Source organism: Streptomyces sp. MK37H, assembly GCF_018035285.1.
In the GTDB taxonomy this organism is placed as follows: domain Bacteria; phylum Actinomycetota; class Actinomycetes; order Streptomycetales; family Streptomycetaceae; genus Streptomyces; species Streptomyces endocoffeicus.
This window is the reverse complement of the sequence record NZ_JAAAYH010000006.1, coordinates 1-56,189: the sequence shown is the minus strand read 5'-3', so window position 1 is coordinate 56,189 and position 56,189 is coordinate 1. Positions and strand designations below refer to the sequence as shown.

Sequence of the window (56,189 nt, the reverse complement as noted above, 5' to 3'; positions counted from 1 at the left end):
ACAGGCCGAGATGCGGGGGCGCGAGGGCGACGGTGACACCGGCCCGCGGACGCCACCGGGGCCCGGACCGAGGCCCGAACGGGGAGCTGAACCGAGGCCTGGACCGGGGCCTGAACCATCTGAAGAACGCCCGCGGGGCGCCGAGAGCGCCGAGGGCGCCGAGGGCAGGAAGAGCCCGGGAAGCCCCGAGAGCCCGGCGAGCCCCGAGACTCCCGAGGGCGCGGCGGGGGAGGGCGAGACCGCCCGGCCGGAGCAGCCGGCCAGTGTGCCCGCCCCGCCCGCCTACGCCCCCGCCGTCTCCGCCAGACCCGATCCGGTGGCCGCCGTGCCCTGGGGCGTCCGCGTGGCAGCCGAGGCGGCCTGGCGGCTGCTGGTGCTCGGCGGCACGGTGTGGGTGCTCATGCGCGTCATCAGCTCCGTCCAGCTGGTGGTGCTGTCCTTCACCGTCGCGATCCTCATCACCGCGCTGCTGGAGCCCACCGTGACCCGGCTGCGCCGGCGCGGTGTGCCGCGCGGGCTGGCCACCGCGCTCACCTTCATCGCCGGTTTCGTCGTCATGGGCCTGGTCGTGTGGTTCGTGGTCTGGCAGGTCATGGAGAACGTCGACGAGGTCTCGGGCGAGGTCCAGGCCGGTATCGACGATCTGCGGCGCTGGCTGCTGCACAGCCCGTTCCATGTGACCGAGAAGCAGATCAACCATGTGGCCAAGAGCCTGCGCGAGGCGGTCGGCGCCAACACCGAGCAGATCACCTCGGCGGGGCTGGAGGGCGTCACGGTCGTCGTCGAGGTGCTGACGGGCATCCTGCTGACGATGTTCTCCACACTCTTCCTGCTGTACGACGGCCCGAAGATCTGGAACTGGACCCTCAAGCTGGTCCCCGCCCAGGCCCGCGAGGGCGTGGCGGGCGCGGGCCCGCGCGCCTGGTCGACGCTGACCGCCTATGTGCGCGGCACGGTGATCGTGGCGCTGATCGACGCGATCTTCATCGGTGTGGGTCTGTTCTTCCTCGATGTGCCGATGGCCGTGCCACTGGCCGTCTTCATCTTCCTCTTCGCCTTCATCCCGCTGGTGGGCGCGGTGGTCTCCGGCGCGCTCGCGGTGGTCGTGGCGCTGGTCACCCAGGGTGTGTTCACGGGGGCGATGGTGCTGATCGTGGTGCTCGCCGTCCAGCAGCTCGAGGGCCATGTGCTCCAGCCGTTCATCCTCGGCCGGGCGGTACGGGTCCATCCGCTGGCCGTGGTGCTCTCGGTCGCGGCCGGTTCGCTCATCGGCGGCATCGGCGGCGCGGTGGTGGCCGTTCCGCTGGTGGCGGTCGCCAATACGGTCGTCGTCTATCTGCGCGGCTACAGCCAGGAGAACGCCCTGCGCGCCGTCCCGGGCCCGCACGGCGCCACCGCCTCCAGCGCGGCGCCCACCGCGCCGCCGGGGCTGCCGCCCGGGGAGGGCGGGGCCTGATAGGGCCGATGGACGAACGCAGAAGGGCGCCCCACCGATCGGTGGGGCGCCCTTCCGCGTTTCTACGTGACCGAACGTGACCGAAGGTGACCGAGGTCAGCCGTTCGCGGCCAGGACGCCCTCGGTGTCCAGGGTGGCGCCGACCGCCTGCAGCACCGAGGCGATCTTGAAGGCTTCCTGGATCGTCTCGCGGTCCACGCCCGCCTTGCGGAGCACCTGCTCATGCGAGTCGAGGCACATTCCGCAGCCGTTGATCGCGGACACGGCCAGCGACCACAGCTCGAAGTCGGCCTTCTCCACACCCGGGTTGCCGATGACGTTCATCCGCAGCCCCGCGCGCAGGTTGCCGTACTCCGGGTCGGACAGCAGATGCCGGGTCCGGTAGAAGACGTTGTTCATCGCCATGATGGCGGCCGCCGACTTGGCGGCGGTGTACGCCTCCGGCGAGAGGTTGGCCTTGGCCTCCGGCTCCAGCTCGGTCAGCACGCGCGCCGAACGCGAGGCGATCGCGCAGGCCAGCACGGTGCCCCACAGCTGCTGCTGCGGAAGCTCCGAGTTGCCGATCACCGAACCGAGGTTCAGCTTGAGGTCCTTGGCGTAGTCCGGCAGCGCGGACTTCAGCTCATCGAGTGCCATGGTGAATCAGCTCACTCTCCGGAGAGGAGGGCCACCGGGTCCAGGGTGTCCTCGCCCTTGCTCCAGTTGCAGGGGCAGAGCTCGTCGGTCTGCAGGGCGTCCAGCACCCGCAGGACCTCCTTGGGGTTACGGCCCACGGAACCGGCCGTCACCATGGTGAACTGGATCTCGTTGTTCTGGTCCACGATGAACACGGCGCGCTGCGCGAAGCCGTCCTCGCCCTCGACGCCGCAGTCGCGCATCAGCTCGTGCTTGGAGTCGGCCAGCATCGGGAAGGGCAGGTCACGCAGGTCGGCGTGGTCCTTGCGCCAGGCGTGGTGGACAAACTCGGAGTCGCCGGAGACACCGAGGATCTGCGCGTCACGGTCGGCGAACTCGTCGTTCAGCTTGCCGAAGGCGGCGATCTCGGTCGGGCACACGAAGGTGAAGTCCTTGGGCCAGAAGAACACCACGCGCCACTTGCCCTCGTAGGTCTTGTGGTGGATCTGCTCGAACTCCTTGCCGCTCTCCAGCGACACGCAGGCGGTCAGGTCGTACTCGGGGAACTTGTCACCGACAGTGAGCACGCGCACTCCTTGCAGCTTTTGCATAGGAAAGACCCAGTCATCCGGGTTTTCCTGGGGTTGGACGGTCCCACCTTGGCACAGAGTGCATTGATCAGTGAAATAGCTACACTCGGTGGGGTTGATTGGAGGTGGCTATCAGTGGCCGCATCACCCACACCGCAGGGCAAACCGCGCCAACCGAGCATTTCCCAGCTCAGGGCCTTCGTCGCGGTCGCGGAGCAACTGCACTTCCGCGATGCCGCGGCCGCCATCGGGATGAGCCAGCCCGCGCTCTCGGGCGCCGTCGCCGCGCTCGAGGAGGCACTCGGTGTCCAGTTGCTCGAGCGTACGACGCGCAAGGTGCTGCTCAGTCCGGCGGGGGAGCGGCTGGCGGTCCGTGCACGCACCGTGCTCGAAGCGGTCGGGGAGCTGCTGGAGGAGGCCGAGGCGGCGCGGGCGCCCTTCACCGGTGTGCTGCGGCTCGGGGTGATCCCGACCGTGGCGCCGTATCTGCTGCCGACCGTGCTGCGGCTGGTGCATCAGCGCTACCCCCGGCTCGATCTCCAGGTGCACGAGGAGCAGACCGCCTCGCTGCTGGAGGGGCTGGCCCACGGGCGCCTGGATCTGCTGCTGCTCGCGGTGCCGCTCGGCGCGCCCGGGGTGGTCGAAATGCCGCTGTTCGACGAGGACTTCGTGCTGGTCACACCGCGGGACCACTGGCTGGGCGGACGCGATGACATCCCCCGCGAGGCGCTCAAGGAGCTGGATCTGCTGCTGCTCGACGAGGGCCACTGTCTGCGCGACCAGGCGCTGGACATCTGCCGTGAGGCGGGCCGCACCGAGGGCACCCCGGTGACCACCAGCGCCGCCGGGCTCTCCACTCTGGTGCAGCTGGTCGCGGGCGGGCTCGGGGTGACGCTGCTGCCGCGTACCGCCCTCCGGGTGGAGACCGCGCGCAACGACCATCTGGCCACGGGCGACTTCGCCGATCCGGCGCCCGCCCGCCGGATAGCCCTGGCCATGCGGGCGGGCGCGGCGCGCACCGAGGAGTTCGAGGCGTTCGCGGAGGCCCTGCGGGAGGCGCTGCGACCGCTGCCGGTGCGTATTGCCAAGGGGTGAGTGTCAGGGGCGCCCGGCTGCCAGGACCGCTTCCACGTCCAGGGTGACCTCGGCGCCGATCGACTCCGGGAGGGTGATGTGCTCACCCGGGGCGTAGACGCGATGGTGGTTGTATTCGTTGGCGATCGGATCCGTCAGGACGTGGATGCGCTGCTTCGTGCGGTTGACGATCACGTAGACGGGGATCTTGGCGATCGCGTAGGCGGTGACTTTCGTCTTCAGGTCGTTGCCGAGGTTGCTCGAGGTGACCTCCAGGACCAGACGGAAGATCGTGGGGTCGTAGCAATTGTGCTCGATGTAGTGGTCCCGGTAGTCGGCGTCGACCACGGCAAGGTCCGGTACGGCGTAGTCGAAGGGGCTGTCGGGAAGCCACACGCCCGAACCTTGGACCACTCGCGTCAGCTTGCCGTGGGCGGGCGCGAAGGCAAACGTGAGGTCGGTCAGCGAATCCCCGTGAGGCATGTCGGGCGGTGGCGTCACGGTGATTTCTGCCCCGATGATCTCGACGCGGTAGCCGGGGAGCATGGCGGAGAGCTGCTCGGCTTCTTCGAGCAGATTCCGCTCGGGACCGTCACAGGGGTACTCGACCGCTGCGGCAGACATGGCGCCTCCTCCTGGCTGGTATCGAGGACATCATCGTAGGCCGGAAGCCGAGGAAGAGGTCCTTTGCCGGGATTCACCCAGACGGGTGGCATAACCGCTGGGAACAGGGGCAAGGGGCCGTTCCCGCAGATGGGAACGACCCCCGATGGCAGTCAGCAGAGGGAGCTACTCCGTCCGCAGACCCTCCGGCCGCATCATCCGCCACAGCGGCGGCAGACTGACCAGGGTCACCAGCAGGATGACCCCGCCGCCGATGCCGGTCATGGTGCCGAGCCCGGTCCAGTCCACGGCCAGCGGCTGGCCGACCATCTTCAGCAGCATCACACCGAGCGCCAGCCCGCCCGCGATCGACAGCGCCAGGCCCAGTACCACCGGGACCGCGGTCTGCCACAGCACGGACCAGCTGAGCGTGGTGCGCCGGGTGCCGAAGGCGACCAGGACGGACAGCAGCCGCTTGCGCTCGCGGAGCTGCTCGAGGGTGGTCACGATCATGCTGGCCCCGATGAGCAGCAGGGTCGCGGTGGCGCCGATGAACAGGGCCTTGCGGATGGCCTGGAACTCATCCGACTGCGAGGTGCTGCTGAGCTGCATGACATCCATCGCCGGGGAGAGCGCCACGCTGGCGTTGCGCACATACTCGATCCCGTCCGGGACCTTCGGGTCCAGCCGGATCATGGCCGACGCCTGGGGGTCCGGCAGGTTGGCGATGTCGAAGGCGCCGGGGGTGGCGAAGATGCCGGTGCGTTCGCTTCCGATCGGGTCCTGCCGGGGCTTCACCTTGGTGGCCGAGTCGGGGATCGTCCACAGCTTCTTCTTGCGCAGGTCCGGGTCACCATTGTCGCGGTAGGCGAGGTTGACCTGGGCGCCCGGTTTGGCGAAGCTCTCCCCTTCCCCGTAGTAGCTGGGCGAATCGGCGAGGAAGACATCGCCGTTCTTACAGCTGGTGATGCGGGCCACCTCGCGGAGCGTGGGGCAGTCGGCGACGGTGATGGCCTCTTCCGGGTACGTGGACGGGTCGTCCTTGCTGTGGTGCACATCGGAGACGTAGTCCTCGGTGACACCGAGCAGATCGCGCACGCCCTTGGTCGCGCGGTACCGCGCGAAGGCGTCACGGGCCTGGTCGCCGTTGCTCACCGGAACGTTCGCCATCAGCTGGGCGCGATGCGGGTCCTGGCCGGTGTCCTTGGTGTTCTGGGCCTGCACGCTGGCGAAGAGCATCTGGAGCGCGAGGGCCCCGGCGACGGCGACCGTGATGCCGCTGACCGCGCGCGAGGCGGCGCCGCTGCTGAGCTGGAGCCTGCGGGTGGCGAGTTGCCAGGGCACCGAGCCCCTGCCGCCGAACCGTTCCACCACGGCCTCGACGACCCAGGGCAGCAGCGCGGTGATGCCGATGAGCAGCAGGACGGCACCGGCCGCGGCCTGGTACGCCTTCCGGTCGCCGCCTCCGCCGCTGCCGGCCCCGAAGCCGCCCGCGAGCGGCAGCAGCAGGGCCATGCCCAGCAGCGGCAGCAGCAGCCGCCACCACAGACGCCGGCGCTTGGGCTTGGCGTTCCGGACCACGCCCAGCGGCTCGATGGCGATACCGCGCAGGGCGATCAGCGTGACCATGACGGCCGAGGCGGGCACGGCCGCCGCGATCACCAGGGCGAGCGGGGCGCTCGGCACGATGTCCGACGCGAAGAAGCTGATGCCCCAGACGTCGACGCCGCTGACCAGCTCCCGCACCAGCAGGAACATCCCGGTGCCGACCACGAGCCCGAGGAGCGAGCCGAAGAGCGACTCACCGGCGGCGATCCGCCGGGTCATATGGATGTCCGCGCCGACCAGCCGCAGCGCGGCCAGCCGCCGGTCGCGCCGCTCACCGCCGAAGCGGGCCGCGGTGGCGATGAAGATGAGCACCGGCAGCAGCAGCACCACACAGCCCACGATGATCAGCAGCAGCAGCGCGGGGTCCAGGAGCTCGCCCTTGCCCTTCTTCTCCTTGCCCCAGTGGTCGATGTGATAGCCGGAGTTGACGTGGCCGAACGCCTTCTGGGAGATCCCCGCGTAGTAGGTGAGTTCGGTCGGGCCGGCCAGGCCGCTGTCGCCGATCACCCCGATGGTGCGGTACGGGAACCGGTCCCGGAGCAGCTTCCCCTCGTCGGAGTCGAGCAGCTTCTTCAGCGCCGGGGACACCCACATCTCACCGGCGGCCGGTATCCGGTCGACGCCGGGTGGCAGGGGCGGTGTGCCCTTGCCGTCGGGGGCCATGACCCTGCCGCCGATGTCCCGGTCGCGATAGGTGGTGCCCGTATCGCTGAGCCGGAGCGTATCGGGGCCGGGCTTCACCTCGGAGCCCCCGAAGCTTAGCGTGGAGCGGGCGTCGCCCCGATCATTGCGCTCCTGGTACATGTTGGGGATGGAGGAGGCCAGCAGCAACAGCGCCACCCCCAGGCCGACGCCCACCGCCGTCATGATCGTCCTGGCCCAGCTCTCCCGGCCGCCGGTGACCGCGAACCGGCCGCCCATGGCCAGATCGGCGGCCCAGCGGGCGACGGAGACACGGGAGCGGGGCTCCTCCGCCGGGGCGTCCTGGCCGCTCATCGGGCCCCTGCCATGTCCCGGGCCTTGCCGTCACGGACGACGACCTCGCGGTCGGAGTAGGCGGCGACCCGGGTCTCATGGGTGACCAGCACCACGGCGGTACGGGACTCCCGGGCCGCCTCGGTCAGCAGCTCCATCACCCGCTCCCCGTTGAGCGAGTCCAGCGCACCGGTCGGCTCGTCGGCGAACAGCACCCGTGGCCCGGTGACCAGCGACCGGGCGACGGCGACCCGCTGCCCCTGACCGCCGGAGACCTCACCGGGCCGCTTGTGCGCGACATCCGCGACCTCGAGCCGCTCCATCCAGGTCGCCGCCCGGGCCTCGGCATCCTTGCGCTTGGTGCCGTTCAGCCGCAGCGGCAGCGCGACGTTCTCCACACAGCTCAGCTCGGGGACGAGCTGGCCGAACTGGAAGACGAAGCCGAACTCGCCGCGGCGCAGCCCGCTGCGCTCGGCGTCCGACAGGGCGGTCAGCTCGCGCCCGTTGTAGTGGACGGAGCCGGAGTCCGGCTTCACGATCCCGGCCAGGCAGTGGAGCAGCGTCGACTTGCCCGAGCCGGAGGGGCCCATGACGGCGACGACCTCGCCGGGGTGGATGGAGAAGTCCGCGCCGTCCAGGGCGGGGGTGTGACCGTACGTCTTGTGCAGGGACGTGGCGATCAGCAAGGAGCCTGCCGGGGTCATGAACGCACCGCCTTGGCGAGTTGGCCGAGGCGGGCGGCGGTGAGCTCCAGCCAGCGCAGATCGGCCTCGAGATGGAAGAGGGCGTGGTCGCAGATGAGTTGGTCGCTGAGGTCGCCGCCGCGCTTGCGCTGGGTCAGATCGCGCATCAGCCGCAGATGTTCGGCGCGCTGGACGTCGAGGAGATCGGCCGCGTCCCGCCCGGTGAGCAGGGCGATGACGACCTTGGTGTAGAGGACCGACTGGAGGTACGGCTCGGGCTTCTCGGGCTGGGTGAGCCAGTGCTCCACATCGGTGATGCCCGCGTCGGTGATGGCGTAGCGCTTGCGCTCCGGGCCACCCCCGTGCTCGATGCCGTCGACCTCCACCAGGCCGTTCTTCAGGAGCCGGGACATGGTCGAGTAGACCTGCCCGTAGTGCAGCGGGCGGTCGTGTCCAAATCTTTCGTCGAAGGCTCGCTTGAGGTCATAGCCGTGGCGCGGGCCGCCCTCGAGGAGTCCGAGCAGGGTGTGGCCAATTGACATGCCCAGCACTCTACACCATGCGTATACCTGGAGTGTATAGCTGCGCTGGGACGTGCGTCATCGCAGGTCAGAGAGGTGCGACGAGGATCAGGGCCGACGTGGCTCGCGGCCGGTGCCCTCCGGGCCCTCGGTGGGGCCCTCGCCCTCGGTGCTCTCGGCGGGCCGCCGCGGCGGGCGGCCCCGGCGTGGGATCGGGCGCGCCGCGCCGGGCAGCCGGCCCGCGTCCGCGAGCGCCTTGCGCAGCAGGAACTCGATCTGCGCGTTGGCGCTGCGCAGTTCGTCGTTGGCCCAGCGCGCGAGGGCGTCATGGACGGCCGGGTCGAGCCGCAGCAGCATCTGCTTGCGCTGCCGCGGCTGCCGTGCCTTGCGCCCGCTCTCGTCCGTCACTGGTACAGCGTGCCCGTGTTCAGAACGGGCTGCGGGGAGCGGTCCCCGCAGAGCACCACCATCAGATTGCTGACCATCGCGGCCTTGCGCTCCTCGTCCAGCGCCACGATCTCCTCCTCGGTGATCCGGGCCAGTGCCGCCTCGACCATGCCGACCGCGCCGTCCACGATCTGCCGGCGCGCGGCCACCACCGCGCCCGCCTGCTGGCGCTGGAGCATCGCGGAGGCGATCTCCGGGGCGTAGGCGAGGTGGGTGAAGCGCGATTCGATGATGCGGACCCCGGCCGCCTCGACCCGGGCGTGCAGTTCGATGGCGAGCTTCTCGGTGATCTCCTCGGCGTTGCCGCGCAGCGAGAGGGCGTCCTCCTCGTGGGCGTCGTACGGGTACTCGATGGCGATGTGCCGCACCGCGGCCTCGGTCTGGGTGGCGACGAACTCCAGGAAGTCGTCCACCTCGAACATCGCCTGGGCGGTGTCCTCGACCTTCCAGACGACGACCGCGGCGAGCTCGATCGGGTTGCCGTAGGCGTCGTTGACCTTGAGCACCGCGGTCTCGTGGTTGCGCACCCGGGTGGAGATCTTCTCCCGGCTGGTGAGCGGGTTCACCCAGCGCAGCCCGTCGGTGCGGATGGTGCCGCGGTAGCGGCCGAAGAGCTGGACCACCCGGGCCTCGCCGGGCGCGATGGTGTTGAGGCCGCACAAGGTGAGGAGCGCGGCGAGGATCACCACGATGCCGGAGACGATCAGCAGCGTGGACCCGGCGCCCTTGTGCTCGGAGGCGACGGCGGCCCCCGCGAAGATCAGGCCGACGCCGCCCGCGAGTCCGGCCAGGCCCCCGAGCAGGGCCAGCCCGCCGCTGACGTTGTGCGCGGGCCGCTCCCGGACCTGCGGTTCCGGGAGGGACGGTATGTCGGCCTGGTCGGTGATGGAGTCGGTTGAGGTGGCGTCGGACATGGAGGGCTCCCCGTTCCGTTCGGTGGTGCGTCTAGCAAAGTGATAGCACATTATGAGTCGGTGGCAACCCTTGGCGCCCGTAAGCCGTCAGTTCCCTTGGAGTGGGTGCTTTTTGTCACCTTCGGAAAAAGCTAGATCGATGGGCATTTGAGGGTTGTTGCGGTGTTAGTTTCATGAGCTGGCCTGGGGGGCTTACGGACTGGAGCGGCGGGAGCGATGGGTAGAGCGGAAGAGCGACGCGCGCGGCAGAAGAGCGCTCGCAGAGCCAAGCGGGCGGCGAAGTCGGGGGGCATACGCCGCTTCTTCACCTGGAAGTGGGTGCTGGGGTACGTCCTCGGGCTCGGTGCGCTGCTCGTCGGGGCGTTCTTCGTCCTCTATCTGCTGGTGGAGGTTCCTCCGGCCAACGCCGCGGCCAAGGCGGAGGCCAACATCTACAAGTACAGCGACGGCTCGATCATGGCGAAGACGGGCGACGTCAACCGTGAGTCCGTACCGCTGTCCAAGATCCCCAAGGAGGTGCAGCACACCTTCGTCGCCGCCGAGAACAAGGACTTCTACGGCGACTCCGGCGTCTCGTTCACCGGCACCGCCCGCGGCCTGATCAATACCGCTCTGGGCCGGGGCAAGCAGGGTGGCTCGACCATCACCCAGCAGTACGTCAAGAACTACTACCTGAGCCAGGAACAGACCGTCAGCCGCAAGCTGAAGGAGCTGGTGATCTCGCTCAAGGTCGACCAGCAGAAGTCCAAGGACTACATCCTCGCGGGCTACATCAACACCAGCTACTACGGCCGCGGCGCCTACGGCATCCAGGCCGCGGCCCGCGCGTACTACGACAAGGACGTCGAGGACCTCAGCGTCGGGCAGGGCGCGTATCTCGCGTCGGTGCTCCAGGCGCCCAGCCAGTACGACTGGTCGGCGGCGGGCCCCAACGGCAAGCGGCTGGTCAAGGCCCGATGGAACTACGTCCTCGACAACATGGTCGAGAAGGACTGGCTGGCCAAGAGCGAGCGCGAGGGCATGAAGTTCCCCGTGCCCATCGAGCCCCGCCCCATCCCGGGTCTCGACGGCCAGGCGGGCTATTTCATCGACGCCGCGAAGAAGGAACTGTTCAAGGCCGGGGTGAACGAGAACGAGTTCGAGGCCGGTGGCTGGACGGTCACCCTCAACATCGACAAGAAGAAGCAGAAGGCGCTGGAGAAGGCGGTCCGCACCGAGCTGACCGACAAGCTGGACCCGAAGAAGCGCAAGGTCGACAAGGACGCGCAGGTCGGCGCCGTCTCGGTGGACCCCAAGGACGGCGGCATCGTGGCGATGTACGGCGGCGCGGGCTACACGGAGCACTGGACCAACAACGCCACCCGCTCGGACTACCAGCCCGCCTCCACCTTCAAGCCGCTGATCCTTGCCTCGGCGTTGGAGAACGGCTCGACCACCCAGGACGGCACGCCGATCACATCCAGCACCCTCTACGACGGCACCAGCAGACGGCCGGTCAAGGGCTCGCTCACCGGCTTCGCCCCGCCGAACGAGGACAACAAGTCCTACGGGCCCATCTCCGTCCAGAAGGCCATGAACAACTCCGTCAACTCCGTCTTCGCGCAGATGGCGGTGGACGTGGGCCTGGACAAGGTGAAGAACACCGCCATCGACCTCGGTATGAAGAAGGACGCGGGCGGCTTCGACGTACGCCCCGCGATGTCGCTGGGCGTGATGGGCGCCAGCCCCAAGGACATGGCCGGGGTCTACGCGACCCTCGACAACCACGGCAAGAAAGTCACCCCGGCGATCGTGAAGTCCGCCGAAAAGGGCGATGAGCGGCCCCAGTTGCCCGATCCCACCAACGGCCAGGCGATCAGCCGTGGCGCCGCCGACTCCGTCACCTCCGTCCTCACCGGGGTGGTCGACGACGGCACCGGCCAGGCCGTGCGGCAGCAGGGCCAGGCGGTCGCGGGCAAGACCGGCACCTCCGACGACAACAAGTCGGCCTGGTTCTCCGGCTACACCCCCGACCTGGTCACCTCGGTCGGAATGTTCGGCGAGTTGAAGGGCGTCGGCAAGCAGGTCTCGCTCAAGGGCACCGCGGGCGGCGGCCGCGTCAACGGCGGTGACTTCCCGGCCAGGATCTGGGCCGCGTACACCGAGGCCGCGCTGAGCGGGGAGAAGGCATCGAAGTTCGACCTGGACACCGACATGGGGGCGGCGGTCAAGCCGCCTCCGTCGCCGAGTACGAGCGCCACCTCGGAGTCGCCCTCGTCCAGCCCGTCGGCGAGCGAGTCCGCAAGCGAGTCGCCCTCGTCGTCCCCGTCGTCCAGCCCGTCGTCCAGCGCCTCGTCCAGCGCCTCGTCGTCGGCATCGCCCTCGGGCGACGCCGACTCCCCGAGCCCGCCCGACCCGTCGAGCTCGGCCTCGGGCGACGCCGACGGCGGCGCCATCCTCCGCCGACAACAGCAGTGACGGCCCGGTGCGGGCGTGCCACTCGGCACGCCCGCCCCGTACCGCACCCGTACGGCCGTCAGAAGTTCGCCTCGATCTGGCTCTTCAGCATCGCGAGGGCGAAGAAGCCGTAGAAGCCGATGGCCAGCAGCATCATGCCCAGCCGCGGCCCCCGCAGCCGTATGGCGGCCGGCAGATCGCGGCGGTTGAGCCGGATCAGCAGCGCCGTGTAGACGAGGGTGACGAGGGAGGCGGTGCAGGTGGAGATGGTCAGCAGCACGATCGGCTGGTTCACCCCGGACAGCAGGATCGCCGAGCCGATGGCGACCTCGGCCCACACCACCGCGAAGTACAGCCGGCCCTCGGTCCAGAAGGCCGAATCCCGCAGGTAGTTGCGCTTGGCGAAGTCGCTGACCACCCGTCCGATGATGTCGAGCAGCCCGATCGAGGCGGCCCAGAGCGAGACCGTGGCCACCGCGAAGAACAGGATCTTGAGCCAGTCGCCCACCTGCTGCCCCAGCAGATCGCCCTGGAGCCGCAGGAACTCCGGGCTGTTCTCCACATCGTCGCGCCCGAAGAGGGTTTCGTACGCGAGCATGCTCATCAGCCCGATCGTCACCAGGCAGATCACGAAGAACGACACGATGTGCTCGGTGTTGGCCCGCCGCCACCACACCCGCCAGCGGGCCAGATTGGCCTCGTCCTGCGGAAAGGCGTAGCGGTCGGCGCCCGACGCCTCCGATTGGCCGGTGATCGGGGAGACCAGCTTGGGGACATGGGCGCCCATACCGTAGCCCTTGTCCCGGATCCAGTTGCTGAGCACCAGGTTGTGCACCCCGCCCGCCCCGGCGGCGCCCAGCGCGCTGAGGATCATGGTGAAGGTGATGCCGTCCGGGATCCGGCCGGCGCCGGTGACGGTCTTCTCGCCCGCCGTGGTCCAGGTGTGCCAGCCGATGACGGCGACGGCGACGACGGCGAGGAAGAACAGCGTCAGGATGACCTTGACCAGCTCGACCTTCTCGATCGTGCGGTAGACCACCGGTGAGACGGTCAGCACCACCCCGAAGCCCACCAGCGAGCCCACGGTGATCCAGACGACATCGCCGCCGCCGGCCAGATAGGTGAGCACGGTCGATCCGGAGGTGGCCCAGCCCGGCCAGACGTACTGGAACGCCCCGGCCAGGCAGATCAGGATGCCCCACGCCGTGGACCAGCGGGAGAATCCGGCGACCACGGTCTGCCCGGTGGCCAGGGTGTAGCGCTCGATCTCCAGGTTGATCACCGTCTGGATGGCCAGGGTCACCACCGCGAGCCACAGCAGTCCGAGCCCGCCGACCGAGGTCAGATACGGCCAGAGGATGATCTCGCCCGCCGCCATGCCGATCCCGACGGCGACGACCCCCGGGCCGATCATCGTGCGCAGCGGTGGTGGATCGGGCAGATCGAGACAGTCGGGCGGGGCGGCGGTGGGGGACGGGCGCTGGGCGGACGGTGTCGACGACGCTGACGACATGGCGGCTCCTCGGGGGACGGCGAGGCCGTATCCGGACGGGGGAAGGGGATTCAGCGGGTGCGGGCGTGCTGGGCGGCCAGGCGTACGGGCGCGTTGGCCGCGCCATAGCCCTGGTAGCCGTCGATCCGCTGGACGATCTCGAAGAAGACCCGGCCGACGGTGGCCGTGTACAGGTGCAGGAATGTGCCGCTGTCGTCCCGGTCGTAGAGCAGGCCGAGTTCCCGCAGGGTGCGATGGAGTCCGGGGTCGAGCTCATGGCGCGCTTCGAGGTCGTCGTAGTAGTTGTCGGGGATGGGCAGCAGAGGCGCGCCGCGTTCCCGCAGCCGGCGTGCGGTGGCGACGATGTCCCGGCTGTGCAGCGCGATGTGCTGCCACAGCGAGCCGGACGGCCCCGAATCCGGGCGGATCTGGGCCACGTTGAGCGCGAGCCGCACCGAGCCGTCGGCGCCTGAGACGGCCCGGCTGCGCAGCAGCCCGTACGGATCGGCCAGTTCCAGGGACTCGTGCGGCCGCAGCCCCAGGACGGCGCGGTAGAACAGCGACGCCTCGTCGAAGTGGTGCCGGGGCTGGGTGAGCGCCACATGGTCGATATGGGTGATCCCGGCGGGGGAGGCGGAGGCGGCGCGCGGGGTGAAGTCGCCGGTCCAGCTGGGGTGGTCGGGGTGTTCGGTGCGGCAGAAGTAGAGCTCGGTGGAGTCGGGCGCGGCGACCGCGTCCAGCGGGGCGTCCGCCACCGCCCGGTGGCGCGGCAGGACGGGGGCGAGCAGGGCCCGCGCCCGGCCCGCGGAGGCGGCCGGGTCGGGGGTCTCCAGGCCGATGGCGGCGAGCGCCGGTTCCAGGTGCCCGGTGGCGGCGTCGAGGCCGGAGTTGTCGAGGCCGGAGTTGAGGACGATCCGGGCGTCGCCCTGCTCCCAGAGTTCCACGGGCTTGGAGTGGTGGCGGCCGGTGCGGGCGAAGCCCAGCTCGGTCAGCAGCGCGGGCAGCTCGGGGCCGGTGGAAGCCAGCTCGGCGAAGGCGAAGCCGGTGGGGACGACGGGGGCGGGCAGATCGGTGCGGCCCGCGGCCTCCTCCAGGGCGATCAGCGAGCGCAGCGCGTCCACGGCGGTGCGGGCCGTATCGCCCTGCCGGAAGACGTCGTTGAAGACCTCCAGGGACAGCGGCCCGTCGTAGCCGGTCCGCAGCACGTGCTCCAGCAGCCCGGCCACGTCGAGGCCGCCCTGGCCGGGGAAGCAGCGGTAGTGGCGGCTCCACTGGAGGACGTCCATGGCCATCAGCGGGGCGTCGGCGAGCTGGAGGAAGAAGATCTTCTCGCCGGGGATCTCCTCGATGCCCTTGGGGTCCGAGCCGCGCGAGAGGATGTGGAAGCTGTCCAGGCAGGTGCCGAGCGCCGGGTGGTCGGCCTGCCGGACGATCCGCCAGGCGTGGTCATAGGTGTTCACATGCCGCCCCCAGGCCAGCGCCTCATAGGCGATGCGGATGCCGTGGGCGGCGGCCCGCTCGGCCAGCAGCCGCAGCTGCTCGGCGGCGAGGGCGTCGTCGTCGAGGGCGGCGGGGGAGACGCTGGAGCACACCAGCATCAGATCCGCCCCGAGCCGCTCCATGACCGCGAACTTCTTCTCGGCCCGGCGCAGCGTGCGGGCCAAAAGGTCCTCGGGCACGGCCTCGACGTCGCGGAACGGCTGGAAGAGGTCGATGGTGAGGCCGAGTTCGGCGGCGCGGTCCCGGACCTGTTCCGGTGACAGGGGGCTGGCCAGCAGGTCGTTCTCGAAGATCTCGACCCCGTCGAAACCGGCGGCGGCGATGGCGGTGAGCTTTTCCTCGAGGGTGCCGCTGAGGCACACGGTGGCGATGGACTTGCGCATGATCAGCCTCCGGCGGGGAGCTCGAGCAGGTCGGAGAGGTCGGTGAGCATCCGTGTCGCGTCGGGTTCGCGGCCGGTGAAGAGGCGGAAGGCGTCGGCGGCCTGGAAGACGGCCATGCCGCCCCCGTCCAGGGTGCGGCAGCCGGCCGCGCGGGCGGCTGCCAGCAGCGGGGTCTCCAGCGGGCGGTAGACCACCTCGGCGACCCACAGCCCGGCCCGCAGCAGCTCCGCGGGCAGCGGCAGCCCGGGGTGGGCGGCCATTCCGGTGGGGGTGGCGTGCACCAGCCCGTCGGCGCACTCGAGGGCCGCCGGGAGCCCGCCGGGGGGCACGGTACGGACCCGGGCGGCGCCGAACCGTGTCGCCAGCGTCCCGGCGAGCCCGGCGGCCCGCGCCGGGTCGGTGTCGGCCAGCGTCAGCCGGTCGGCGCCGACGGTCAGCAGGGCGTGGGCGACGGCGGCGCCCGCTCCGCCCGCGCCGAGTAGCACGATCTCGCCGGTGGGTGCGTCGGGCAGACCGCGGGCGAAGGAGCGGGCGAAGCCGGACCAGTCGGTGTTGTGGCCGATGGCCCGGCCGTCCTCGCCGAACACCACCGTGTTGACCGCGCCGAGCAGCGCGGCGTCCTCCGACAGCCCGTCGAGGTGCTCGATCACCGTCTGCTTGCAGGGGTGGGTGATGTTGAGCCCGTCGAAGCCCAGCCGGGCGGCGGCCCGCACCAGCTCGCCCACCCCGTCCGGGCCGAGCCCCAGCGGATCGATGTCGATCAGGCGGTAGAGATACCGCAGCCCGTGGCGGTCGGCCTCGCGCTGGTGGAGGGCGGGGGAGAGCGAGGGGCCCACGCCGGAGCCGATCAGCCCCACCAGACAGGACTCCCGCCCCTTCCGGCCCTCCCGCGACCCGCGTGACTGCCGCTCACTGCCGCGCATACCGGCGACCTCCCGCCTTCCCGGCTAATGTACGAACTGGTTCGTTAGTAGCGTGGACAGTAAAGGCCCAGGACCGCCATCTTGTGAACCCCCTGGACGTAGAGTGGCCCCAGCATGAGCGATCAGCCGCCGAAGAACAGCCGCCTCCGCGACGCCGTCCGCACCCAGGCCGAGATCCTGGACGTCGCCACCCGCGAATTCGCCGAACGCGGCTACGCCGGGGCCCGCGTCGACGAGATAGCCGCCCTCACCCGCACCACCAAGCGGATGATCTATTACTACTTCGGTGGCAAGGAGCAGCTCTACATCAAGGTCCTGGAGCGCGCCTACACCGGCATCCGCGAGGCCGAACAGGCCGTGGACGTCACCGGTCTGGACCCCGCCGAGGCCATCCGGCACCTGGCCGAGCTGACCTTCGAACACCACACCGAACACGCCGACTTCATCCGGCTGGTGTCCATCGAGAACATCCACCGGGCCGAGCACCTGGCCAAGTCCGAGACGCTGGCCAAGGCCGGCACACCGGTGATCGACCTGATCTCCGGGATCCTCGCCCGCGGCCGTGAGCAGGGCTTGTTCCGGGACGACGCCGACGCCGTCGACGTCCACATGATGATCAGCTCATTCGCCGTCTTCCCGGTGGCCAACCAGCACACCTTCGGCATCCTCTTCGGCCGCGACCCCCTGGACCCGGGGCGCCGCGCCCACTACCGCCGGATGGTCGGCGACATGGTCGTGGCGTACCTCCGCGCCGGGTCCTGAACCGTACGGCGCAGGACCCGGCGCGACGGGCGGGGCGGCTCAGGACGGCATCGCGAGCTCGAACCAGACGACCTTGCCCGTGGACAGCCGGGTCGCGCCCCAGCGCCGCGCCATCCGGTTCACCAGATACAGCCCACGCCCGCCCTCGTCGGACGGCCGGGCCTGGCGCAGCCGGGGCAGCTGCGGCACATCGTCGCCGACCTCGCAGCGCAGGACGTCCGTGCGCAGCAGCCGCAGGGTGATGGGCCGCTCCGCGTAGCGCACCGCGTTGGTCACCACCTCGCTGACCAGCAGCTCCACCGCGTCCGTCAGATCGTCGAGGTCCCAGCGGGCCAGCGCCCGGCGGGCCAGCCGGCGCGCCTGCCCGGCGGTCTGCGCCTTGGGGTCCAGGAACCAGTACGCGACATCGCTGGGCGCGATGCCCTCGAACCGGGCCGCGAGCAGCGCCACGTCGTCGTCGCGGTCGCCGGGGCCGAGCATGTCCAGCACCTCGTCGCACAGCGGCTCCAGCGGCGGTGGGTTGGGGCCGGTGAGCCGGGCGGTGGCGGTCAGCCGCTCCCGAAGCTGCTCGATCCCGGTCCACACATCGCGCATCCGCGACTCGACCAGCCCGTCGGTGTAGAGCATCAGGGTGGCCCCGGCGGGCGCGTCCAGCTCGACCGCCTCGAAGTCGACGCCGCCGACCCCGATCGGCGCTCCCGGCGGCACCCGCAGCACCTCGGCGCGGCCGCCCCGGTGCAGCAGGAGCGGCGGCGGATGGCCCGCGTTGGCCACCACGATGCGGTGCGCGACCGGGTCGTAGACCGCGTACAGGCAGGTGGCCATGCGGTCGGTGCCCAGCCGCTGGGCCTGCTCGTCCAGGTGGTGCAGCACCTCCTCGGGCGGCAGGTCGAGCCCGGCGAGGGTCTGCGCGGTGGTGCGCAGCTGGCCCATGATCGCGGCGGAGGTCATCGAATGGCCCATCACATCGCCGACCACCAGCGCCACCCGGTTTCCCGGCAGCGGGATCGCGTCGTACCAGTCGCCGCCGACCCGCGCGGTCTCGGCGGCGGGCAGATAGCGGCTGGCCAGCCGGACGCCGGTGGGCTGCGGCAGCGAGTCGGGCAGCATGGTGCGCTGGAGCTCGTCCGCGATGTACACCTCGCGCCCGTACAGCACGGCCTTGTCGACGCCGAGCGCGGTGTGGGTGGCCAGCTGGGCCGCCACCAGCAGATCGTCGGGTTCGAACGGCGGCCGGTCGGGGCGGCGTACGAACACGGCCGCGCCGATCACCCGGCGGCGGCCGCGCAGCGGCGCCAGCACGGTGCGCTGACCGGTCGCCACCGACGGCCCCTCGCCGAGCAGTTCCGGCAGCGCGGCGCGGGCTGCCTGCGAGTCGCCGAACACCGGCCGCACCCCGCGCAGCACCTCGGCCAGCGGACCGCCCGCCTCCACCTCGCACAGCTCGGCGGCCGGGCCGCCGCCCACGGCGGGCGACAGATCCGGCTGGGAGGGCAGCAGGGACAGCCGGCCGTTGTCGGTGTCCGGGTCCAGCGGGATCCGGTCGGTGCGGCGCAGCCGCAGCACCACCGGGCCGACCGGGCGCTCGTCGCCGACCGGCAGCGGATCGCGCAGATAGACCAGGATCGCGTCGGCGAAGGTGGGCACGGTGGCCCGGCACAGGCCCAGCACGATCTCGTCCAGGTCGATGCCCCGGGCGATCCGGCGCGTAGCGGCCCCCACGAACCGCAGCCGGTCGCCGCCCCGGTCCCGCGCGGTGGCCGCCTCGGCGGCGGCGGTGCCGCTCGCGGGCGGCACGGTGGGCACTCCGGGCACGGTGGGCACTCCGCCCTCCGGCGTGCTGTAGGCGACCTCCCCCGCCGTGGCGCCAGCCGCATGGGCCGCGCCGGACCCGGCCGCCGCATGGGCCTCGCCGGGCCGCTCCGGATGCTCGCCCGCGCCGGCGCCCCGGCGCGCCGCTCCCCGGCCGCGTCCGTCGCCCTGGGCGGCCGGGGGCTGCTCGTCGGGGCCGGTGCCGCCGTTCGCCCCCGGCCGGCGCGACGCGCCTCTTGCGGCATTGCGATCCGCGTCCCACACAGGCTCGCCCTCCGGTGTGCCGTGCTCCGGCTGCGCCGGGTGCTCGCTCTCCGCCGTGTTCCGGCGCTCCCTGCCTCCACCACCGCGCGCCGCGGCGGCGCTCCCCCGCCCGTCCGCGCCGTCCGCGCCGCTTCTGCCGCGGCCACGGCGCGCGGGCCCCGTCGGGTCGGCGCCCTCGCCGCGCTCGGGGGCGGCGCCGCGCCCTCTGGCGCGGGGCGCGGGCTCCCCGGCCGGACCCGGGGGTCCGTCGTGGGCCGCCGGGCCCGCGGGCCCGTCCGTGGGGCAGGCCGGACGCGGGCGGCCGTCGCCCGGCTCCTGGCCGGGGGCAGCCGTCTGCCGCACGGCGGTCCGCGGGTCCGGGACCGCGCCGTGCGCGTCGTCGGGCGCGGCCGCGCCCGGGGCGGCGGCAGAGGTGGCCGCCTGCCGCCTGCTGTGGGAGGTGGGGTGCTCCGTCACGCGTGGGTTTCCATCCGTCCGGGGCCGTGCGCCCGCGTCTCGTGGGCGCACCGAGTGTCAGGCACGTCGTCGGCAGTTCAGATAGAGCTGGATCTCGGGTGGTACGTCCGTGCTGGCCGGGGCGTACGCGTGCGAGTCCTCCCCGGCGATCTCGAAGCCCGCATCGCGAACGGCCTGGCGCAGCTCGTCCCGCAGATAACCGGATACCCGGACCGAGTTGCCGAGGAACGGAATGGGGAAGTCGTCGATGTCCGCCTCCACCATGCCCAGCCCCAGCAGCCCCCCTGATCTGAGTGCGGCGTACAGGGTTCGCAGTGCGTACGGGATCTCCGGGCGGGGCAGCAGCAGCAGCGTGAAGTAGGCGGCGATGCCGTCGAACGGGCCGAGCTCCCGGGGACCTCCGGGGCCGTACCGGCCGCCCACCCGCAGATCGACGATGTCCACATGGTGGAAGGTGGCCTCCGGAACATTGTCCCGGGCCAGCTTGAGCATCCCCGGGGAGATATCGATCCCGACCACCTCGTGCCCCGCGTCGACCAGCTGACGGGCCGTGGGCAGGCCCGTACCGCAGCCGACGTCGAGCACCCGGGAGCCGGGCGGAAGCGTCTCGGCCAGCCAGCGGCCGGCGTCGATCTGGCCTTCCTTGTGCGGAAAGGCGTCGTCGTAGCGGTCGCCGATGTGGTCGAAGGCTTCCGCCTGACCGCTGCGGTCCAGCGCGAGGCGGTCGAAGTCCTCGTAGCCCTCGTAGCCGTCCCCGTGCTCGTCCTCACCGCTCACGACTCCGCCCCTCCTGTGACATTACGTCAGATCTTGCGCATCGCCCGTGACTTGCGCCGGCGTCTGGTGTCCCGCATGGGCAGTGTTCCGGACGACGATCCTACGTTTGAAACACTGGGACACGACAAGAGGTTCATGACCTCGAGTGTGCCGAGGTGTGCTTCTTGTCCGTACGGCCCCAGTCCGCCGGAAGAGCGGGCACGGACCACGCGGGGTCGGGCCGCCAGTTCTCCCACCCGTCCCGGAAGGGCGCTCCCCAGGACTCGATGGTCGCCGCGGCCGCCCGCCCCGCGGCCCGGACCCGCTCCGCCTGCTCGGGACCCATCAGCCCGGCCCGCTGCGCCTGCGCGAACTCGTCCTCGTCCTTCCATTCCCAGCTGCGGTCGGCGTAGACCGCGATGTCCAGGAAGTGGTCCTCGGAGTCCACTCCGTGGACCCAGCGGACCAGCGGCTCCTCCAGGTTCACGTACCAGTTCCGGAACTGCCAGCCCTGGTCCCAGAACAGCCACACCGACCACGGCTCGCCGGGCCGGGCCAGCTTCAGCACACCGGTGCCGAACCACTGGGACCGCGCGGTGGTCCGCGGCTTGGTGTACCGGGTGGACAGCGGCTCGTGGTGCACCGAGGTGCCGTCGGTGAGCTGCGGCTTGACGCAGACGGTGCCGGGGGCGAGCCAGACGGCGAGCAGCTCCGCGGTGTCCTCGACGACGGTCACGGGACGGCAGATGTGGATGAGGTCGGAGGCGTTGGCCCGATAGCGCCACAGAATATGGTCGCCCGGTGCCCACCGGGCGATGTCCGCCGTCCCTGTCGTCTCCACGGTGTCCGCTGTCATGAGCAGATCTTAGGTGCGCGCGGGCCGCGATGCCGTGACCTATGACGCAACCGGGGGCCAACGCCCGGCTAAGGATGTGTCATACGCAGGACGTCAAGGGCCTCGTCCAGCTGGTCCAGCGTCAGCAGCCCCCGCTCCACATAGCCGGACTCCAGCACCACCTCGCGGATCGTCTTGCGCTCCGCCAGCGACCGCTTGGCCACCTTCGCCGCCTCCTCGTAGCCGAGGTAGCGGTTGAGCGGGGTGACGACGGACGGCGAGGACTCCGCGTACTCCCGGGCCCGCTCGGCGTTGGCGGTGATCCCGTCGATGGTGCGGTCCGCGAGCAGCCGGGAGACATTGGTCAGCAGCCGGATCGACTCCAGCAGATTCTTGGCGATCACCGGGAGCATCACATTGAGCTCGAAGTTCCCGGCGGCCCCGGCCGTGGCGACGGTGGCGTCATTGCCGGTGACCTGCGCCGCGACCATCAGCGTGGCCTCGGGGATCACCGGATTCACCTTCCCCGGCATGATCGACGAGCCGGGCTGGAGATCGGGCAGCGCGATCTCGGCGAGCCCGGTGCGCGGGCCGGACGCCATCCAGCGCAGATCGTTGGCGATCTTGGTGAGGCCGACCGCGATGGTCCGCAGCTGCCCGGACGTCTCGACCAGCCCGTCCCGCGCGCCCTGCGCCTCGAAGTGGTCCCGGGCCTCGGTCAGCGGCAGCCCGGTGGTGCGGGTCAGTTCGGCGATGACGGCGGTGGCGAACCCGGGCGGGGTGTTGATCCCGGTGCCCACCGCCGTACCGCCCAGCGGCAGCTCGGCCAGCCGGGGGAGCGAGGCGCGCAGCCGCTCGATCCCGTACCGCACCTGGGCCGCGTAGCCGCCGAACTCCTGACCGAGGGTCACCGGAGTGGCGTCCATCAGATGGGTCCGCCCCGCCTTGACCACCTCGGCGAACTCGGCGGCCTTGCGCTCCAGCGCCTCCGCCAGCTGGGCCAGGGCCGGGATCAGATCACCGGTGACGGCCGCGGTGGCCGCGATGTGGATGGACGAGGGGAAGACGTCGTTGGAGGACTGGCTGGCGTTGACGTGGTCATTGGGGTGCACCGGGCGGCCCAGGCGCTCGCTCGCCAGGGTGGCCAGCACCTCGTTGGTGTTCATGTTGGACGAGGTGCCGGAGCCGGTCTGGAAGACGTCCACCGGGAAGTGGTCGTCCCAGCGGCCCTCGGCGACCTCGGCCGCCGCCTCCGAGATCGCCCCCGCGATGTCCTTGTCCACCACCCCCAGCTCGGCGTTGACCAGGGCGGCCGCGCCCTTGATCCGGGCCAGCGCCTGGATGTGCGCCCGCTCCAGGCGCTGCCCGCTGACGGGGAAGTTCTCCACCGCCCGCTGGGTCTGGGCGCGCCACTTGGCGTGTGCGGGCACCCTGACCTCTCCCATCGAGTCGTGCTCGATGCGGTAGCCCTCCTGGGGGCTGTCGTCGCGGTGGCTCTCGTCGGTCATGGGGACACCTCCGTCCAGGACAGCGTCTTCACGCCACACCGTGTTCCCGCGCCCGCTGAGCCGAACGGGTGAGCCCGGTCACCGTACGGCCTCGGGCGCCCGCGGGGTGTCCACCTCGCCGGTGCGCTTGAGCTTCTGCCACGGCAGCAGGGCACCGGTGGCCGCGGTGACGCAGGAGTGCAGCAGCACCAGATACATCAACTGGCGGTAGGCGATCTGCTGCAACGGCAGTACGGCCAGTGCCCGGTAGTTCTCCCGGTCCAGCCGGAACGCGTACGCCGCGCCCAGCAGCTGCACCAGCAGCAGCGCGCCCCACGCCGCGAGCGACCGCACCGGGTCCACGAAGATCACCCCGTACAACGTGAACAGGTCGATCAGCGGCGCGCACAGCGGGGTGAGGATCTGGAAGAGCACCACCAGCGGCATCCCCACCCGCCCGAACCGCCCCGATGGCCCCCGGTCGATCAGCGAGCGGCGGTGCTTCCACAGCGCCTGCATGGTCCCGTAGGACCAGCGGTAGCGCTGCTTCCACAGCTGGCCGAGGGAGCTGGGCGCCTCGGTCCAGGCGCGGGCGTGCTCCTGGTAGACCACCCGCCAGCCCGCTCGGTGCAGGGCGATGGTGATGTCGGTGTCCTCGGCCAGGGTGTCCGCGCTCATGCCCCCGGCCTCCAGCAGTGCCCGGCGGCGGAAGGCGCCGATCGCGCCGGGGATGGTGGGCATGCAGCGCAGCAGGTCGTACATCCGCCGGTCGAGGTTGAAGCCCATCACATACTCGATGTGCTGCCAGGCGCCGATCATCCGGCCCCGGTTGCCGACCTTGGCGTTGCCCGCGACCGCGCCCACCCGCGAGTCGGCGAACGGGCGCACCAGCTCCCGGATGGTGGTGGGCTCGAAGACCGTGTCGCCGTCCATCATCACGATCAGCTCGTGGCGAGCATGGGCGATGCCCCGGTTGAGGGCCGCGGGCTTGCCCGCGTTGGCCTGGCGCAGCACCCGTACGTTGGGCAGCCCCATCGCCTCGGCGATATCGGCGGTGCCGTCGGTGGAGCCGTCGTCCACGACCAGGATCTCGATCGGGTGGGTGGAGGCGGACAGCGAACTCAGGGTGTTGGCGATGCACTCCTTCTCGTTGTACGCGGGCACGATCACGCTCACCGGATCGGTGACCTCCTGCACCCGGCTCCAGCGCCGCCGCTCCCGGGAGCGCCGGTGCCACCAGGCGAGGACCACCATCAGCAGCAGCCGCCCGATCACCGAGAAGCCCACCAGGCCCAGCAGCCCCATAAGGAACGGCAGTGCGCTGTGGCTGACCGCGGCCGCCCAGATCAGCGCCCGGCCCTCCCAGACCGGCAGGGTGCGGGCCGGGTGGTTGGCGCTGTGGGCGCCGAGCGCGCCGGTGACCGTGGTGAAGGAGTAGCCCTTCTTCTTCATCCGCTCGATGTAGAGCGACAGGGCCCGCACGGTGCGGGCGCGGTTGCCGCCCGCGTCGTGGAAGAGCACCGACGCGCCCTTCCTGCCCTCGGGGGTGGCGTTCTGGACGATCTCCTTCACCGGGGGCCGCTGCCAGTCCTCGCTGTCGGTGTCCACGAAGGCGCTGATGTAGCCCTTGGAGCCGATGTGCTGCTGCACCGGCCAGGTGCGGTCGTCCAGCGCGCGGACCTTGGAGGCGTACGGCGCGCGGAACAGCGAGCTGGTGATGGACGCCGCACCGGCCAGGGCCAGCTGGGACTGGGCCAGTTCGCGGTCCATGCGCCCCTTGTCCTGGTACGACAGGTCGACATGGGAGAAGGTGTGCACCCCGACCTCATGGCCCGCGGCCCGCATCCGGCGGACCAGCTCCGGATGGCGGATCACCATCTGGCCCAGCACGAAGAAGGTCCCCCGCACCTTGTGGCGGCGCAGCACGTCGAGGATCTCCGGGGTCCAGCGCGGGTCCGGGCCGTCGTCGAAGGTCAGCGCGATGGTCTTGGACGGGATGGCGTGCTCGGTGGCCTTTCCCCGGTGGTCGAAGGTGATCACCGGACCGCCCTTGCGCAGCCGGTCGGGGACGGTGCGCGAGGCGTGTGAGCGGTACACCCGGGCGTCGTTGCCGACCTCGGCGTGCAGATAGCCGTCCAGCAGCAGGGTGCACACCAGCGCGAGCAGGGTCGCGAGGGCGAGCGCCATCCGGGTGCGGGTGCGGAGCTTGCGCAGCTTGACGGTACGGAGCCGGCTCCTGAGCCAGCCGGTGGGCTCGAGCCTGCTGGTGAGCCTGAGTCTGCCCCTGGCCCCCGGCCCGCTCGCGCGGCGCGCGGCGCGGCGGCCGGGACCTGTCAGCCGGAACACCGTACGGGGCGCGCCGTCCTGACGGGGTGCGGGGAGCCGGCGGCGCGGCCGCGGCAGCCTCGGCGGTCTGCCGCCGCTCATGACGCCTCGTCCTCGGCCTGCGGGGTACCCGGCTCGTCGGCCGGGGTGCCGCCTCCGGCGGGCCCCTTGGGGGGCTTGGGCGTATCGGCCTGCGGGGGCTTCTGGGACTGGGGCTTCTGGGGGGACGCGGCGTGGCCGGGCCGGGTGGTGTGGCCGGGGGCCTGCGAGTGGCCGGAGCCCTTGGCGGGTGGCTCGGCGCCCGCGGGGTGCTGCTTCGACGGGCCGTGCGACGCGCCCGTGGGCCGCTTGCCCGGCGAGTGGCCGACCGGATGTGACGGCGTGTGGCCGGCCTTGTGGTGCTTGCCGGACCGGTGCCCCGCGGCGGACCGGTGCCCCGCGGCGGACTGGCGGCCGCCGGGGCGGTGGTGCGCGGGGGAGTGCCGCTGCGCCGCGCGGAGGGCCTTGGGCGGGTCGGGCCGCGGAGGCGCGGGCCGTGGCCGGGTGGTGATGGGGGGCAGGGCGACGGCCTCCCGGGCGTTCCGGTGCTCCGGGCGCCCCGAGGCGTGCCGCTCGCGCCGGTGCTGACGGTGGGTCGGCCCGTACCCGCCGTCCCCGTACTCGTCCTCGTAGCCGTAGGCGTGCGCGTCACGCCGCTCTTGCGACTCGGAGGGTCCCGAACGCCCCTCGGGGGTGTGCTTCGGCCCCCGGCCCAACGCCTCGGTGGAGACGGGATGCCCGGGGATCAGCGTCTGCGGCGCGAACGGCGTACCGCCCGCGTAGCCCAACCCCAGGACCGCCGAATAGCCGAGGCAGGCGGCTCCCGCGAGGACGCCCACATGTCGTACCAGTCGGCCACGGCGCCCGGACAGGTCCACGAACACGGGCCCCTTCCGGGCCACGTCAGCGCGGAGGGGACGCGAAGGCGCGCGCTCGGCCACATCTGACTGAGGATCCATACGGAAGAGGCTAATGCAGAAAATACGACATGCGACATATAAGTCAAACATGCGGTGTGTCATAGTTCAGTAGGCTTCACCGAATATGCGAGGTTTGACGGGGAGAACGGCACGGGCGGCGCAGGCCCCCGGCGCCTCGTACCGGACCACAAGGAGGAGCCAGAGCCATGAGGGCCAGCCCCCGCATGAGCGGAATCGCCGTGGCCGGCGCGGTGGTCTGCGCCACCATCGCCGTATGGGCGGGACACCAGAAGCAGTCGCCCGAGCCGCACGCCGCGCCCTCACAGCCCCGGGCGTCACAGCCCCCCGCGGCGCGCCCGCCCGCCGAGTTCGTGCCGTACGTCAACGCCTGGTCGGACGCGGGGTACGACATGGCCGCCGCGGCGTCGCGCGGGGTCAAGGAGTTCTCGCTGGGCTTCGTCGTCGCGGGCGACGGCTGCGCCCCGGTGTGGGACGGCGGCACCTCGCTGGAGGACCAGGGGCTGGAGGCCCGGATCGAGGGCGTCCGCCGGGCCGGTGGCGACGTACGGATCTCCTTCGGCGGCGCCGAGGGCACGGAACTCGCCACCGTCTGCACCGACGTCCCCGAACTCGCCTCCGCCTATGCCGAGGTGATCGAGCGTTACCAGGCCACCAGGATCGACTTCGATCTCGAGGGCGAGTCGCTCGCCAACGCCGAGGCGACCGCCCGCCGCGCCCAGGCGCTCGCGCTCATCCAGCGCACCCACGAGGGCCTGAACATCTCCTTCACCCTGCCCGCCATGCCGGACGGGCTGACCCCGCAGGGCGTCGCCCAGCTGGAGGCCGCCAAACAGGAGGGGGTCATCCTCTCGGGCGTCAACATCATGGCGATGAACTACAGCGGCGACCACACCGGCGACATGGGCGACTACGCCGTCCAGGCGGCCACCGCCGCCCAGGCCCGGATCCGCGAGGTGTTCGGCATGTCCGACGCCGCCGCCTGGAAGATCCTCGCCGTGACGCCGATGATCGGGGTCAACGACGTCACGGGCGAGACCTTCACGCTGGAGGACGCGTCCGGTCTGGCGCGGTTCGCCGCGGAGAAGGGGATCGGACGGCTGTCGATGTGGTCCGCCGAACGGGACCAGCCGTGCACCTCGGAGATGACCCAGTCCGCCACCCCGACCGCCCCCACGGCAGGCGCCGCGGCCCCCGAGCCGACCGCGAGCGTCGTCCCCAACACCCGCTGCAGCGGCGTCACCCAGCGCCCCGGCGCCTTCGAGGCGGCGCTGAGGGGCTGACCGAACGCGCGGCCGTTGGAGGCGGCCGTTGGACGCGGCCGTTGGACTTGGACGGGCAGGGGCGGCGGGGGCGCATCCGTCCCCCGCCGCCCCGAAGGCGTTACGCCAGCCCAGGACCCCGGACCGGGATGCTGGTGAACGTCGGCTGGGGCGCCGGGTCCTGGAAGAAGTCGTTCCCCTTGTCGTCCACCACGATGAACGCCGGGAAGTCCTCGACCTCGATCCTCCAGACCGCCTCCATGCCCAGCTCCTCGTACTCGAGGACCTCGACCTTCTTGATGCAGTCCTGGGCCAGCCGGGCCGCCGGGCCGCCGATCGAGCCCAGGTAGAAGCCGCCGTGCGCGGCACACGCGTCGGTGACCTGCTTGGAGCGGTTGCCCTTGGCCAGCATGACCTTCGAGCCGCCCGCCGCCTGGAACTGCTCGACGTACGCGTCCATCCGGCCCGCCGTCGTGGGCCCGAAGGAGCCCGAGGCATAGCCCTCGGGGGTCTTGGCCGGGCCCGCGTAGTAGACCGGGTGGTTCTTCAGGTACTCCGGCATCTCCTCGCCCGCGTCCAGCCGCTCCTTGATCTTCGCGTGGGCGATGTCCCGGGCGACCACCAGCGTGCCGGTCAGCGAGAGCCGGGTCTTGACCGGGTGCTTGGTCAGCTCGGCCAGCACCTCGTCCATCGGCCGGTCCAGGTCGACGGCGACCGCGTCCAGGTCCGGGCCCGCGCCCTTGACCAGCTCCTCGTCCGTCGTCTCCGGCAGGAACCGCGCCGGGTCGGTCTCCAGCTGCTCCAGGAAGACGCCCTCCGGCGTGATCTTGGCGAGTGCCTGGCGGTCGGCGGAGCACGAGACCGCGATCGCGACCGGGCAGGAGGCGCCGTGCCGCGGCAGCCGTACGACCCGCACGTCATGGCAGAAGTACTTGCCGCCGAACTGCGCGCCGATCCCGATCTGCTGCGTCAGCTCGAAGACCTTCTCCTCCAGCTCCTTGTCGCGGAAGCCGTGGCCGGTCGGCGAGCCTGAAGTGGGCAGCTCGTCCAGGTAGTGCGCGGAGGCGTACTTCGCGGTCTTCAGCGCGTACTCGGCGCTGGTGCCGCCGACCACGATCGCCAGGTGGTACGGCGGGCAGGCGGCCGTGCCCAGCGAGCGGATCTTCTGCTCCAGGAACTTCATCATCGATGCCTCGTTCAGCACCGCCTTCGTCTCCTGGTAGAGGAAGGACTTGTTGGCCGAGCCGCCGCCCTTGGCCATGAAGAGGAACTTGTAGGCGCCGCCGTCGGTCGCGTACAGCTCGATCTGCGCGGGCAGGTTGGAGCCGGTGTTCTTCTCCTCCCACATGGTCAGCGGGGCCATCTGGGAGTAGCGCAGGTTGAGCTTGGTGTACGCGTCGTAGACACCGCGCGAGAGGGCCTCCTCGTCGCCGCCCTGCGTGAGCACGTTCTGCCCGCGCTTGCCCATGACGATCGCCGTGCCGGTGTCCTGGCACATCGGGAGCACCCCGGCCGCCGCGATGTTGGCGTTCTTCAGCAGGTCCAGCGCGACGAAGCGGTCGTTGGCGCTGGCGTCGGGGTCGTCGAGGATGCGGCGCAGCTGGGCGAGGTGGGCGGGGCGCAGATAGTGCGAGATGTCGTGCATCGCCTCGGCCGCGAGCTTGCGCAGCGCCTCCGGCTCGACCTTCAGGAAGGTGCGCCCGTCGGCCTCGAAGGTGCTCACGCCCTCGGAGGTCACCAGACGGTACGGCGTGGTGTCCTCTCCCAGGGGCAGCAGGTCCGAATAGGCGAAACCAGGGTTGGCAGGGCGGGAGACGGGGGGCATCGCGGCCATTCCTCACTCGACGGGGCTTGGGCTGACTTCGTCGACAGCGCGTCCACAAGCGTAGAACGGGGCCGCGGGACGAGACCTGTGAGGTAGGGCTCAGTAGCAGAGGCAGGGCCCGGTAGGGGAAGGATCAGGGACACTCCAGGGATCGTCCCCTAGTCGCGATCTATCGCGACTGGGTACGCTGAGCCCGTGGATGAGCAGCAGCCCGTGCCCTTGACCAAATCCGCCCCCGCTCCGGCGCCCGAGGCCGAGTCGGCCCCGGCGCCCGCTTCTGCCGCGCCCGCGCCGACCACGGAGGCGGAGCTCCGGGCGTCCGACGCGGATCGCGACCGGATCGCGGACATCCTGCGGGAGGCCCTCGCCGAGGGGCGGCTCCAGCCGGAGGAGCACGCCGAGCGGATCGACGCGGTCTATCGCGCCAAGACCCTCGGCGAGCTGGAGCCCCTGGTGCGCGATCTGCCCACCGCCCCCACCCGCGGCGCCGCCTCCGCGTCCGCGCGCGACGCGGGGGCGGAGTGGCCGCGCTCCCTCCCCGAGTCGGAGAACCTGGTGGCGGTCTTCGGCGGTTCGACGCGCAAGGGCCGCTGGCGGGTCAGGCGCCGTACGAACGCCCTGGCGGTCTTCGGCGGCGTCGAGATCGACCTGACCGAGGCGGTCTTCGAGCAGCAGGAGATCGTCATCCATGTCGTGGCCGCCTTCGGCGGGGTGGAGATCAAGGTCCCGGAGAACGTCTCGCTGCGCGGTTCGGGCGCGGGCATCCTCGGCGGTTTCGACGTCACGACGTACGAGGCGCAGGACCCCGACGCACCGGTGATCCACGTCACCGGGTTCGCCGTCTTCGGCGGTGTGGAGGCCAAGCCCAAGCGGGGCAAGCGGCTCAAGAACCTGCGAGCGTAAGCCCTGAAGAAGGGGTGTGCACGGGGAAGTTCCGGGTGGGACAACGGTGTGCATAAGCGCGCGCACAGCGGGTAAGGCTTGGTGCATCGTCTCTCGTACGGCTGATGGGGGTGCTAACGGGGCCGTACACCTCGAGGCGGGCAAGGGTGACCACCGGAGCCGTCGTCAGGAGTAGACCGTGCTGCAACCGCATCAGCCCCTGCTGGAAGCCGCCGTGCCCCCGCAGCGCGTCCCCGCGCGGGATCAGGCCGGCCCCTGGCACTCGGAGGCGGTGTGCCGACGGGACGAGGCCGGGCTGTTCTTCGCTCCCTCCAAGGAGCCCACGGCTGCCAGGCTGTCGCGGGAGGAGGCCGCCAAGCGCGTCTGCGCGCGCTGCCCGGTCATGGTCGAGTGCCGGGAGCACGCACTGCTGCAGCCCGAGCCGTACGGAGTGTGGGGCGGGCTGACCGCGGCCGAGCGCCGGGTCGTGCTGGCCCGCCGCCGGCGCCGGGAGGCGGAGCTGCAGCGCGCGGTGCGGGTCGCCGCCGCCGGCTGAACTCTTCGGGACCTGGGCCGGGCGCCGCCGGGAGGCGGGGCCCGGCCCTTGTCATGCGGCCCTTGTCTTGCGGCGTCCGTCATGCGGGGTCTGTCATGCGGGGTCTGTCATGCGGGGTCTGTCATGCGGGGTCTGTCATGCGGCGTCGGCTGAACGCCGCCGTTGGCTGAACGCCGCCGTTACCTCGCTCAGCTCGGCCGTTCGAAGTCGACCGAGGCGTAGGCGCGCAGCTTGGCCAGCCGGTGGGTGGAGTCGATCTGCCGGATCGTCCCGGACTTGGACCGCATGACCAGCGACTGGGTGGTGGCGGTCTCCGCGCGGTACCGCACCCCGCGCAGCAGATCCCCGTCGGTGATCCCGGTCGCGACGAAGAACACGTTGTCGCCGCTGACCAGGTCGTCTGTCTCCAGGACCTGGTCGAGGTCATGGCCCGCGTCGAGGGCGCGCTGCCGCTCCTCGTCGTCCTTGGGCCACAGCTTGGCCTGGATGGTGCCGCCGAGGCACTTGATCGCACAGGCCGCGATGATGCCCTCCGGCGTGCCGCCGACGCCCAGCAGCAGATCCACACCGGTGCTCTCGCGGGCGGCCATGATCGCGCCGGCCACATCGCCGTCGGAGATGAACTTGATCCGGGCGCCCGCCTCCCGGATCTCCTTGACGATGCCCTCGTGGCGGGGGCGGTCCAGGACCACCACGGTGACGTCCTCGGGGCTGGACTTCTTCGCCTTGGCGATCCGGCGGATGTTCACGCCGGGGGGCGCGGTGATGTCGACGAACTCGGCGGCGTCGGGGCCGGTGACCAGCTTGTCCATGTAGAAGACGGCCGACGGGTCGAACATGGTGCCGCGCTCGGCGACCGCGAGCACGGAGACGGCGTTGGCCATGCCCTTCGCGGTGAGCGTGGTGCCGTCCACCGGGTCCACGGCCACGTCGCACTCCGGGCCGGTGCCGTCGCCCACGCGCTCACCGTTGAAGAGCATCGGCGCCTCGTCCTTCTCCCCCTCTCCGATGACGACGACGCCGTTCATCGAGACGGTGTGCACGAGGGAGCGCATGGCCTTGACGGCGGCGCCGTCGGCGCCGTTCTTGTCGCCGCGGCCCACCCAGCGTCCGGAGGCCATGGCACCCGCCTCGGTGACCCGGACGAGTTCCAGGGCGAGGTTGCGATCGGGAGCCTCGGGGCTGACCTCGAGCTGGGAAGGGAGATGATGCTCGGTCATCGGAGCGCACCTTTCTGTACGGCGACGGACCGTGAGGGCCCCTCCGCCCCGCAAGGGGATCAGGAGGGTGAGGGTGTTCATGACTTTATCCGCTGATTGGCTAAGTGAGCAGATAGCCCCACGCATGAGCGCGGCCCTGTTGCGAGATGCGGCGACCCGATGAGGGACGATAGGGGGCGTGGCAGGTATGCGTGGCAAAGAGACGGTCCGGGACATGGTGCTGTCGCTGGCGGCGATCGGCGTCGTCGCGGCGGCCATCTACCTCTTCGGTATCCCGCATGACGAGGGCCCCAAGGGCGCCGGGGTGAAGACGGTGAACTACCGCGTGGAGCTGGCCACGGCCCGCCGCGCCGCCCCGTACCCGGTGGCCGCCCCCGAGCCCGGGAGCCTGCCCAAGGGCTGGCGCGCGACGTCGGTGACCTACCGCCCGGCCGCCGCGCAGGACGGCGCGCTCTGGCACCTCGGCTTCCTCGACCAGAACGAGGAGTACATCGCGGTCGAGCAGAGCGACGGCAAGCCCGTGCCATTCGTGGAAGAGGTCACCCAGCAGGCGCGCGAGACCAAGCGGACGCAGCGGATCGACGGCAAGGACTGGGTCCGCTACGACGGCGACAAATACGACGCGCTGGTACGCAAGGAGCCGGGCGTGACCACGGTGGTCACCGGGACGGCGTCGTACGGGCAGCTGACGGAGATGGCCGAGACGCTCACCGAGAAGAAGGGCTGAGTGAGACGGACGGCCCCCGTGACGGCCGGGGCCCTTGGCCCGGACCGGGGGTCCGGGCCCAGGGCCCGTGAGTGATCAAGCGTGACCGAGCGCGGTCGAGCAGTCGATCAGACCGTGGTGATGACGTCGTCGTAGTCCAGGCGGGGGCCACGGGGGAACCAGGCGTCCTCGCCCGGCTTGCCGATGTTGATGACCATCAGCGGGGTGTGGTCCTCGTCCAGGAACTCCTTCTGGACCCCGGCCGGGTCGAAACCGGTCATCGGGCCGGCTGCGAGACCGGCGGCGCGGATGCCCAGGATGAAGTAACCGGCCTGCAGCGAGGCATTGAGCGCCGCGGCCTGCTCACGGGAGGCACGCTCGGCGAAGAAGACGTCCTTGGCCTGCGGGAAGTGCGGGAAGAGCGCGGGCAGCTCCTCGTGGAACTCGTTGTCCGCGGCGAGGATCGCGACCAGCGGGGCGGTGGAGGTCTTGGGCTGGTTGCCCTCGGCCATGTGCTGGACCAGCCGCTCACGGGCCTCGGGCGAGCGGACCAGCACGATACGCAGCGGCGACTGGTTGAACGCGGTCGGCGCGTACTTGATCAGGTCGTAGATCGCCTGCACCTGCTCCTCGGTCACCGGCTCATCGGTGAAGGTGTTGGCAGTGCGGGCCTCGCGGAAGAGCAGGTCCTGGGCGGCGGGGTCGAGAACGAGTGCCATGGAAGAAACCTCTGCATAAGCGGGGATATCGCTGACGGGTTCCACTGTACGGCGCTTAGATTAATGTTCAACTAAAAAGGGTGGCGTGGGGTGGGGAAGGTGCTCTGAATCACAGCGCGAAGACCGGCGGAGCCGGTCGAGCGCGGTGGATCGGGTGCCGTTGATGGGCGGCGCCCGATCAACGCGGCCTCCCGCCGCGTCGACGGCGGCAGGGCGCGGCCGAGTGCTGCCGGTCGATGGGGGTCAAGGCCGACGGCGGCGGGTCGACGCCGAGCGCCGGTGGAGCGCGGCCGGTCGGCGGCGAGCAGCGCCGACCGCGGCCGGTCGGCGGCGGTCGACCCGATGGTGGCCGGTCAGCCCTCGGTGGGGCTTTCCGTGCTCTCGGCGGACAGCCCGACCGAGTGCGGCGGCTGACCGGCGGCGAGCAACGCCAGGGGGGCGGGTCGACGCCGAGCGCTGGTGGAGCGCGGTCGGTCGGCGGTGAGCGATGAGCGGTGGCCGGTCAGCCCTCGGCGGGGCTTTCCGTGCCCTCGATGGACGGGTCGGCCGAGTGCGGCGGCTGACCGGCGGCGAGCAACGCCAGGGGTGGCGGGTCGACGCCGAGCGCCGGTCGAGCGCGGTCGGTCGGCGGTGAGCGATGAGCGGTGGCCGGTCAGCCCTCGGCGGGGCTTTCCGCGCCCTCGATGCACGGCTCGACCGAGTGCGGCGGTCGACCGGCGGCGAGCAACGCCGACCGCAATCGTTCGGCGGCGGGCGCCGGACGGTGGGCGGTCAGCCCTCCCCGGCGCTTTCCGCTTCCTCGGCGCCTTCGGCGGCCTCGGCGGCCTCGTCTTCCGCCAGCGCCGCGTCCAGCCGGGCCCTCGCGCCCTCCAGCCAGTGGCGGCAGACCTTCGCCAGCTCCTCGCCGCGCTCCCACAGCGCCAGCGACTCCTCCAGGCTGGTGCCGCCCGCCTCCAGGCGGCGGACCACCTCGACCAGCTCGTCCCGCGCCTGCTCATAGCCGAGCGTGGTCTCCGCCCGCGCGCTCTGCCCGGCCTGCCCGTCCGTCTGCCCGGCCTGCCCGGTCTGCTCGTCCGTCTTCGCCATACCCCTCACCCTATTCAGCGGGTCCGACAGCGACCCGCACCCGGAACTCACCCTCGGAGACCCGCGCCCGCAGCTCCTCGCCCTCCGCGACCTCCTCGGCCGCCCGCACCACCGAGCCGTCGGGGTGCTGGAGCACCGCATAACCGCGGCGCAGCGTCGCGGCGGGGGAGAGCGCCACCACCCGCGCCTGGGTGTGGGTCAGCTCGGAGTCGGCCCGGTCCAGCAGATGGCCCAGGCAGCGGCGGGCGCGCTCCAGCACCGCCGTGATCCGCTCCTCGCGCTCGTCCACCATGCGGTGCGGCTCCCGCATGCACGGCCGGGCCAGCGCGGCGGCCAGCCCCCGCTCCTCCCGGTCCAGCAGCCCGTGCACACTGCGCAGCGCGCGCTCCCGCAGCTGCTGGACGCGCATCAGCTCCTCGCCCACATCGGGCACGGTCTTCTTCGCCGCGTCCGTGGGCGTGGAGGCGCGCAGATCGGCGACCAGGTCCAGCAGCGGCGAGTCCGGCTCATGGCCGATCGCGGAGACCACCGGCGTACGGCACGCGGCCACCGCCCGGACCAGCTGCTCGTCCGAGAACGGCAGCAGGTCCTCCACGCTGCCGCCGCCGCGCGCCACCACGATCACATCCACCTCCGGCAGCGCGTCGAGCTCCTTGACGGCCTCGATCACCTGCGGCACCGCGTGCACCCCCTGCACGGCCACATTGCGCACCTCGAAGCGGACGGCGGGCCAGCGCAGCCGCGCGTTCTCCAGCACATCGCGCTCGGCGGCCGAGGCGCGCCCGCAGACCAGCCCTATCAGCTGCGGCAGAAACGGCAGCGCCTTCTTGCGGTCGGCAGCGAACAGCCCCTCCGCCGCCAGCGCCTTTTTCAACTGCTCCAGCCGCGCGAGCAGTTCGCCCACGCCCACCGGGCGGATCTCGGCGGCCCGCAGGGACAGCTGGCCCCGCGGCGCGTACCACTCCGGCTTGGCGTGCACCACGACCCGCGCGCCCTCGGTGACCGTGTCCGCGATCTTGTCGAAGACGGCACGGAAGCAGGTGACGGTCAGCGAGATGTCGTAACTGGGATCGCGCAGGGTCAGGAACACCACACCGGCGCCCGGGCGCCGGGACAGCTGGGTGATCTGCCCCTCGACCCAGACCGCGCCGAGCCGGTCGATCCAGCCCCCGATCAGCCGGGACACCTCGCCGACCGGGATCGGCGCCTCCGCGGACGTGTTGACAGCCATGACCGCGAGGGTATCGGCCACCACCGACAGCGGCGGGGTCATCGCCCCACCAACCGGCAGACCTCGCGGTCATCGCCCCTACCATGGGGTCATGACTGCAACCTCCGCCCGCCGGGTCCTGCTCGCGGCCCCCCGTGGCTACTGTGCCGGTGTCGACCGTGCCGTGATCGCCGTCGAGAAGGCCCTGGAGCAGTACGGCGCGCCGATCTATGTGCGCAAGGAGATCGTCCACAACAAGTACGTCGTCCAGACCCTGGAGAAGAAGGGCGCCATCTTCGTCGACGAGACGGAGGAGGTACCCGAGGGCTCCATCGTGATCTTCTCGGCGCACGGTGTCGCGCCGGTGGTCCACGAGGAGGCCGCCGCCCGCAGGCTGGCCACCGTCGACGCCACCTGTCCCCTGGTCACCAAGGTCCACAAGGAAGCAGTCCGGTTCGCCAAGGAGGACTACGACATCCTCCTGATCGGCCATGAAGGCCATGAAGAGGTCATCGGCACCAGCGGTGAGGCCCCCGAGCACATCACCCTGGTCGACGGCCCCGACGATGTGAAGAACGTCGAGGTGCGGGACGAGTCCAAGGTCGTCTGGCTCTCCCAGACCACCCTCTCGGTCGACGAGACCATGGAGACCGTGGACGCGCTCAAGGAGCGCTTCCCGCAGCTCATCAGCCCGCCCAGCGACGACATCTGCTACGCCACGCAGAACCGTCAGACCGCCATCAAGCAGGTGGCCGCCGAGTCCGACCTGGTGATCGTGGTCGGCTCCAAGAACTCCTCCAACTCGGTGCGGCTGGTGGAGGTCGCCCTCGGCGCGGGCGCCAAGGCGGGCCATCTGGTCGACTACGCGAGTGAGATCGACGAGGCATGGCTGGAGGGCGTCACCACGGTCGGCGTGACCTCGGGCGCCTCCGTTCCGGACGTGCTCGTCGAGGGTGTCCTGGAGTGGCTGGCCGAGCGCGGCTTCGGCGATGTCGAGGTCGTCCAGCCCATGCAGGAGTCGCTGACCTTCTCGCTGCCCAAGGAGCTGCGCCGGGACCTGCGGGCCGAGGCCGCCGCCAGCCGGCCCGAGGGGTCGCAGCGGTGACGTACGGCCAGGGGGACACGGGGGCGTCCGCGGCGAAGGTGTTCGGCATCGACATCGGCGGTTCGGGCATCAAGGGCGCCCCGGTGGACCTGGACCGGGGTGAGCTCGCCGAAGAGCGCCATAAGGTGCTCACCCCGCATCCGTCCACGCCCGAGGCGGTCCTGGACGGTGTGGTGGAGGTCGTCCGGCACTTCGACTGGTCCGGGCGGCCGGTCGGGGTGACCTTCCCGGGCGTGGTGAAGGACGGTGTCACCCTTACCGCCGCGAATGTCGACAAGAGCTGGATCGGCACCGATCTGGCGTCGCGCCTCGCCGAGCGGCTGGACTGCCCGGTCACGGTGCTGAACGACGCGGACGCGGCAGGGGTCGCGGAGGTGACGTTCGGCGCCGCCCGCGGCGTCAAGGGCACCGTGATCGTGCTCACCCTCGGCACCGGCATCGGCAGCGCGGTCTTCACCGACGGGCATCTGCTCACCAACACCGAGCTGGGCCATCTGGAGCTGGACGGCCACGAGGCGGAGAAGCGGGCCTCGACCAAGGTCAAGGACGACCACGACCTCAGCTGGTCGCACTGGGCGCGCCGGGTGCAGAAGTACCTCCAGCACCTGGAGATGCTCTTCTCTCCCGAGCTCTTCGTGCTGGGCGGCGGGGTGAGCCGTAAGGCGGACAAGTTCCTGCCGCTGATCGAGGGCGTCAGGGCCGAGATCGTGCCGGCGCAGCTTCAGAACAACGCGGGGATCGTGGGTGCCGGGATGGCCGCGGCCGCTGCTGCCGGCGACGCCGGATGACCAGTACGGCCCGCCGTACGAGCACGATCACCACCGTCAGCAGCGTCCCCGCGTAGAGCCAGCCGGCCTGCAGCGACAGTGCGGTGAACACCCCCACCGCCTGTCCGCTGAAGCCCGCCGAGCCCTCGTTGATCGGCAGCAGCCCGACCGTATACGCCAGCGGCGCCGTCACCGGCGCCGCCAGCAGATCGGCGGGCCGCACCCACAGCCCGCAGGCCGCGCAGGCGGGCAGGAAGAGCACGCTGTAGACGGTCGGCGAGCCGGAGAGCAGCAGCGCGTCCAGGCAGCCGATGCCGAGCATGGTGAGCGTGGTCAGCAGCCCCGCGCCCAGCCCGGTAAGCCGGGGATCGGGGAGGGACAGCCCCCGGGCCCGCCGCAGGACGGCGGGCAGCGCCGCGGCCGCTCCGGACGGTCCCGTACGGCGTGCGGCGGGCCGAGGGGCCCGGGCCGCGCCGCCGGGCCGCCCCCGGCCCTGACCCGTGCTTCTGCCCCGTCCCGGATACGTGTCGTCCGCGGCCGGGCGGGGCGATGGCGCCGCCGCGCGGCGGGGCGTACGCGTGCTGTAATGCTCCACCCGACCAACGTAGGTCGCCGGAGGGTGAGAATCCGGTCTTGGACACGCCCTTCGCAGGACCTTGGCAGTGTGTTCGACCGATTGTCAGCCCGGGCGGGTGATCGAGGGCGGCCCCGTAGACTGGTGGACCGGCCCCGGCTCCACCGGGGCCCGTCATCGGTCCTCACATCCCCGCCACGGGAAGCTACGGGAAGTCGTCAACGTGTCGCTCACGATCGGAATCGTCGGTCTGCCGAATGTCGGCAAGTCGACCCTGTTCAACGCCCTCACCAAGAACGACGTGCTGGCGGCCAACTACCCGTTCGCCACCATCGAGCCCAACGTCGGCGTGGTCGGCGTCCCCGACCCCCGCCTGGACAAGCTCGCCGAGATCTTCGGCTCGGCCCGCAAGCTGCCCGCCACCGTCGACTTCGTCGACATCGCGGGCATCGTCAAGGGCGCCTCGGAGGGCGAGGGCCTGGGCAACAAGTTCCTGGCGAACATCCGTGAGTCGGACGCCATCTGCCAGGTCATCCGCGCCTTCAAGGACGAGAACGTCGTCCACGTCGACGGCAAGATCTCGCCGAAGAGCGACATCGAAACGATCAACACCGAGCTGATCCTCGCCGACCTCCAGACCATCGAGAAGGTGCTGCCGCGCCTGGTCAAGGAGGCCCGGATCAAGAAGGACAAGCAGCCGCAGGTCAAGGCCATCGAGGAGGCCAAGGCCATCCTCGACGAGGGCCGCACCCTCTTCTCCGCCGGCATCGTCCAGGGCAGCGAGCGCGCCGCCCTCCTCCACGAGCTGCACCTGCTCACCACCAAGCCCTTCCTCTACGTCTTCAACGTCGACGAGGAAGAGCTCACCGATGACTCCTTCAAGGCCGAGCAGCGCGCCCTCGTCGCCCCCGCCGAGGCGATCTTCCTCAACGCCAAGCTGGAGGCCGACCTCGCCGAGCTCGACGAGGACGAGGCCCTCGAGCTCCTCCAGTCCGTAGGCCAGGACGAGCCCGGCCTCGCCACCCTCGCCCACGTCGGCTTCAACACCCTCGGCCTCCAGACCTACCTCACCGCCGGCCCCAAGGAATCCCGCGCCTGGACCATCAAGAAGGGCGCCACGGCCCCGGAAGCGGCCGGTGTCATCCACACCGACTTCCAGAAGGGCTTCATCAAGGCCGAGGTCATCTCCTACGAGGACCTGGTCGAGACGGGCTCCGTCGCCGAGGCCCGCGCGGCCGGTAAGGCGCGCATGGAGGGCAAGGACTATGTGATGCAGGACGGGGACGTGGTGGAGTTCCGCTTCAACGTGTAGCGGTCGCTATGGCATCGACGTGACGATCTGGCAAATGCGCAGGTCAGGCGAGCTCGGGCCCCAGCGGGGCCGACCCTGTCACCGTACCCATTGCTGGATCTGTGCTGCAGGGAAACGACCGCCTTTGGTACAGCCAGATGACCGTTATAGTGAGCTTGGGCAAGCAAGCTCGTCAAGAGACCTCGCCAAGGCTGTCAAGGAGCTTTCCCATGACGTGGGCGCCGCGAAGGGTTCGGTCGCGCAGGACCTACGAGGATGCGGTCGAACAGATTGAGCTCGCTCTCCTCGCCGGTGACCTGCGTATCGGAGACCGGTTGCCATCCGAGCGCGACCTCGCGACCGGCCTTGGTGTCAGCCGCCCGACGGTCCGCCAGGCCGTGCAGGCCCTGGTGCAGGTGGGAGCTCTGCATGTCGAGCCCGGGCCCGGAGGCGGCATTTTTGTGCGGTCCGACGACGTGCCCGGGGCGCAACTGAAGGCTCATGTGAACCTCACTGTCAGCGACGTCGCTCATGTGCTGGAGGCACGACGGTTGATTGAGCCCCAAGTCGCTCAATTGGCCGGCATCTTCGCCGGTGAAGCGGACTTCCGTTATATGCAGGACACCATCGACCGCCATCGCGAGGTCGTCGATGACCGGGAGAAGTCCAACCGGATGGATACGCGGTTCCACCTCGCGATGGCTCGCGCAACGGGCAACTCGGTTCTGGAGGAGACCGTATGTTCACTGCTGGCGCGGATCAGCCTTGCCACGGACATGGACTATCGGCAGCCGGCTGATCCGCTGCGAGGCATTTGTGCGCACGAGGAGACACTCGACGCATTGAAGTCCCGGGATCCGCTGCGGATCGAGCGGGCGATGGACGGACATCTGGCGATCCTCGAAGACTTGTGGGAGAGGGAAGCCGGACGGCCGCGGCTTCGGGCCTGGCCGCGGCCATCCAGTACCTCAGCCCACCCATGACCCCCCGCTGATCAAGTGCTCCGAAACCGCCGGTCTGACCCGCCGCGAGCAGCATCCCGAGATGGGACCGGGAGCGCACCGTCGAAGCACCTGGCGTCAGGGCGGGGAACGGGCATCAGTGGTACCGACTTTCGGTCGTCACCAGGTCCTTCGTCTCGGGGGCCCACGCGATGCTGACCAGGGTCCCGAGCACCAGCACTCCTGCCAGCCAGACCATCGACCAGCGGACCCCGAGATGGTCCAGGCTGATGGGCAGAAGGAACGTGCCGATCGCGGAGGCGATCCGGCTCGCGCCGTTGAGGAAGCCGACGCCGGCGCCGCGCAGCGCGGTGGGGAAGAGCTCGGGCGGGTAAACCTGTTCGAGGTTGGACGCAGCCGACATGACGAACGTGTAGACCACGAACGGCACCATCAGTACCAGCCCGGCGTCGTTGTTCAGCGCGGCCATCGCCGCCAGGCACGCGGTCAGGATCGCGAAGGTCCAGATGGTGAAGGGCCGGCGTCCCATACGGTGCACCGGCCAGAGCCCGACCACGCCGCCGAGCAGGAGGAACAGGTTGAGCAGGGTGTTCTGCGTGTTCTCGTCCGAGACGTGGAGGGAGGCGAGGATCGTCGGCATGAAGGTGTAGATCGCGAAGTACGGCAGCACCTGCGCGCTGTAGAAGATCACGCCGAACCAGGTGTTGCGTCGTTGACCCGGGCCGAACAGCTGCGCGTAGTCCGGGGTCGCCTGCCCCACCGCCGACTGGTCCTCCGCGGGGCGCGCGCCCGGCTCCTGCCCGAGGTAGTGGCGCCGGATCTCGTCCGCTTCCGCCGTCCGGCCCCGGCTCGCCAGCCAGCTCGGCGACTCGGGGGTACCGATCCGCAGGACGAGGACGAGCGCGGCCGGCAGCGCGCCGCTGGCCAGCAGCAGATGGGCCGAGTCGTCGTCGAGCGAGATGTAGGTGCCGAGAATGTTGGCCAGCACGTAGCCGACGGTCCACAGAACAGTCAAGGACCCGAGCAGGAGGCCGCGTATCCGTCGAGGCGAGAACTCTGCGAGCAGTGTGGGGCCCACCGCGTAGTCCGCGCCAAGCCCGAACCCGATGAGCAGGCGCAGAACGAACAGGCTCCACAGACTGTGTGCCCACAGCTGTCCGGCGGAGGCGAGCACGATGAGGACGAAGTTGTACAGGTAGAGCTTCTGACGGCCGATGGCGTCGGCCATGCGGCCGAGGATCACGCTGCCGAAGAAGAGGCCGATCAGCGCGGAGGAGCCGAGCAGTCCTTGCCAGGCCCCGTTCAGGTGCATCGAGGTGTCGAGCACCGGCAGGACGGCCCCGATGATCCCCAGTGCGTAACCGTCGGAGAAGTTCGCGCCGAACGTGGTTGCGGTCACCCTGAGGTGAAACCTGGTCAGGGGTTCCTTGGCAGTGGTGGCTGCGGTGGCGGTGGTGGCTGTGGTGGCTGTGGTGCGGTTCTGGGCTATTCCATCGGTCCCCATAGGGAGCCTCCCGGCACAGATGACTGGTGGGCACGCAGAGATCCAGGCCAGGTAGTCGCAAGCCCGGCCACTGTAGGAGCGGCAACACGAACGCGTGGCGATCACGCCGGCGCGTGTTCCGGCAATTCCTCCTGTGTCCTTGACCGTGCGACACGAGCAGTGGTCAGCAGTTGATCGAGCCGTCCGTCGTGGATCGACCGTGCGAGCGCTTCGACCTCGTCGGCGTAGAAGCGGTCGGTGTCGAGTTGGGGAGATACGCTCCGGACGAAATCGTGCAGGGCGGTCGTGAGGGGCGAGCCACTTCCCAGGCCCTCGCGGAGGTCGCGCGCCTGTGCCGCGCACAGGACCTCGATCGCCAGAATGTAGCGAAGCTTCTGTACGGCCTCGTAAGCCTTCGTAGTCGCCAGGTAAGCGTTGCTTACGGGGTCCTCCTGACCTGCGCAGGTCGGCACCGAATCACTGCTCGCGGGGATGGCGAGGCCTCGCATCTCCATCACCAGGGACGCCGCCGTGTACTGCGCGATCATGAAGCCGTTGTTGAGCCCGGGCTCACTCGCGAGGAACGCCGGCAGTCCACTCAGGTTGCTGTTGACCAGTCGGTCGGTGCGGCGCTCGGAGATCTTGGCGAGGACCGTGAGCGCGTTCACGGTCTGGTCGGCCTGGAGCCCCACGAACGTGCCATCGAAGTTGGCTCCCATGAGAGCGACTCCGTCGTCCCCCTCTGGAATGATCACCGGGTTGTCACCGAGTGACTTCAGCGCTTCCGCCACGATGGCACGGGCATCGGAGAGCGACCGCTGAGCCGCGCCGTGTACTTGCGGGATGCCGCGCAGCGTGTACGCGTCCTGCACCTTCGCATCCGCCGTGCGTTCCATGATCTCTGAGCCCGCGAGTATCTCCAGCAGGTTTTCCGCGGCGGCATGCTGCTCGGGGTGGGCACGGCGCGCCTGGTAGCGCGCGTCGAATGCCTTGATCGTGCCACCCAGGGCCTCGAACGTCAGGGCCGCCGCAAGGTCAGCCGCTCGGGATGCCACTGCGGAGTCGTACGCGGCCAGGACCGCGAGGGCGGTGACGGAATGGGTTCCGTTGAGCAGGGACAACCCCTCTTTGACACCGAGCCGGTGAGGCTCGACCCGGCCGCGTTGCAGGGCTGCGGACCCCTCGAGCACCTCATCGGCGATCGTGGCACGGCCATGGCCGATGAGGACGCGGGCAATGTGCCCCTCAACGCTGAGGTAACCGACCGATCCGCTCCTCGGCGCGAGGGGCGTCACTCCCGCGTTGAGCAGGGCGCGGATCGTGTGCAGGAGCTCAAGGCTGACTCCCGAGAAGCCCTGGCCCAGCTGCACCAGCCAGACGAACATGATTGCTCGCACGACTTCTCGCGGGAGGGGCTCTCCCACGGAGATGGAGTGGGAGTGCACGAGGTTCTCTTGGAGCGCGGTCGCATCCGCCGAACTGACGACGTGCTTCACATTGTCACCGAAGCCTGTGGTGACGCCGTAGATGAGCCGCTCCTCGCTCAGGAAGCGTTCGATGAGCATGCGGGAGTGCCCCACTCGGGACATGTAGGCCGGCGAGAACCGCACGTCCGCGTCGTAGCGAGCGACCGCCACGAGCTCCTCGAAAGTCACGTCGTGGTCACCGAGCACCACGAGTGAGATGTCTTGTGGCTGAGGCACGGTCTTCCCCTATTGGCGTAGATGAGTGGCCGGATACGGTGGCACCGTAGGGGTGTGGACCAAATATGGTCAAGCTTGCATACCAAGATGGATGGTTCGCTGGTCCAAGCGTCGCGGCTGGGCCTCTCACACGGCTCGTGGGTGTCGAAGCCGACGCGCGTCGAGCGGGAGGCTCAGGCGCTGTGGCCTTCCGCGTCCATGCCGGCGCCGGCGATGGCGGGACGGTCCCGGGCCGGGGACCTGAACCACGGCATCACCGGTGCACTCGTCAACCAGTTCGCCAGGGAAGCCCAGCGCGGTGAAGGTGTTCCCGCCGCATCTCATCGCGTGGACGCGGCGGCTGCTCACACGGCTTCGCCTGGCGCGGCGCCGACAAACTCTCGCCCGCGCCCGCGGGGCCGGACACATCCTCGCTGTCGTACGGCGGCAGGGTCTCCAGGTCCGGAATCGCCTGGAACCTGGGCTTCTGCGGTACGTCGGGCATCGCCCCGAACCGACCTCTCGAAGGTCAGCCCGCAACGCCCGGCTCGCCGCGCGGATCCAGCACCTGGAGAAGCGACTGGCCTGCGGACTTGGCGAGAAGGCGGGGCGGGAGCCAGGGCCGGGCGACCCGGGAAACCAACCGCGAACTGCCCCGGTGCTCAACCGACGTGGACAGGCGGACCCAACGGCGACCTGTTCCGCTCCCGCCGCAGACGCGGGTGCCGGGCATGTATGAACTCCACCTCGTCGCTGACCTGGGGAGATTTCCGCGGTGAGTGCGGCTGGCGATGCCGGGTCGGTTTGGCCCGGCGCCGACCGTTCCCAATCGCTCTTCTTCGCCTCGACGGCGCTCGCGAACGGCAGGGCCGAACAACGTTGCCGCGGCCGTGCCGCGGCCCGGTCAGGAGCCTGACCATCGGTGGTGGGGGAGACGCCGTCCTCGGCTCACCGGCTTTGACCCCGGCTCCTGGCATGCCAATGCCTGACGCGGACCAGCGCCGCTTCCGCGCTGCGGCGCCGGCTGCGACCGGAAGGGCTCATGGCGAGTCGTCGTGCTGTTCGGCCGCGGCGCGGCGGAACTCCGCGTTGATGCGCTGAGCTTCCTCGAGCTGGTCCTCGAGGATGACGATGCGGCAGGCGGCCTCGACCGGCATGCCCTGGTCGACGAGCTCGCGGGCACGGGCGGCGATCCGCAGCTGGTAGCGGGAGTACCGGCGGTGCCCGCCCTCCGAGCGGAGCGGGGTGATGAGGCGGGCCTCACCGATGGCGCGGAGAAAGCCGGGGGTGGTGCCGAGCATCTCTGCTGCCCGTCCCATGGTGTAGGCGGGGTAGTCGTCGTCGTCCAGACGACCACCGAGCGGATTGTCTACTGTCATTCTCACCTCGTTGAGCAACGCGTCGAGGGGCCCTGGTGCCGTACGCACCAGGGCCCCGAAGGAAATTCAACACCATCTGTCGGCCCTACTGCTGTGCCGACCTTCTGTCTTCCGCTACGCCGCCCGAGGAGGGCGGGATAGCGGGGATCGCGCATGCGTGACCGGGGACCACCTTCCATTCCGGGGTCTTGCGGTACCCGGGCCGGTTCTCCGTGCCCGGGCGATCCTTGATGGCGTCCGCTTCCTCCGTTCTTTGCTGAGTCATCCACTCCGGGCCGCCCGGTGCGGCTGCCAGTCACGTCGCCTTCCTGCGAACAACCTGGCTTCGCAACTCCACAGCCGCACCGACCTGGGAACTTCATGTACTTCTACCCGCCAGTTCATGTCTGCCGGGTCTCGCTTCGACTCTGTCTACGGGAAAAACCTTAGCCATCCCACAGCCCAATGTCTACTCTGGCGAGCATAGATTTTGTCCTGCGTCAGTCCTCGATAGCCTGCGGCCCGCAACAGCGGGCGTGCGCCTGGTCACCCGGCCGGCGCAGGGGCCACACCCCGGGAGGAGACATCGGCCCGTTCGCCGCTGCGTCCAGTGGGGTACAGCCGGCCGGATCGATGAATAAAATCGGCTCTCATGTCGAACGCTGACGAACTGCTCGTTGACTTGGCCGCCATGGTGGAGTCCGAGCAGAGCAATCAGATGTCCCTGACCGTGGTCACCGGCGGCGCTGTCATCACCGGACGGTTGGCTCCCGAAGCCGTGTGGAGGCAGCGTGTATCGGAGATCCTGAGGGACTCGGACCGTCTCGGCCCCTTCGCCGGCGTCTTCACCGCCGGCGAGACGCAGGAGCGGCCCGACCGTGGCGAGCCGCCCACGCATCTGCACTTCCACGTCGCCCGGATCCTGCAAGGCAGCATGGGGATCCCCGAGACGGGCGGGATGTACCGCGTCGCGATCAAGGACGTCAGCGGCTGGACCGTTGGCGACTTCAGCTACTCCGACTCATGAGTCACGGACCCCTGGTCGGCCCTGGAGGCGCTGTCTTGCCGACCGGACACTGAACGCGTTGAGGGCTCGACCGGTGCGTGCCGGTCGAGCCCTCAACGCTGTCCTGGTCTCGGCTTTCGCCTGTCCCGTCGGTTACCTGGGCGCCGGGGTGCCGAGCTGAGCCGACGCTTCCTCAAGCGGAGTGAGGCCGCGCGCGGGTGAGATTTCGGGGAGGGCACGGCACGTGAAGCCGAGACGGGTCATGGCCCTGGTGACTTCGCCGACGGTGAAGTCACGACGGTCCTGCCCGGTGACGACCTCGCCCACCTGCTTCACGGGGTACTGGCGGCGGCCGATGACCACGGACGCACCCGTGACGAGCTCGGGCGTGACGCCCTTCATCGACGCCAGCACCCCACTCTTGGTCAGGTCGAACGGGAAGCGGGCGATGACGCAACGCATGGGTGCCTCACAGGGAGAGGGGGAAAGTCTGAGCGGGGGAGGCGGATCAGCGTGAGAGGGCGAGAACGCCCACGGCGCAGCCGTGCTCGTCGATGACGGGGAGGGCCCCGAGCCGCCCGTGCCGCATCGTGCGCTCCGCTTCGGCGATCGTGGTCATGGGCGAGGTGAAGGGCCCGTTGTCGCGGAAGATGTCCCGCAGACGGACCCGATCCGTGTATGCGGAGCTGTCGCGGACGACGGTGAGCTGGTCCTGAGCGATCAGGCCCGTGCACCGGCCGTCCTCGTCATGGACGAGCAGGTGCCTGGAACGGGCACTGGCCATGACGGACAAGGCCACCTCTACGGTCATGTAGTCCCAGACCTGCGGGCCGGGCGCGTCCATGGCGTCGACCACGGTCTTGGTGGCGGAATCCGCCGGGTGCGGCGTCATCTGGACCAGCGTCAAAGGGTGCCTCCTTGGGGAATGGGCAAGCGTCCTGATCGAGGAAGGTTCTAGGCTGCCGCGTCGAGGGCGGGCTGCCGCTGAGCTTTACGGTGTGTCGCCTCGCCGGTCCGGCGGCCCCCAGCGGCCCGGCCGCGCCGATCGCGAGAGTTGGGGACGCCGCGCTCGGGGCGGTCCACCCCCGCTGTGGTGATGACGACCGGAATGCCCGACGGAGTGCGCGCGCCGGTGATGTGGCTCAGTTCGGCCTCACCTGAGCGGACCTGAGTGGTCCGAGGGCGGATCCCGGCGTCCGACATGAGACGGACCGTGTCGCGGCGCTGGCCGGGCGTGACCAGGGTGACGACGAGACCGGACTCGCCGGCGCGGGCCGTGCGGCCTCCCCGGTGAAGGTAGTCCTTGTGGTCGTTGGGCGGGTCCACGTTGACCACCAGGTCGAGGTTGTCGACATGGATCCCGCGTGCCGCGACATTGGTCGCCACCATGACCGTCACATGCCCCTTCTTGAACTGGGCCAGGGTCCGGGTGCGCTGCGACTGCGACTTTCCACCGTGCAGTGCGGCGGCCCGTACACCGCTCTTCAGCAGGTGGCGCGTGAGCTGGTCGACGGCATGCTTGGTCTCCATGAACATGATCACTCGGCCCTCTCGCGCCGCGATCTCTGTTGTCACCTGATGCTTGTCCGCGCCGTGCACATGCAGCACGTGGTGCTCCATCGTGGTGACCGCGGCCGCGGACGGGTCGACGGAGTGGACCACCGGGTCGATCAGGTACCGGCGGACCAGAAGGTCGACGTTGCGGTCCAAAGTGGCTGAGAACAGCATCCGCTGCCCCTTCGGGCGCACCTGCTCCAGCAGCGCTGTGACCTGCGGCATGAAGCCCATGTCGGTCATCTGGTCAGCCTCGTCCAGGACGGTGATGTCGACCTGGCTCAGGCAGCAGTCGCCCCGCTCGACGAGGTCCTTCAGCCGGCCCGGCGTCGCGACGACGACCTCCGCCCCACCACGCAGCGCACCGACCTGCTTGCTGATCGGCATCCCGCCGACCACCGTGGCCATCCGCAGCTGCACGGAGCGGGCGTACGGAGCGAGCGCGTCGGCGACCTGCTGTGCCAGCTCCCGGGTGGGCACCAGCACCAGCGCCAGCGGCTGCCGGGACTCGGCTCGCCGGCCGGCCGTACGGGCCAGCAGCGCCAGGCCGAAGGCCAGGGTCTTGCCGGATCCGGTGCGCCCGCGGCCGAGTACGTCACGGCCCGCGAGGGAGTTCGGCAGGGTCGCCGCCTGGATCGGAAACGGTACGGTCACCTTTTCGGCGACCAGCGCGGCCAGCAAATGCCGGGGCATCTCGAGATCAGCGAACGCCTCGGCGGCGGGGAGTGCGGGGCTGCTCGTCACTGGCGGGGCGAACTCCCCCCGCGGTGCGGCGGGCCGGCCCCCGTAACCGCGCGAACGGCTCGGACCACCGGAGCGCTTGGAGACCGTAGCCCCCGAGCGGCTGCCGCCCTCTCGGGAGCCGGAACCGCCGGCACGGGCGGGGACGGAACGGGCATTCTTACGTGTGCGGTTCATGCGGAACCTTCCTCGAAGCGGCACGCATCAAGGAATTCCCGCAGCGCTCAGCAGCGCAGAGAATCGCAAGAACGGGCCAGAACAAATACCGAAACGGGTCCGGCCGGAGGGAATGCTCACCGGCTGAGACCTGAAGCGGGCGGCGCGATCCGGGTCGGAGAGGCCGGGCGTCGAGTGTGGCGTGACGGGGGCAGCGCCCTGCGGCGCGACGATTCGGGGCCCGCACCCAAGGCGCGGGGCCCGGCTTCTCACTGCGTGCGTCAGCTTCGGGAGGGAACGATGTTCTCGGCCATCGGGCCCTTCTGGCCCTGCGCGATGTCGAAGCTCACCTTCTGGCCTTCCAGAAGTTCGCGGAAACCTTGGGCGGCGATGTTCGAGTAGTGGGCGAACACGTCAGCGCCGCCACCGTCCTGCTCGATGAAGCCGAAACCCTTTTCCGCGTTGAACCACTTCACGGTGCCAGTAGCCATGTGTCATATCTCCTTTGGGGCAGTGCCCGGAGCCCGCGCTGTGCGGACTCCGCGTCGCGCGATGATTGCCCAGCCCGGAATATGGACAGAAATGCAGAAGAACTGCCATTGGCATGGAAAGCCAGTGAGGGCGCTTGAAGATTTTGGGAACCACAACTGCAACTGGAAGCACAGTAGCACGGCACATGCGGCTGCGCATGTTAAATCATTTCGCTCCGTCTGTCACGTCAGAAATTTTCTTCGCGCGCTGCATCAATTTCTCATTTCGCCACCACAGGTATTGGTCCGCCCGGAACACGGCCGAGTGGCCGGGCGCAGGCACTGGCCGGCACGCGTCGGCGCCTCTGCTACCAGTAGTGCCGACGCCCACCGATCGCGTGTCCGGCGGTGCCCAGGACCCAGAGGATCGCTCCGATGACGAGGATGACGATGCCAATGGTCCACAGGATGGAGATGCCGGTCAGGAAGCCGACGACGAGGAGAATGATCCCGAGGGCGATCATGGAATCCTCCGATCTTCCGGGAATACTCCACTTCCATTGTCTTCCCGAATCAGCTCCACGCCAACACATTCCCTTGTCGCTGCCGCGCCCAATGACCTTTAGGCGGGCCTTTTGCCGACACCATAGCGATCGAGGAACATGGCGATTCCCTCTTCGACGACCACATCGAACGGCGGGATGTTCATGACATCCGGCCCGATAGTCATGACCTGCGGCCAGATGATGAATTCCTGGATGAGTCCCAGGAATTGATGTGCCGCCAGCCCCGGGGACGGACAGTTGATCTTCCCTGTCTCGTGCAGACGCTGCAGGCAGTCGGCGAGTGCCTTGGTCAACGGCTCCTTGCCGACCCGGTAGAACTCCTCGGCGATCCAGGGGCTCCGGCGGGACTCGGCGATCACCAGCCGCGTGAAGGCGACCTGATCCGTGTCGTCGATGAAGGTCAGCAGGATCTCGGAGAACTGGCGCAGGAATCCGGCCGGGTCGCCGTCGCTCCCCAGGCTCTGTTCGAGGCGTGTCGACAGGTCTCCGAGCGGCAGGCTGGACCAGTGGTGCTCCATTTCTTCGAGATCTACGAGCTGTTCCTCGTCGGAGTCCTGGCGACCACGCTGAGGACGACCTTCGACCTGGCCGGCTTCGAGCTGTCGCTCGTCCTGGCCTCGGCGTTCGTCGGAGCCTTCGTCGGAGCCGTGGTGATCGGGCGGCTCGCGGACCGGGTCGGCCGGCGGACCGCGTACATGGTCACGCTGACCCTGTACTCCGCGGCCACGCTCGGCTGCGCCCTGGCCCCGGACCTGTGGACGCTCGTGATCTTCCGCTTCGTGGCAGGCGTCGGCCTGGGCGGGGAGCTGCCGGTGACGGATTCGTTCCTGGGCGACATCCTCCCCCCGGCCCGGCGCGGCTACTACGTGGCATGGGCCTTCACGGGTGCCTATCTCGCCGTACCCGCCGTCGGCTTCCTGGGCCTGGTGCTGGTGGACGGCGCTCCGCTCGGTGTCGCGGGATGGCGCTGGATGTTTGCCATCGGGTCCCTCGGGGCCCTGCTGACGTTCCTGGTGCGCAGAGGTCTGCCCGAGTCACCTCGCTGGCTGGAGTCGGTCGGACGCACGGCGGAGGCCGACGCCGTCACCAGCCGTTTCGAGAAGGCCGCCGAGGCCGAAGGCTGGACACCTCCCGCGGTCTCCGGCGAGCCCGAGCAGCCGGACATCGGGTCTCCGGTCGAGCCGGTGCCGGTCCGTGCCATCTTCCGCCGGCCCCTGGCCCGTCGCACGGTCATCATGGCGATCCTGTGGATCCTCGCGCCCATCGGCTTCTACGGTTTCGGCAACCTCGCCACGCTTGTCCTCGCCGACAAGGGATTCGACCTCGACACCTCGCTGACCTATCTGACCTTCTCGTTCATCGGCTATCCGCTCGGCTCCTATCTCTCCATGCTCATCATGGAGAGGGCGGAGCGGAAATGGATCCTGTCCGCGTCGCTGGTGGGCATGGCGGTCTTCGGGCTCATGTACGGAAGCGCCCGCTCGGCGGCCATGATCATCGCTTCGGGTTTCTGCTTCACCGTGGTGGCCAATGTCATGTCAAATTCGGGCCACATCTACCAGTTGGAGCAGTTCCCCACGAGTGTGCGCACCACCGCCACCGGCTGGCTGTACTCACTGAGCCGGCTCTCGACAGCGGCCGCCCCCTTCTACCTGGTCCCCCTCCTGGACGCCTATGGAGCGGCGGTCGCCTTCACCGTTGTCGCCGTGGCGATGCTGCTGGCCGCGGTCGCGATCGTCTTCGGCGTACGGACCACGGGACTGGGGCTGGAAGCCATCTCGGCTCCGGCGCACGCCGCCGTCGCCCGGCCGGACGCCCCCGTCGGGTCCACGTCCCCTGCCGAGTCCACGTCCTCCGTCGGGTCCACGTCCCCCGTCCGGCCCACACCCCCCGTCATTCCTGAAAACACGCACTGACCTCCGCCGAGCCCGCCAGGAAAGGGACACCCCCATGCCAGAGATCCTCTGGAACCGCATGACCGCTCGCGCTCTCAAGGAGCTGGCGGCCCAGGACGCACCGGTGCTGCTTCCCGTGGGCTCCACCGAGCAGCACGGTCCGCACCTGCCCACCGGCGTTGATGACTTCCTCAGCGCGGAGGCATGCCGCCGGGCAGCAAGGATCATGGTCGCTCAGGGCAGGCCCGTGGCCGTCGCTCCGTCCCTCTGGTGCGGGCTGGCGGACCATCATGTCGAGTTCGGCGGCACCTTCACCCTCACGCTGGCGACGTACCACGCGCTGTTGCGCGATGTGTGCCGCTCCATCCTCATGGCCGGCTTCAGCAAGATCCTGATCGTCAACGGCCACGGCGGCAATATCACGACCTTGAACGCGATCAGCGGTGAGATCTCCCGGGAACTCTCCGCGCCCATCGCCGTCACCAGCTACTTCATGGCCGGGCAGGCGCGGATCGCGGAGATCCTGGAGGACCAGGACACCCTGATGCACGCCTGCGAGGGCGAGACGTCCATGGCGATGGCGATCGCGCCGGACCTCGTCGACCAGGGACGGCTCGCTGAGGCGGTCGGCCCGGAGATCGCGCTCCAGTCGGATCCGAGCGAGGCGATCCACGTACCACGGTCGTTCCACACCGTCACGTCGTCGGGCGTGGCGGGTGACGCGCGCAGGGCGTCCGCCGAGAAGGGCGAAGCCATTCTGGACGCATGCGCGGAGGCCATCGCCGAATGGCTGATGAAATGACCCTGGCGCCCGGCGGGCACATCCGCTGGGCTGCCCCTGGGTGCCACCCGCACGCACGCCCACCCGCTCGTACGGGACGGGCGCGGGCGGGAGGCACCTCCCGGCACGGCGCGGACGGATCGAGGAAAACGGAACGAGGAAAGGGGCATCGACATGACGCAGGCGCCGAAGCAGGACGGCTATGCGGCTGAGTACCGGCGCAGCCTGGAGGATCCGGAAGGCTTCTGGCTGGACGCCGCCCGTGCCATCGACTGGACCGTCGCCCCGACCCGGGCCCTCGACGCGTCGGAGGCCCCGCTGTACCGGTGGTTCCCGGACGGGCGGTTGAACACCTGCCACAACGCTCTGGACCGCCACGTCGACGCCGGGCGCGGCGAGCGACTCGCGCTGGTGTACGACAGCCCGGTCACCGGCCGCAAGGCGGCGTTCACCTACCGGGAGTTGCGTGACGAGGTCGCGCGGTTCGCCGGAGTGCTGACCGGGCTCGGCGTGGCCCAGGGCGACCGCGTCGTGATCTATATGCCGATGATTCCCGAAGCGGTCGTCGCCATGCTGGCCTGCGCCCGCATCGGCGCCGTCCACTCGGTCGTCTTCGGGGGATTCGCCGCGCGTGAGCTCGCCGTGCGCATCGACGACGCCCGCCCCAAGCTCGTCATCGCCGCCTCGTGCGGCATCGAACCGGCCCGTGTCGTGCCGTACAAGCCGCTGCTGGACGATGCCCTCGCGCTGGCCGAACACCAGCCGGAGCACTGTGTCATCCGCCAGCGGCCGCAGTGCGCGGCCGAGATGACCGGCCGTGACCTCGACTGGGACCAGGCCATGGCGACCGCCGAGCCGGTCGGCTGCGTCCCAGTGGCCGCCACCGACCCGCTGTACATCCTCTACACCTCCGGCACCACCGGCCGGCCCAAGGGCGTGGTGCGCGACAACGGCGGCCACGCGGTCGCGCTGCGCTGGTCCCTGGAGAACGTGTACGACACCCACCCCGGTGAAGTCTTCTGGGCGGCCTCGGACGTCGGCTGGGTCGTCGGCCACTCCTACATCGTCTACGCACCGCTGCTCACCGGCTGCACCACCGTCCTCTACGAAGGAAAGCCCGTCGGCACTCCGGACGCCGGTGCGCTGTGGCGGGTGATCGCCGAACACCGTGTGACGGCGCTGTTCACCGCGCCGACGGCGATCCGCGCGGTGAAGAAGGAGGACCCGCGCGGGGCACTTCTGCACGCCCATGACATCGGATCGCTGCGCCATCTGTTCCTGGCCGGTGAGCGCCTGGACCCGGAGACCTACCGCTGGGCCACGGACCTGCTCGGCGTTCCGGTGGTCGACAACTGGTGGCAGACCGAGACCGGCTGGCCGATCGTCGCCAACCCCATGGGCCTGGAGCCCCACCCGCTCAAGGCCGGTTCGCCCACGGTGCCCATGCCCGGCTACGACGTGCGCATCCTCGACGCGACGGGCCGCGACGCGCCGCCGGGCGCCGACGGCGCGGTGGCGATCCGGCTGCCGCTGCCGCCCGGCACGCTGCTCACCGTGTGGCAGGACGACGCACGGTATGTGCGCTCGTACCTGTCCGCCTACAGCGGCTACTACCTCACCGGCGACGGCGGCCGTAAGGACGAGGACGGCTACGTCTACGTCATGGGCCGCATCGACGACGTGATCAACGTGGCCGGGCACCGGCTGTCCACCGGCGCGATGGAGGAGGTGCTCGCCGCTCACCCGGATGTCGCCGAGTGCGCTGTCGTCGGCGTCACCGACCCGCTCAAGGGGCAGGTGCCGCGCGGCCTCGTCGTGCTCAAGGCGGGCCTCGACCGCGATCCGCGGGACATCGCCACGGAACTCGTCGCGGCCGTCCGGGAGACGATCGGCCCCGTCGCGGCGCTGCGCCGGGTCGACGTGGTCGCGGCCCTGCCCAAGACGCGTTCGGGAAAGATCCTGCGCCGCACCATGCGCGACATCGCCGACGGCCGGGACACCGAGCTGCCCTCCACCATCGACGATCCCGCGGTGATCGAGGCGCTGCGACCGGTACTCCGCGACGACGTCTAGTCGCCGCGCCAGCCGCTCGCCTCGGCGCGGTCCCGGGCCCGCCGCCGCTGAGCGCGGCACCGGCGGCCATCCTGCCCCCACCGCGCATGCATGATCCGCGGGGTGCCGGTAACCCGCCGGGGGCCCACCACAGACGAGGAGGGGAGCAACGCCGTGCGCATCGGAATCATCGGAGCGGGCCACATCGGCTCGACGCTGGCCCGCCACTTCGCCTCGATCGGCTACGAGGTGGCGATCGCCAACTCCCGCGGCCCGGACACCCTGGCCGACCTGGTGACCGACATCGGCGGCCCGATCCGCGCGGTGACCGCCGAGGAGGCGGCCCGGATCGGCGAGGCGGTGGTCGTGTCCATCCCTTACGGCCGCTACCGGGAGCTGCCGACCGAGCCGCTGCGCGGCAAGGTCGTCATCGACACCTGCAACTACTACCCCGAGCGGGACGGAAACGACCCGGAGCTCGACGCCGACGCCACCACCTCGAGCGAGAAGATCCAGGCCCACACCGGCGCCAACCTGGTCAAGGCGTTCAACGCGATCTACTGGGAGAACCTCCGCGACCACGCCCGCCCCAAGGGCGCCACCGACCGGGTGGCCATCCCGCTGTCCGGCAACGACGAGGAGGCCAGGGCCGCCGTGGCCGGGCTGATCCGCGACATCGGCTTCGACCCCGTGGACGCCGGCCACCTGGGCGAGGGCGGCCGCAAGCACCAGCCGGGCAGCCGCGTCTACGCCACCGAGATGTCCTCCGCCGAGACCAGCGCCCTGCTGAGCGTCGCCTGAGCCCAGGGGCCCGCGGCACACCATCGCGCTCTGCGGACGGACCCGGGCGCGGTCGGAACGGCCGCGCGTCGCACGAGAGGCCGGGCCTGAAGGCCCGGCCTCTCGTTCTGCCGACGGGCGGCATAAGGTCTGAAATCACTTTTATCCTTGGATGTTAGCCCGTACAGGTGACTTTCTGAACATGCCCCTTGGGGGAGGTGCCCTCACAGTGGCGTACTGGTCCCAACCGGTGGGCCGCCTTCCGCTCCCCCGGGGAGCGGCCTACGGGCCGGTACCGGGTGACGCACGGCGGCCCATGCCACTCCCTCATCGAGGAGCACCATGCGCATCACCCCTGTCATGCGGGCCTTCGCCAGCATGTCCCTCGCGGTCGCGGGGCTGGCCGCGGTGCCGTCCACCGCTCACGCCGCGACCTTCGTGCCCTGCAGCCCGACCGCACTGATCACGGCCATCACCAACGCCAACAACTCCGGCGGCGACAGCCTGGTGCTGTCGGCCGGGTGCACCTACACCCTCACCGCCGTCGACAACTCCGACTCCGGCAGCCCCAACGGACTGCCGGTGATCAGAAAGAACATCTCGATCACGGGGAACGGCAGCATCATCGAGCGTTCCGCCGCGGCCGGCACCCCGGACTTCCGCATCTTTGAAGTCGATCCGCCCGACGGCTACCTCACCCTCGTCGACCTCACCGTCCGCAATGGCCGTACTTCCCCGGGTGAGGTAGGAGGCGGCGTCTGGCTGAACGACGGCGGCACCTTACGGGTGGTCAACTCCACCATCACCGGCAACGTGGGCTCGGACTCGGGGGGTGGCGGCATCGACAACGACGAGGGATCGGTCTCCGTCGAGAACTCCACGCTCAGCGGCAACACCTCGCCCTTCGGGGGCGGAATGGACATGGACGGCGGAACCGCCACGCTCACCAACAGCAGAGTCGTCAACAACACCGCCACCTCATCGGGAGGCGGCATCTGGGGCAGCGGCACGCTGACGCTGTTGAACACGGAGGTCAGCGGCAACACCGCCCCCGTGGGCGCCGGCATCACCTCGTTCGCCACCACCCACCTCCTCTCCAGCAGCGTGGATCACAACACCGCCACCGCCAGCGGCGATGCGGGGGCCGGTATCGTCAATGGCGCCACGCTGACGACCTCCAGCACACAGATCGTCGGCAACACTGCCAGTGCCACCGGCTCTCGAGGCGGCGGTCTGCTCAACCAGTCCGGCCGCACCGCCACCCTGCAGTCCACCACGGTCAGCGGAAACCGGGCCGGAGACGGCGGCGGCATCTACAACCGCGGCACGGTGAACCTGGTGGCGAGCTCGGTCTTCGCCAACACGCCCAACCAGTGCGCCCCGCCCGGCAGCGTGCCCGGCTGCTGAAGCCCGCGGCCTCAGGGCCTCTTCGGCTTGCCGGGCCCGTACAGCCAGATGTCGAAGAGAGCCCTGAGGTCCCTGTCGGACTTCCGTTCGCACAGCTCGATGAACTGCTTGGTGTCGGCGTTGCCGTGCCGGTGGTCCTTGAGCCAGGTGCGGAGGATGGTGAAGAAGGCCGTGTCGCCGACGGCCCGGCGGAGCTGGT

At 70.3% G+C, this 56,189-nt stretch carries 50 protein-coding genes and 1 pseudogene (1 of these 51 running past the window's edge); 18 read left to right on the top strand and 33 right to left on the bottom strand.

From position 1 onward, the window contains the following. Positions 1 to 1,456, top strand: the 3' portion of a protein-coding gene (locus tag GWI24_RS02245; protein WP_210944190.1) for an AI-2E family transporter. It extends 74 nt beyond the left edge of the window; the window shows 1,456 of its 1,530 coding nt (coding positions 75–1,530); its start codon lies beyond the left edge, outside the window; the stop codon is at positions 1,454 to 1,456. Positions 1,457 to 1,552: 96 nt separating this feature from the next. Here the strand turns inward: GWI24_RS02245 and GWI24_RS02240 are convergent, their stop codons facing one another. Together GWI24_RS02240 and GWI24_RS02235 are read right to left on the bottom strand one after the other, a co-directional pair. Further along, positions 1,553 to 2,092, bottom strand: coding sequence for an alkyl hydroperoxide reductase (locus GWI24_RS02240; protein WP_210944189.1), 540 nt, complete (start codon positions 2,090 to 2,092; stop codon positions 1,553 to 1,555). Positions 2,093 to 2,103: 11 nt separating this feature from the next. Further along, complete coding sequence (locus GWI24_RS02235) at positions 2,104 to 2,658, bottom strand: peroxiredoxin (RefSeq protein ID WP_210944188.1); 555 nt, start codon at positions 2,656 to 2,658, stop codon at positions 2,104 to 2,106. 138 nt (positions 2,659 to 2,796) lie between these two features. On the opposite strand from GWI24_RS02235, the gene GWI24_RS02230 reads away from it, so the two are divergent. Then, on the top strand, positions 2,797 to 3,756 hold the full coding sequence (locus tag GWI24_RS02230) for a hydrogen peroxide-inducible genes activator (protein WP_210944187.1): 960 nt from the start codon (positions 2,797 to 2,799) through the stop codon (positions 3,754 to 3,756). 3 nt (positions 3,757 to 3,759) lie between these two features. Here GWI24_RS02230 and GWI24_RS02225 read toward each other — a convergent pair whose 3' ends face one another. The 6 genes from GWI24_RS02225 to GWI24_RS02200 all read right to left on the bottom strand — a co-directional run bounded on the left by GWI24_RS02225 (position 3,760) and on the right by GWI24_RS02200 (position 9,486). Further along, entirely contained in the window at positions 3,760 to 4,359 is a 600-nt protein-coding gene (locus GWI24_RS02225; protein WP_210944186.1) for a Uma2 family endonuclease, read from the bottom strand. 165 nt (positions 4,360 to 4,524) lie between these two features. Then, positions 4,525 to 6,942, bottom strand: a complete 2,418-nt coding sequence (locus GWI24_RS02220) for an ABC transporter permease (protein ID WP_210944185.1) — start codon at positions 6,940 to 6,942, stop codon at positions 4,525 to 4,527. Next, the gene (locus GWI24_RS02215; RefSeq protein ID WP_210944184.1) at positions 6,939 to 7,625 is read right to left on the bottom strand and encodes an ABC transporter ATP-binding protein; all 687 of its coding nucleotides are present in this window, start codon (positions 7,623 to 7,625) and stop codon (positions 6,939 to 6,941) included. Before GWI24_RS02215 ends, GWI24_RS02220 begins: the two co-directional genes overlap by 4 nt. After that, a complete protein-coding gene (locus tag GWI24_RS02210; RefSeq protein ID WP_137979351.1) occupies positions 7,622 to 8,146 on the bottom strand; it encodes a PadR family transcriptional regulator in 525 nt (174 codons plus the stop codon). Before GWI24_RS02210 ends, GWI24_RS02215 begins: the two co-directional genes overlap by 4 nt. An 87-nt stretch (positions 8,147 to 8,233) precedes the next feature. After that, positions 8,234 to 8,482, bottom strand: coding sequence for a hypothetical protein (locus GWI24_RS02205; protein ID WP_247615753.1), 249 nt, complete (start codon positions 8,480 to 8,482; stop codon positions 8,234 to 8,236). A 47-nt stretch (positions 8,483 to 8,529) separates the two neighbouring features. Continuing rightward, a complete protein-coding gene (locus GWI24_RS02200; protein ID WP_210944182.1) occupies positions 8,530 to 9,486 on the bottom strand; it encodes an SPFH domain-containing protein in 957 nt (318 codons plus the stop codon). 216 nt (positions 9,487 to 9,702) lie between these two features. On the opposite strand from GWI24_RS02200, the gene GWI24_RS02195 reads away from it, so the two are divergent. Beyond that, positions 9,703 to 11,943 carry a transglycosylase domain-containing protein gene (locus GWI24_RS02195; protein ID WP_210944181.1) on the top strand — a complete coding sequence of 747 codons (2,241 nt, stop codon included), beginning with the start codon at positions 9,703 to 9,705 and terminating at the stop codon, positions 11,941 to 11,943. A 58-nt stretch (positions 11,944 to 12,001) separates the two neighbouring features. Here the strand turns inward: GWI24_RS02195 and GWI24_RS02190 are convergent, their stop codons facing one another. From GWI24_RS02190 to GWI24_RS02180, 3 genes are read right to left on the bottom strand one after another with little or no spacing between them, the layout of a single operon-like run. Beyond that, a complete protein-coding gene (locus tag GWI24_RS02190; protein ID WP_210944180.1) occupies positions 12,002 to 13,435 on the bottom strand; it encodes an Nramp family divalent metal transporter in 1,434 nt (477 codons plus the stop codon). Between the two features lie 50 nt (positions 13,436 to 13,485). Further along, positions 13,486 to 15,297, bottom strand: a complete 1,812-nt coding sequence (locus GWI24_RS02185; protein WP_210944179.1) for a bifunctional sugar phosphate isomerase/epimerase/4-hydroxyphenylpyruvate dioxygenase family protein — start codon at positions 15,295 to 15,297, stop codon at positions 13,486 to 13,488. Between the two features lie 2 nt (positions 15,298 to 15,299). Then, on the bottom strand, positions 15,300 to 16,220 hold the full coding sequence (locus tag GWI24_RS02180) for a shikimate dehydrogenase (protein ID WP_210944178.1): 921 nt from the start codon (positions 16,218 to 16,220) through the stop codon (positions 15,300 to 15,302). A gap of 114 nt (positions 16,221 to 16,334) precedes the next feature. Here GWI24_RS02180 and GWI24_RS02175 point away from each other — a divergent pair, with 114 nt between their 5' ends. After that, positions 16,335 to 16,982: a TetR/AcrR family transcriptional regulator gene (locus tag GWI24_RS02175; RefSeq protein WP_210944177.1), complete on the top strand. Its 648-nt coding sequence runs from the start codon at positions 16,335 to 16,337 to the stop codon at positions 16,980 to 16,982. Between the two features lie 39 nt (positions 16,983 to 17,021). Here GWI24_RS02175 and GWI24_RS02170 read toward each other — a convergent pair whose 3' ends face one another. From GWI24_RS02170 to GWI24_RS02145, 6 genes are all read right to left on the bottom strand, one after another. Further along, on the bottom strand, positions 17,022 to 19,514 hold the full coding sequence (locus GWI24_RS02170; RefSeq protein ID WP_210944176.1) for a SpoIIE family protein phosphatase: 2,493 nt from the start codon (positions 19,512 to 19,514) through the stop codon (positions 17,022 to 17,024). A 57-nt stretch (positions 19,515 to 19,571) separates the two neighbouring features. Beyond that, positions 19,572 to 20,291 carry a bifunctional 2-polyprenyl-6-hydroxyphenol methylase/3-demethylubiquinol 3-O-methyltransferase UbiG gene (locus GWI24_RS02165; RefSeq protein WP_210944175.1) on the bottom strand — a complete coding sequence of 240 codons (720 nt, stop codon included), beginning with the start codon at positions 20,289 to 20,291 and terminating at the stop codon, positions 19,572 to 19,574. A gap of 133 nt (positions 20,292 to 20,424) precedes the next feature. After that, the gene (locus tag GWI24_RS02160; RefSeq protein WP_210944174.1) at positions 20,425 to 21,126 is read right to left on the bottom strand and encodes a DUF402 domain-containing protein; all 702 of its coding nucleotides are present in this window, start codon (positions 21,124 to 21,126) and stop codon (positions 20,425 to 20,427) included. Between the two features lie 68 nt (positions 21,127 to 21,194). Further along, entirely contained in the window at positions 21,195 to 22,613 is a 1,419-nt protein-coding gene (locus GWI24_RS02155) for an aspartate ammonia-lyase (RefSeq protein WP_210944173.1), read from the bottom strand. Positions 22,614 to 22,691: 78 nt separating this feature from the next. Next, positions 22,692 to 25,019 (bottom strand): bifunctional polysaccharide deacetylase/glycosyltransferase family 2 protein, encoded by a 2,328-nt coding sequence (locus tag GWI24_RS02150; protein WP_210944172.1) that lies wholly within the window; start codon positions 25,017 to 25,019, stop codon positions 22,692 to 22,694. Beyond that, positions 25,016 to 25,915, bottom strand: coding sequence for a hypothetical protein (locus GWI24_RS02145; RefSeq protein WP_210944171.1), 900 nt, complete (start codon positions 25,913 to 25,915; stop codon positions 25,016 to 25,018). The genes GWI24_RS02150 and GWI24_RS02145 overlap by 4 nt, the downstream gene beginning before the upstream one ends. Before the next feature lie 167 nt (positions 25,916 to 26,082). Here GWI24_RS02145 and GWI24_RS02140 point away from each other — a divergent pair, with 167 nt between their 5' ends. Beyond that, a complete protein-coding gene (locus GWI24_RS02140) occupies positions 26,083 to 27,177 on the top strand; it encodes a chitinase (protein ID WP_210944170.1) in 1,095 nt (364 codons plus the stop codon). A 100-nt stretch (positions 27,178 to 27,277) separates the two neighbouring features. Here the strand turns inward: GWI24_RS02140 and GWI24_RS02135 are convergent, their stop codons facing one another. After that, positions 27,278 to 28,981 (bottom strand): fumarate hydratase, encoded by a 1,704-nt coding sequence (locus GWI24_RS02135; RefSeq protein WP_210944169.1) that lies wholly within the window; start codon positions 28,979 to 28,981, stop codon positions 27,278 to 27,280. A gap of 195 nt (positions 28,982 to 29,176) precedes the next feature. Between GWI24_RS02135 and GWI24_RS02130 the strand changes: the two genes are divergently transcribed. Together GWI24_RS02130 and GWI24_RS02125 are read left to right on the top strand one after the other, a co-directional pair. Then, complete coding sequence (locus tag GWI24_RS02130) at positions 29,177 to 29,884, top strand: DUF1707 domain-containing protein (RefSeq protein ID WP_210944168.1); 708 nt, start codon at positions 29,177 to 29,179, stop codon at positions 29,882 to 29,884. Between the two features lie 178 nt (positions 29,885 to 30,062). After that, positions 30,063 to 30,419 (top strand): WhiB family transcriptional regulator, encoded by a 357-nt coding sequence (locus GWI24_RS02125; RefSeq protein WP_020868722.1) that lies wholly within the window; start codon positions 30,063 to 30,065, stop codon positions 30,417 to 30,419. A 188-nt stretch (positions 30,420 to 30,607) separates the two neighbouring features. Here GWI24_RS02125 and glpX read toward each other — a convergent pair whose 3' ends face one another. After that, positions 30,608 to 31,639, bottom strand: a complete 1,032-nt coding sequence (gene glpX, locus GWI24_RS02120; protein ID WP_020868721.1) for a class II fructose-bisphosphatase — start codon at positions 31,637 to 31,639, stop codon at positions 30,608 to 30,610. Between the two features lie 187 nt (positions 31,640 to 31,826). On the opposite strand from glpX, the gene GWI24_RS02115 reads away from it, so the two are divergent. Further along, on the top strand, positions 31,827 to 32,366 hold the full coding sequence (locus tag GWI24_RS02115) for a DUF4245 domain-containing protein (RefSeq protein ID WP_210944199.1): 540 nt from the start codon (positions 31,827 to 31,829) through the stop codon (positions 32,364 to 32,366). Positions 32,367 to 32,473: 107 nt separating this feature from the next. On the opposite strand, the gene GWI24_RS02110 is transcribed toward GWI24_RS02115, so the two are convergent. The 3 genes from GWI24_RS02110 to xseA form a co-directional block, all read right to left on the bottom strand. Continuing rightward, positions 32,474 to 33,064, bottom strand: a complete 591-nt coding sequence (locus GWI24_RS02110) for a malonic semialdehyde reductase (RefSeq protein ID WP_210944167.1) — start codon at positions 33,062 to 33,064, stop codon at positions 32,474 to 32,476. Positions 33,065 to 33,835: 771 nt separating this feature from the next. After that, entirely contained in the window at positions 33,836 to 34,150 is a 315-nt protein-coding gene (locus GWI24_RS02105) for an exodeoxyribonuclease VII small subunit (RefSeq protein WP_210944166.1), read from the bottom strand. Between the two features lie 10 nt (positions 34,151 to 34,160). After that, positions 34,161 to 35,381 carry an exodeoxyribonuclease VII large subunit gene (xseA, locus tag GWI24_RS02100; protein WP_210944165.1) on the bottom strand — a complete coding sequence of 407 codons (1,221 nt, stop codon included), beginning with the start codon at positions 35,379 to 35,381 and terminating at the stop codon, positions 34,161 to 34,163. A gap of 91 nt (positions 35,382 to 35,472) precedes the next feature. Here xseA and GWI24_RS02095 point away from each other — a divergent pair, with 91 nt between their 5' ends. Further along, positions 35,473 to 36,465, top strand: coding sequence for a 4-hydroxy-3-methylbut-2-enyl diphosphate reductase (locus GWI24_RS02095; protein ID WP_210944164.1), 993 nt, complete (start codon positions 35,473 to 35,475; stop codon positions 36,463 to 36,465). Next, complete coding sequence (gene ppgK / locus GWI24_RS02090) at positions 36,462 to 37,253, top strand: polyphosphate--glucose phosphotransferase (RefSeq protein WP_210944163.1); 792 nt, start codon at positions 36,462 to 36,464, stop codon at positions 37,251 to 37,253. The genes GWI24_RS02095 and ppgK overlap by 4 nt, the downstream gene beginning before the upstream one ends. Here ppgK and GWI24_RS02085 read toward each other — a convergent pair. Continuing rightward, the gene (locus GWI24_RS02085; protein ID WP_210944162.1) at positions 37,159 to 37,827 is read right to left on the bottom strand and encodes a DUF6542 domain-containing protein; all 669 of its coding nucleotides are present in this window, start codon (positions 37,825 to 37,827) and stop codon (positions 37,159 to 37,161) included. The genes ppgK and GWI24_RS02085 overlap by 95 nt on opposite strands. 202 nt (positions 37,828 to 38,029) lie before the next feature. On the opposite strand from GWI24_RS02085, the gene ychF reads away from it, so the two are divergent. Beyond that, positions 38,030 to 39,118 (top strand): redox-regulated ATPase YchF, encoded by a 1,089-nt coding sequence (gene ychF / locus GWI24_RS02080; protein WP_210944161.1) that lies wholly within the window; start codon positions 38,030 to 38,032, stop codon positions 39,116 to 39,118. Positions 39,119 to 39,327: 209 nt separating this feature from the next. Then, positions 39,328 to 40,080 (top strand): FadR/GntR family transcriptional regulator, encoded by a 753-nt coding sequence (locus tag GWI24_RS02075; protein WP_210944160.1) that lies wholly within the window; start codon positions 39,328 to 39,330, stop codon positions 40,078 to 40,080. A gap of 115 nt (positions 40,081 to 40,195) precedes the next feature. On the opposite strand, the gene GWI24_RS02070 is transcribed toward GWI24_RS02075, so the two are convergent. From GWI24_RS02070 to GWI24_RS02060, 3 genes are all read right to left on the bottom strand, one after another. After that, on the bottom strand, positions 40,196 to 41,458 hold the full coding sequence (locus tag GWI24_RS02070; protein ID WP_308343357.1) for an MFS transporter: 1,263 nt from the start codon (positions 41,456 to 41,458) through the stop codon (positions 40,196 to 40,198). A gap of 206 nt (positions 41,459 to 41,664) precedes the next feature. Beyond that, the gene (gene hutH, locus GWI24_RS02065; protein ID WP_210944158.1) at positions 41,665 to 43,218 is read right to left on the bottom strand and encodes a histidine ammonia-lyase; all 1,554 of its coding nucleotides are present in this window, start codon (positions 43,216 to 43,218) and stop codon (positions 41,665 to 41,667) included. A gap of 1,046 nt (positions 43,219 to 44,264) precedes the next feature. Further along, positions 44,265 to 44,603: a MerR family transcriptional regulator gene (locus tag GWI24_RS02060; protein WP_210944157.1), complete on the bottom strand. Its 339-nt coding sequence runs from the start codon at positions 44,601 to 44,603 to the stop codon at positions 44,265 to 44,267. A 631-nt stretch (positions 44,604 to 45,234) separates the two neighbouring features. Here GWI24_RS02060 and GWI24_RS02055 point away from each other — a divergent pair. Next, positions 45,235 to 45,609 (top strand): hypothetical protein, encoded by a 375-nt coding sequence (locus GWI24_RS02055; RefSeq protein WP_210944156.1) that lies wholly within the window; start codon positions 45,235 to 45,237, stop codon positions 45,607 to 45,609. A 132-nt stretch (positions 45,610 to 45,741) separates the two neighbouring features. Here GWI24_RS02055 and GWI24_RS02050 read toward each other — a convergent pair whose 3' ends face one another. From GWI24_RS02050 to GWI24_RS02025, 6 genes are all read right to left on the bottom strand, one after another. After that, positions 45,742 to 46,050 carry an SCO5918 family protein gene (locus tag GWI24_RS02050; RefSeq protein WP_210944155.1) on the bottom strand — a complete coding sequence of 103 codons (309 nt, stop codon included), beginning with the start codon at positions 46,048 to 46,050 and terminating at the stop codon, positions 45,742 to 45,744. Positions 46,051 to 46,096: 46 nt separating this feature from the next. Further along, entirely contained in the window at positions 46,097 to 46,495 is a 399-nt protein-coding gene (locus GWI24_RS02045) for a CBS domain-containing protein (protein ID WP_247615744.1), read from the bottom strand. 47 nt (positions 46,496 to 46,542) lie between these two features. After that, positions 46,543 to 48,060 (bottom strand): DEAD/DEAH box helicase, encoded by a 1,518-nt coding sequence (locus GWI24_RS02040; RefSeq protein ID WP_210944154.1) that lies wholly within the window; start codon positions 48,058 to 48,060, stop codon positions 46,543 to 46,545. A gap of 260 nt (positions 48,061 to 48,320) precedes the next feature. Further along, positions 48,321 to 48,530 (bottom strand): cold-shock protein, encoded by a 210-nt coding sequence (locus tag GWI24_RS02035; RefSeq protein WP_210944153.1) that lies wholly within the window; start codon positions 48,528 to 48,530, stop codon positions 48,321 to 48,323. Positions 48,531 to 48,877: 347 nt separating this feature from the next. Continuing rightward, positions 48,878 to 49,033, bottom strand: a complete 156-nt coding sequence (locus GWI24_RS02030; RefSeq protein ID WP_210944152.1) for a DUF6131 family protein — start codon at positions 49,031 to 49,033, stop codon at positions 48,878 to 48,880. A gap of 98 nt (positions 49,034 to 49,131) precedes the next feature. Further along, complete coding sequence (locus tag GWI24_RS02025) at positions 49,132 to 49,593, bottom strand: TetR/AcrR family transcriptional regulator C-terminal domain-containing protein (RefSeq protein WP_247615747.1); 462 nt, start codon at positions 49,591 to 49,593, stop codon at positions 49,132 to 49,134. Here GWI24_RS02025 and GWI24_RS02020 point away from each other — a divergent pair. The 5 genes from GWI24_RS02020 (at position 49,582) to GWI24_RS02000 (ending at position 55,990) form a co-directional block, all read left to right on the top strand. Then, a complete protein-coding gene (locus GWI24_RS02020) occupies positions 49,582 to 50,991 on the top strand; it encodes an MFS transporter (protein ID WP_308343354.1) in 1,410 nt (469 codons plus the stop codon). The two genes, GWI24_RS02025 and GWI24_RS02020, sit on opposite strands and share 12 nt — an antisense overlap. Before the next feature lie 34 nt (positions 50,992 to 51,025). Further along, positions 51,026 to 51,772, top strand: coding sequence for a creatininase family protein (locus GWI24_RS02015; RefSeq protein WP_210944151.1), 747 nt, complete (start codon positions 51,026 to 51,028; stop codon positions 51,770 to 51,772). Between the two features lie 153 nt (positions 51,773 to 51,925). Next, entirely contained in the window at positions 51,926 to 53,824 is a 1,899-nt protein-coding gene (locus GWI24_RS02010; RefSeq protein WP_210944150.1) for a propionyl-CoA synthetase, read from the top strand. Between the two features lie 153 nt (positions 53,825 to 53,977). Continuing rightward, positions 53,978 to 54,604, top strand: coding sequence for an NADPH-dependent F420 reductase (locus GWI24_RS02005; protein ID WP_210944149.1), 627 nt, complete (start codon positions 53,978 to 53,980; stop codon positions 54,602 to 54,604). 321 nt (positions 54,605 to 54,925) lie between these two features. Next, positions 54,926 to 55,990 carry a hypothetical protein gene (locus tag GWI24_RS02000; RefSeq protein ID WP_210944148.1) on the top strand — a complete coding sequence of 355 codons (1,065 nt, stop codon included), beginning with the start codon at positions 54,926 to 54,928 and terminating at the stop codon, positions 55,988 to 55,990. A gap of 11 nt (positions 55,991 to 56,001) precedes the next feature. Here GWI24_RS02000 and GWI24_RS01995 read toward each other — a convergent pair. Then, positions 56,002 to 56,189, bottom strand: a pseudogene (locus tag GWI24_RS01995) (M1 family peptidase); the annotation flags it as partial.

What these genes read in the sequence shown, in the direction of transcription:
- GWI24_RS02095 (WP_210944164.1), top strand. Translation starts at nt 35,473, where the DNA reads ATGACTGCAACCTCCGCCCGCCGGGTCCTGCTCGCGGCCCCCCGTGGC.
- GWI24_RS02030 (WP_210944152.1), bottom strand. Translation starts at nt 49,033, where the DNA reads ATGATCGCCCTCGGGATCATTCTCCTCGTCGTCGGCTTCCTGACCGGC.
- GWI24_RS02105 (WP_210944166.1), bottom strand. Translation starts at nt 34,150, where the DNA reads ATGGCGAAGACGGACGAGCAGACCGGGCAGGCCGGGCAGACGGACGGG.
- GWI24_RS02160 (WP_210944174.1), bottom strand. Translation starts at nt 21,126, where the DNA reads ATGACAGCGGACACCGTGGAGACGACAGGGACGGCGGACATCGCCCGG.
- GWI24_RS02195 (WP_210944181.1), top strand. Translation starts at nt 9,703, where the DNA reads ATGGGTAGAGCGGAAGAGCGACGCGCGCGGCAGAAGAGCGCTCGCAGA.
- GWI24_RS02215 (WP_210944184.1), bottom strand. Translation starts at nt 7,625, where the DNA reads ATGACCCCGGCAGGCTCCTTGCTGATCGCCACGTCCCTGCACAAGACG.
- GWI24_RS02110 (WP_210944167.1), bottom strand. Translation starts at nt 33,064, where the DNA reads ATGGCACTCGTTCTCGACCCCGCCGCCCAGGACCTGCTCTTCCGCGAG.
- GWI24_RS02210 (WP_137979351.1), bottom strand. Translation starts at nt 8,146, where the DNA reads ATGTCAATTGGCCACACCCTGCTCGGACTCCTCGAGGGCGGCCCGCGC.
- xseA (WP_210944165.1), bottom strand. Translation starts at nt 35,381, where the DNA reads ATGGCTGTCAACACGTCCGCGGAGGCGCCGATCCCGGTCGGCGAGGTG.
- GWI24_RS02075 (WP_210944160.1), top strand. Translation starts at nt 39,328, where the DNA reads ATGACGTGGGCGCCGCGAAGGGTTCGGTCGCGCAGGACCTACGAGGAT.
- GWI24_RS02035 (WP_210944153.1), bottom strand. Translation starts at nt 48,530, where the DNA reads ATGGCTACTGGCACCGTGAAGTGGTTCAACGCGGAAAAGGGTTTCGGC.
- GWI24_RS02060 (WP_210944157.1), bottom strand. Translation starts at nt 44,603, where the DNA reads ATGACAGTAGACAATCCGCTCGGTGGTCGTCTGGACGACGACGACTAC.
- GWI24_RS02175 (WP_210944177.1), top strand. Translation starts at nt 16,335, where the DNA reads ATGAGCGATCAGCCGCCGAAGAACAGCCGCCTCCGCGACGCCGTCCGC.
- GWI24_RS02055 (WP_210944156.1), top strand. Translation starts at nt 45,235, where the DNA reads ATGTCGAACGCTGACGAACTGCTCGTTGACTTGGCCGCCATGGTGGAG.
- GWI24_RS02050 (WP_210944155.1), bottom strand. Translation starts at nt 46,050, where the DNA reads ATGCGTTGCGTCATCGCCCGCTTCCCGTTCGACCTGACCAAGAGTGGG.
- GWI24_RS02240 (WP_210944189.1), bottom strand. Translation starts at nt 2,092, where the DNA reads ATGGCACTCGATGAGCTGAAGTCCGCGCTGCCGGACTACGCCAAGGAC.
- GWI24_RS02185 (WP_210944179.1), bottom strand. Translation starts at nt 15,297, where the DNA reads ATGCGCAAGTCCATCGCCACCGTGTGCCTCAGCGGCACCCTCGAGGAA.
- GWI24_RS02140 (WP_210944170.1), top strand. Translation starts at nt 26,083, where the DNA reads ATGAGGGCCAGCCCCCGCATGAGCGGAATCGCCGTGGCCGGCGCGGTG.
- GWI24_RS02225 (WP_210944186.1), bottom strand. Translation starts at nt 4,359, where the DNA reads ATGTCTGCCGCAGCGGTCGAGTACCCCTGTGACGGTCCCGAGCGGAAT.
- GWI24_RS02180 (WP_210944178.1), bottom strand. Translation starts at nt 16,220, where the DNA reads ATGCGCGGCAGTGAGCGGCAGTCACGCGGGTCGCGGGAGGGCCGGAAG.
- glpX (WP_020868721.1), bottom strand. Translation starts at nt 31,639, where the DNA reads ATGACCGAGCATCATCTCCCTTCCCAGCTCGAGGTCAGCCCCGAGGCT.
- GWI24_RS02015 (WP_210944151.1), top strand. Translation starts at nt 51,026, where the DNA reads ATGCCAGAGATCCTCTGGAACCGCATGACCGCTCGCGCTCTCAAGGAG.
- GWI24_RS02220 (WP_210944185.1), bottom strand. Translation starts at nt 6,942, where the DNA reads ATGAGCGGCCAGGACGCCCCGGCGGAGGAGCCCCGCTCCCGTGTCTCC.
- GWI24_RS02205 (WP_247615753.1), bottom strand. Translation starts at nt 8,482, where the DNA reads ATGCTGCTGCGGCTCGACCCGGCCGTCCATGACGCCCTCGCGCGCTGG.
- GWI24_RS02115 (WP_210944199.1), top strand. Translation starts at nt 31,827, where the DNA reads ATGCGTGGCAAAGAGACGGTCCGGGACATGGTGCTGTCGCTGGCGGCG.
- GWI24_RS02150 (WP_210944172.1), bottom strand. Translation starts at nt 25,019, where the DNA reads ATGAGCGGCGGCAGACCGCCGAGGCTGCCGCGGCCGCGCCGCCGGCTC.
- GWI24_RS02155 (WP_210944173.1), bottom strand. Translation starts at nt 22,613, where the DNA reads ATGACCGACGAGAGCCACCGCGACGACAGCCCCCAGGAGGGCTACCGC.
- GWI24_RS02200 (WP_210944182.1), bottom strand. Translation starts at nt 9,486, where the DNA reads ATGTCCGACGCCACCTCAACCGACTCCATCACCGACCAGGCCGACATA.
- GWI24_RS02190 (WP_210944180.1), bottom strand. Translation starts at nt 13,435, where the DNA reads ATGTCGTCAGCGTCGTCGACACCGTCCGCCCAGCGCCCGTCCCCCACC.
- GWI24_RS02010 (WP_210944150.1), top strand. Translation starts at nt 51,926, where the DNA reads ATGACGCAGGCGCCGAAGCAGGACGGCTATGCGGCTGAGTACCGGCGC.
- GWI24_RS02025 (WP_247615747.1), bottom strand. Translation starts at nt 49,593, where the DNA reads ATGGAGCACCACTGGTCCAGCCTGCCGCTCGGAGACCTGTCGACACGC.
- GWI24_RS02145 (WP_210944171.1), bottom strand. Translation starts at nt 25,915, where the DNA reads ATGGATCCTCAGTCAGATGTGGCCGAGCGCGCGCCTTCGCGTCCCCTC.
- GWI24_RS02000 (WP_210944148.1), top strand. Translation starts at nt 54,926, where the DNA reads ATGCGCATCACCCCTGTCATGCGGGCCTTCGCCAGCATGTCCCTCGCG.
- GWI24_RS02135 (WP_210944169.1), bottom strand. Translation starts at nt 28,981, where the DNA reads ATGCCCCCCGTCTCCCGCCCTGCCAACCCTGGTTTCGCCTATTCGGAC.
- GWI24_RS02040 (WP_210944154.1), bottom strand. Translation starts at nt 48,060, where the DNA reads ATGAACCGCACACGTAAGAATGCCCGTTCCGTCCCCGCCCGTGCCGGC.